Source organism: Acinetobacter bouvetii DSM 14964 = CIP 107468, assembly GCF_000368865.1.
GTDB lineage: Bacteria > Pseudomonadota > Gammaproteobacteria > Pseudomonadales > Moraxellaceae > Acinetobacter > Acinetobacter bouvetii.
Genome location: NZ_KB849727.1, coordinates 427,194 through 484,864 on the forward strand (window position 1 = coordinate 427,194; position 57,671 = coordinate 484,864).

General features: G+C 43.6%; 51 protein-coding genes, 1 tRNA gene and 3 pseudogenes (1 of these 55 only partly in view). 34 read left to right on the top strand and 21 right to left on the bottom strand.

The window, feature by feature from the left end; genetic code table 11:
• Window positions 1-261: pseudogene (locus F941_RS16620) on the top strand (hypothetical protein); the annotation flags it as partial.
• A gap of 43 nt (window positions 262-304) precedes the next feature.
• On the opposite strand, the gene mnmG reads toward F941_RS16620, so the two are convergent.
• The gene (gene mnmG, locus F941_RS09045; protein ID WP_005010386.1) at window positions 305-2,185 is read right to left on the bottom strand and encodes a tRNA uridine-5-carboxymethylaminomethyl(34) synthesis enzyme MnmG; all 1,881 of its coding nucleotides are present in this window, start codon (window positions 2,183-2,185) and stop codon (window positions 305-307) included.
• A gap of 259 nt (window positions 2,186-2,444) precedes the next feature.
• Here mnmG and F941_RS09050 point away from each other — a divergent pair, with 259 nt between their 5' ends.
• The 12 genes and pseudogenes from F941_RS09050 (at window position 2,445) to F941_RS09100 (ending at window position 12,811) form a co-directional block, all read left to right on the top strand.
• A complete protein-coding gene (locus tag F941_RS09050; RefSeq protein WP_005010388.1) occupies window positions 2,445-2,795 on the top strand; it encodes a hypothetical protein in 351 nt (116 codons plus the stop codon).
• Window positions 2,796-2,946: 151 nt separating this feature from the next.
• The gene (locus F941_RS09055) at window positions 2,947-3,834 is read left to right on the top strand and encodes a bile acid:sodium symporter family protein (protein WP_005010391.1); all 888 of its coding nucleotides are present in this window, start codon (window positions 2,947-2,949) and stop codon (window positions 3,832-3,834) included.
• Between the two features lie 61 nt (window positions 3,835-3,895).
• Window positions 3,896-4,780, top strand: coding sequence for a bile acid:sodium symporter family protein (locus tag F941_RS09060; protein ID WP_005010395.1), 885 nt, complete (start codon window positions 3,896-3,898; stop codon window positions 4,778-4,780).
• Window positions 4,781-4,919: 139 nt separating this feature from the next.
• On the top strand, window positions 4,920-5,822 hold the full coding sequence (gene prmA / locus F941_RS09065; protein ID WP_005010397.1) for a 50S ribosomal protein L11 methyltransferase: 903 nt from the start codon (window positions 4,920-4,922) through the stop codon (window positions 5,820-5,822).
• Window positions 5,823-5,841: 19 nt separating this feature from the next.
• Window positions 5,842-6,732 (top strand): DUF3426 domain-containing protein, encoded by an 891-nt coding sequence (locus tag F941_RS09070; RefSeq protein ID WP_018572999.1) that lies wholly within the window; start codon window positions 5,842-5,844, stop codon window positions 6,730-6,732.
• Window positions 6,733-7,133: 401 nt separating this feature from the next.
• Window positions 7,134-7,403: a DNA-binding transcriptional regulator Fis gene (fis, locus tag F941_RS09075; protein WP_001086304.1), complete on the top strand. Its 270-nt coding sequence runs from the start codon at window positions 7,134-7,136 to the stop codon at window positions 7,401-7,403.
• Between the two features lie 95 nt (window positions 7,404-7,498).
• The gene (purH, locus tag F941_RS09080) at window positions 7,499-9,073 is read left to right on the top strand and encodes a bifunctional phosphoribosylaminoimidazolecarboxamide formyltransferase/IMP cyclohydrolase (RefSeq protein ID WP_026253435.1); all 1,575 of its coding nucleotides are present in this window, start codon (window positions 7,499-7,501) and stop codon (window positions 9,071-9,073) included.
• A gap of 132 nt (window positions 9,074-9,205) precedes the next feature.
• Window positions 9,206-10,489 (top strand): phosphoribosylamine--glycine ligase, encoded by a 1,284-nt coding sequence (gene purD, locus F941_RS09085; RefSeq protein ID WP_005010404.1) that lies wholly within the window; start codon window positions 9,206-9,208, stop codon window positions 10,487-10,489.
• Between the two features lie 119 nt (window positions 10,490-10,608).
• Window positions 10,609-11,628 (top strand): DUF4238 domain-containing protein, encoded by a 1,020-nt coding sequence (locus tag F941_RS09090; RefSeq protein WP_018572997.1) that lies wholly within the window; start codon window positions 10,609-10,611, stop codon window positions 11,626-11,628.
• Between the two features lie 31 nt (window positions 11,629-11,659).
• Window positions 11,660-11,749, top strand: a pseudogene (locus F941_RS16745) (GNAT family N-acetyltransferase); the annotation flags it as partial.
• Window positions 11,739-11,915: a hypothetical protein gene (locus F941_RS16385; RefSeq protein WP_018572996.1), complete on the top strand. Its 177-nt coding sequence runs from the start codon at window positions 11,739-11,741 to the stop codon at window positions 11,913-11,915. The pseudogene F941_RS16745 and the gene F941_RS16385, both read left to right, overlap by 11 nt.
• A gap of 62 nt (window positions 11,916-11,977) precedes the next feature.
• Window positions 11,978-12,811 carry an AraC family transcriptional regulator gene (locus F941_RS09100; RefSeq protein WP_005010407.1) on the top strand — a complete coding sequence of 278 codons (834 nt, stop codon included), beginning with the start codon at window positions 11,978-11,980 and terminating at the stop codon, window positions 12,809-12,811.
• Between the two features lie 93 nt (window positions 12,812-12,904).
• On the opposite strand, the gene F941_RS09105 is transcribed toward F941_RS09100, so the two are convergent.
• Window positions 12,905-13,501 (bottom strand): LysE family translocator, encoded by a 597-nt coding sequence (locus tag F941_RS09105; RefSeq protein WP_005010415.1) that lies wholly within the window; start codon window positions 13,499-13,501, stop codon window positions 12,905-12,907.
• Between the two features lie 599 nt (window positions 13,502-14,100).
• On the opposite strand from F941_RS09105, the gene F941_RS09110 reads away from it, so the two are divergent.
• The 9 genes from F941_RS09110 (at window position 14,101) to F941_RS09150 (ending at window position 26,201) form a co-directional block, all read left to right on the top strand.
• Window positions 14,101-14,970: a MetQ/NlpA family ABC transporter substrate-binding protein gene (locus tag F941_RS09110; RefSeq protein WP_005010417.1), complete on the top strand. Its 870-nt coding sequence runs from the start codon at window positions 14,101-14,103 to the stop codon at window positions 14,968-14,970.
• Between the two features lie 72 nt (window positions 14,971-15,042).
• Window positions 15,043-16,068 (top strand): methionine ABC transporter ATP-binding protein, encoded by a 1,026-nt coding sequence (locus F941_RS09115; protein ID WP_018572993.1) that lies wholly within the window; start codon window positions 15,043-15,045, stop codon window positions 16,066-16,068.
• Window positions 16,065-16,760, top strand: a complete 696-nt coding sequence (locus F941_RS09120) for a methionine ABC transporter permease (protein WP_005010421.1) — start codon at window positions 16,065-16,067, stop codon at window positions 16,758-16,760. The genes F941_RS09115 and F941_RS09120 overlap by 4 nt, the downstream gene beginning before the upstream one ends.
• Before the next feature lie 268 nt (window positions 16,761-17,028).
• The gene (locus F941_RS09125) at window positions 17,029-17,655 is read left to right on the top strand and encodes a hypothetical protein (protein ID WP_005010424.1); all 627 of its coding nucleotides are present in this window, start codon (window positions 17,029-17,031) and stop codon (window positions 17,653-17,655) included.
• 129 nt (window positions 17,656-17,784) lie between these two features.
• Window positions 17,785-21,357: a DNA polymerase III subunit alpha gene (gene dnaE / locus F941_RS09130; RefSeq protein ID WP_005010429.1), complete on the top strand. Its 3,573-nt coding sequence runs from the start codon at window positions 17,785-17,787 to the stop codon at window positions 21,355-21,357.
• A 50-nt stretch (window positions 21,358-21,407) separates the two neighbouring features.
• Window positions 21,408-22,250, top strand: coding sequence for an RNA methyltransferase (locus tag F941_RS09135; protein ID WP_005010431.1), 843 nt, complete (start codon window positions 21,408-21,410; stop codon window positions 22,248-22,250).
• Entirely contained in the window at window positions 22,243-23,052 is an 810-nt protein-coding gene (gene cysE, locus F941_RS09140) for a serine O-acetyltransferase (RefSeq protein WP_005010433.1), read from the top strand. The genes F941_RS09135 and cysE overlap by 8 nt, the downstream gene beginning before the upstream one ends.
• 116 nt (window positions 23,053-23,168) lie before the next feature.
• A complete protein-coding gene (locus F941_RS09145; RefSeq protein ID WP_005010435.1) occupies window positions 23,169-24,080 on the top strand; it encodes an ABUW_2363 family tetratricopeptide repeat lipoprotein in 912 nt (303 codons plus the stop codon).
• A gap of 117 nt (window positions 24,081-24,197) precedes the next feature.
• Window positions 24,198-26,201 (top strand): alpha/beta hydrolase, encoded by a 2,004-nt coding sequence (locus F941_RS09150; protein WP_005010438.1) that lies wholly within the window; start codon window positions 24,198-24,200, stop codon window positions 26,199-26,201.
• A gap of 56 nt (window positions 26,202-26,257) precedes the next feature.
• Here F941_RS09150 and F941_RS09155 read toward each other — a convergent pair whose 3' ends face one another.
• Entirely contained in the window at window positions 26,258-27,004 is a 747-nt protein-coding gene (locus F941_RS09155; RefSeq protein ID WP_005010440.1) for an iron-containing redox enzyme family protein, read from the bottom strand.
• A gap of 305 nt (window positions 27,005-27,309) precedes the next feature.
• Between F941_RS09155 and F941_RS09160 the strand changes: the two genes are divergently transcribed.
• The 5 genes from F941_RS09160 to F941_RS09180 all read left to right on the top strand — a co-directional run bounded on the left by F941_RS09160 (window position 27,310) and on the right by F941_RS09180 (window position 33,622).
• On the top strand, window positions 27,310-28,524 hold the full coding sequence (locus F941_RS09160) for a GGDEF domain-containing protein (RefSeq protein ID WP_005010441.1): 1,215 nt from the start codon (window positions 27,310-27,312) through the stop codon (window positions 28,522-28,524).
• A gap of 290 nt (window positions 28,525-28,814) precedes the next feature.
• Window positions 28,815-31,439 carry a DNA mismatch repair protein MutS gene (gene mutS / locus F941_RS09165; protein WP_005010443.1) on the top strand — a complete coding sequence of 875 codons (2,625 nt, stop codon included), beginning with the start codon at window positions 28,815-28,817 and terminating at the stop codon, window positions 31,437-31,439.
• Between the two features lie 196 nt (window positions 31,440-31,635).
• Window positions 31,636-31,959: a ferredoxin FdxA gene (gene fdxA, locus F941_RS09170; RefSeq protein ID WP_004651686.1), complete on the top strand. Its 324-nt coding sequence runs from the start codon at window positions 31,636-31,638 to the stop codon at window positions 31,957-31,959.
• Window positions 31,960-32,102: 143 nt separating this feature from the next.
• Window positions 32,103-32,825 carry a D-Ala-D-Ala carboxypeptidase family metallohydrolase gene (locus F941_RS09175; protein WP_005010446.1) on the top strand — a complete coding sequence of 241 codons (723 nt, stop codon included), beginning with the start codon at window positions 32,103-32,105 and terminating at the stop codon, window positions 32,823-32,825.
• Between the two features lie 131 nt (window positions 32,826-32,956).
• Window positions 32,957-33,622 (top strand): O-methyltransferase, encoded by a 666-nt coding sequence (locus tag F941_RS09180; RefSeq protein ID WP_005010447.1) that lies wholly within the window; start codon window positions 32,957-32,959, stop codon window positions 33,620-33,622.
• Window positions 33,623-33,739: 117 nt separating this feature from the next.
• Here the strand turns inward: F941_RS09180 and F941_RS09185 are convergent, their stop codons facing one another.
• The 13 genes from F941_RS09185 to cysS all read right to left on the bottom strand — a co-directional run bounded on the left by F941_RS09185 (window position 33,740) and on the right by cysS (window position 46,232).
• Window positions 33,740-34,582: a universal stress protein gene (locus F941_RS09185; protein WP_005010451.1), complete on the bottom strand. Its 843-nt coding sequence runs from the start codon at window positions 34,580-34,582 to the stop codon at window positions 33,740-33,742.
• A 148-nt stretch (window positions 34,583-34,730) separates the two neighbouring features.
• Window positions 34,731-35,348: an acyltransferase gene (locus F941_RS09190; protein WP_005010452.1), complete on the bottom strand. Its 618-nt coding sequence runs from the start codon at window positions 35,346-35,348 to the stop codon at window positions 34,731-34,733.
• A complete protein-coding gene (locus tag F941_RS09195; protein ID WP_005010454.1) occupies window positions 35,341-35,940 on the bottom strand; it encodes an IMPACT family protein in 600 nt (199 codons plus the stop codon). The genes F941_RS09190 and F941_RS09195 overlap by 8 nt, the downstream gene beginning before the upstream one ends.
• Before the next feature lie 115 nt (window positions 35,941-36,055).
• Window positions 36,056-37,246 carry an HlyD family type I secretion periplasmic adaptor subunit gene (locus tag F941_RS09200; protein ID WP_005010456.1) on the bottom strand — a complete coding sequence of 397 codons (1,191 nt, stop codon included), beginning with the start codon at window positions 37,244-37,246 and terminating at the stop codon, window positions 36,056-36,058.
• The gene (locus F941_RS09205) at window positions 37,243-39,381 is read right to left on the bottom strand and encodes a type I secretion system permease/ATPase (protein WP_005010458.1); all 2,139 of its coding nucleotides are present in this window, start codon (window positions 39,379-39,381) and stop codon (window positions 37,243-37,245) included. The genes F941_RS09200 and F941_RS09205 overlap by 4 nt, the downstream gene beginning before the upstream one ends.
• Window positions 39,378-40,919 (bottom strand): TolC family protein, encoded by a 1,542-nt coding sequence (locus F941_RS09210; protein ID WP_005010460.1) that lies wholly within the window; start codon window positions 40,917-40,919, stop codon window positions 39,378-39,380. The genes F941_RS09205 and F941_RS09210 overlap by 4 nt, the downstream gene beginning before the upstream one ends.
• Before the next feature lie 143 nt (window positions 40,920-41,062).
• Window positions 41,063-41,809, bottom strand: a complete 747-nt coding sequence (gene lptB / locus F941_RS09215) for an LPS export ABC transporter ATP-binding protein (protein WP_005010462.1) — start codon at window positions 41,807-41,809, stop codon at window positions 41,063-41,065.
• Window positions 41,809-42,375: a lipopolysaccharide transport periplasmic protein LptA gene (gene lptA / locus F941_RS09220; RefSeq protein WP_005010464.1), complete on the bottom strand. Its 567-nt coding sequence runs from the start codon at window positions 42,373-42,375 to the stop codon at window positions 41,809-41,811. Before lptA ends, lptB begins: the two co-directional genes overlap by 1 nt.
• Window positions 42,365-42,907 (bottom strand): LPS export ABC transporter periplasmic protein LptC, encoded by a 543-nt coding sequence (gene lptC, locus F941_RS09225; protein ID WP_005010465.1) that lies wholly within the window; start codon window positions 42,905-42,907, stop codon window positions 42,365-42,367. Before lptC ends, lptA begins: the two co-directional genes overlap by 11 nt.
• A 40-nt stretch (window positions 42,908-42,947) precedes the next feature.
• Window positions 42,948-43,487, bottom strand: coding sequence for a KdsC family phosphatase (locus F941_RS09230; RefSeq protein WP_005010468.1), 540 nt, complete (start codon window positions 43,485-43,487; stop codon window positions 42,948-42,950).
• A gap of 3 nt (window positions 43,488-43,490) precedes the next feature.
• Complete coding sequence (locus tag F941_RS09235) at window positions 43,491-44,468, bottom strand: KpsF/GutQ family sugar-phosphate isomerase (RefSeq protein WP_005010471.1); 978 nt, start codon at window positions 44,466-44,468, stop codon at window positions 43,491-43,493.
• Window positions 44,469-44,669: 201 nt separating this feature from the next.
• A tRNA-Gly gene (locus F941_RS09240) sits at window positions 44,670-44,745 on the bottom strand.
• 65 nt (window positions 44,746-44,810) lie between these two features.
• Window positions 44,811-46,232: a cysteine--tRNA ligase gene (gene cysS, locus F941_RS09245; RefSeq protein ID WP_005010473.1), complete on the bottom strand. Its 1,422-nt coding sequence runs from the start codon at window positions 46,230-46,232 to the stop codon at window positions 44,811-44,813.
• 464 nt (window positions 46,233-46,696) lie between these two features.
• Between cysS and F941_RS09250 the strand changes: the two genes are divergently transcribed.
• Window positions 46,697-48,799 carry a TonB-dependent receptor plug domain-containing protein gene (locus F941_RS09250; RefSeq protein ID WP_005010476.1) on the top strand — a complete coding sequence of 701 codons (2,103 nt, stop codon included), beginning with the start codon at window positions 46,697-46,699 and terminating at the stop codon, window positions 48,797-48,799.
• A gap of 74 nt (window positions 48,800-48,873) precedes the next feature.
• Here F941_RS09250 and F941_RS09255 read toward each other — a convergent pair whose 3' ends face one another.
• On the bottom strand, window positions 48,874-49,152 hold the full coding sequence (locus F941_RS09255) for a hypothetical protein (RefSeq protein ID WP_005010478.1): 279 nt from the start codon (window positions 49,150-49,152) through the stop codon (window positions 48,874-48,876).
• Between the two features lie 422 nt (window positions 49,153-49,574).
• Here F941_RS09255 and F941_RS09260 point away from each other — a divergent pair, with 422 nt between their 5' ends.
• Window positions 49,575-50,285 (top strand): glutamine amidotransferase, encoded by a 711-nt coding sequence (locus F941_RS09260; RefSeq protein ID WP_005010480.1) that lies wholly within the window; start codon window positions 49,575-49,577, stop codon window positions 50,283-50,285.
• A gap of 140 nt (window positions 50,286-50,425) precedes the next feature.
• Complete coding sequence (locus tag F941_RS09265) at window positions 50,426-51,052, top strand: threonine export protein RhtC (RefSeq protein WP_005010482.1); 627 nt, start codon at window positions 50,426-50,428, stop codon at window positions 51,050-51,052.
• A gap of 72 nt (window positions 51,053-51,124) precedes the next feature.
• On the opposite strand, the gene F941_RS09270 is transcribed toward F941_RS09265, so the two are convergent.
• A complete protein-coding gene (locus tag F941_RS09270; RefSeq protein ID WP_005010484.1) occupies window positions 51,125-51,721 on the bottom strand; it encodes a YceI family protein in 597 nt (198 codons plus the stop codon).
• A gap of 134 nt (window positions 51,722-51,855) precedes the next feature.
• Window positions 51,856-52,302 (bottom strand): annotated as a pseudogene (locus F941_RS16230) (GNAT family N-acetyltransferase).
• Between the two features lie 271 nt (window positions 52,303-52,573).
• Between F941_RS16230 and F941_RS09280 the strand changes: the two are divergent.
• From F941_RS09280 to F941_RS09290, 3 genes are all read left to right on the top strand, one after another.
• Complete coding sequence (locus F941_RS09280; protein WP_005010486.1) at window positions 52,574-52,834, top strand: hypothetical protein; 261 nt, start codon at window positions 52,574-52,576, stop codon at window positions 52,832-52,834.
• Between the two features lie 38 nt (window positions 52,835-52,872).
• Complete coding sequence (locus tag F941_RS09285) at window positions 52,873-53,115, top strand: nuclear transport factor 2-like protein (RefSeq protein ID WP_005010487.1); 243 nt, start codon at window positions 52,873-52,875, stop codon at window positions 53,113-53,115.
• Window positions 53,116-53,254: 139 nt separating this feature from the next.
• Entirely contained in the window at window positions 53,255-53,650 is a 396-nt protein-coding gene (locus F941_RS09290; protein ID WP_005010488.1) for an OsmC family protein, read from the top strand.
• Between the two features lie 70 nt (window positions 53,651-53,720).
• On the opposite strand, the gene F941_RS09295 is transcribed toward F941_RS09290, so the two are convergent.
• On the bottom strand, window positions 53,721-53,936 hold the full coding sequence (locus F941_RS09295) for a hypothetical protein (RefSeq protein WP_005010489.1): 216 nt from the start codon (window positions 53,934-53,936) through the stop codon (window positions 53,721-53,723).
• Between the two features lie 162 nt (window positions 53,937-54,098).
• Window positions 54,099-56,087, bottom strand: a complete 1,989-nt coding sequence (gene tkt, locus F941_RS09300) for a transketolase (RefSeq protein ID WP_005010490.1) — start codon at window positions 56,085-56,087, stop codon at window positions 54,099-54,101.
• A 689-nt stretch (window positions 56,088-56,776) separates the two neighbouring features.
• Between tkt and metK the strand changes: the two genes are divergently transcribed.
• Window positions 56,777-57,671, top strand: partial view of a methionine adenosyltransferase gene (metK, locus tag F941_RS09305; RefSeq protein WP_005010491.1) — the 5' portion only. 272 nt of this gene lie beyond the right edge of the window; the window shows 895 of its 1,167 coding nt (coding positions 1-895); the start codon lies at window positions 56,777-56,779; the stop codon falls past the right edge of the window.

Sequence of the window (57,671 nt, forward strand, 5' to 3'; positions counted from 1 at the left end):
TTTAAACAAGCTTTTGAGAAGTACGAGAAAGCCTTAAAAATTCAGCCTAATCATACTTACAATTTAGCATGCTACTACTCGATAAAGAATAATGAAAAACTCTGTAAAGAGAATTTTCTGCATGCGGCGGAGCATAATACCCTCCCGTCAAGTAAACATCTAAATGAAGATTCTGATTTAAACAATGTGCGAGCAGAACAATGGTTTATAGATTTTCTCGAACGCTTAAAAGAGCAAAAGCAAATGGTAGAAACTGCTTAAATAAAAACCCGCTCTAAAGCGGGTTTTCACAACTTAGATCAACTTAAGCAGATTTCTTGGTTTGTGCATTCTTACGAATCGTAATCATCACCAATTGAACCGCCGCTGGTGTCACACCCGGAATACGGCTGGCTTGACCCAAAGTTTCAGGACGAACATCCTTCAATTTCAATGTAATTTCACGTGAAAGACCCGAAACCACATCATAATTAAAATCAGCAGGAATACGCGTATCTTCCAAGCGCTTCATTTGCGCAACGTCTTCTTGCTGACGGTTAATATAGCCTGCATATTTCACTGCAATTTCAATTTGTTCACCGACAAATGCAGACACTTCTGAACCCGTCAATTCCGCAATTTGCGCAAAATTGATATTTGGACGCTTTAACAAATCAATTGCATTGGTTTCCTTAGACAAGTCATCACCTGTCATTTCAACGAACTTTTTACCCAATGGATTGTTTGGCGCTGCCCAAAGGTGCTGCAAACGGCCTTTTTCAGTTTCTACCGCTTCCATTTTTTGGCAGAACGAATCCCAGCGCGCATCATCCACCAGCCCCATTTCACGGCCAATGGCAGTTAAGCGCTGATCTGCATTGTCTTCACGCAGCATCAAACGGTATTCCGCACGTGAGGTAAACATACGGTACGGCTCTTTAGTGCCTAATGTAATTAAGTCGTCTACAAGCACACCCATGTACGCTTCATCACGTTTTGGTGTCCATTGCTCTTGATCCCATGCACGGCGTGCTGCGTTCAAGCCAGCAAGTAAGCCTTGCGCACCCGCTTCCTCATAACCAGTCGTACCGTTAATTTGACCTGCAAAATACAAGTTATTGATTGATTTGGTTTCAAGAGAGAATTTCAACGCTTGCGGATTGAAATAGTCATATTCAATTGCATAACCCGGACGAAGAATATGCGCATTTTCCATGCCGCGGATTGAGCGAACCAATTCAAACTGAACATCGAATGGCAAAGATGTTGAAATACCGTTTGGATAAAGCTCGTGTGTATCCAAACCTTCTGGCTCCAGGAATACTTGATGTGAGTCTTTATCGGCAAATTTATGAATTTTATCTTCAATCGATGGGCAATAGCGTGGGCCTACACCTTCAATTACGCCAGTATACATAGGCGAGCGGTCTAAACCGCCACGAATAATGTCGTGGGTGCGTTCATTGGTATGTGTGATATAGCAATTCACCTGCTCAGGATGCATTGATGCATCGCCCATGAATGACATGGTTGGTGACGGGAAATCGCCCGGCTGCGGCGTCATTACAGAGAAGTCTACAGAACGCGCATCAATACGCGGCGGTGTCCCTGTTTTTAAACGGCCTACAGGCAAGTTCAACTCACGAAGGCGCGCAGCCAATGAAATTGATGGAGGATCACCCGCACGGCCGCCTGAAGCATTATTCAAACCTACGTGAATGACACCGCCAAGGAATGTGCCTGTGGTTAACACAACGGTTTTCGCATCAAAGCGGATGCCCATTTGCGTTACCACACCTTTTACGGTATCGCCTTCAACAATTAAGTCGTCTGCCGCTTGCTGGAAAATATCCAGATTCGCTTGGTTTTCTAAAGTCTCGCGGATTGCTGCTTTATAACGGATACGGTCCGCTTGCGCACGTGTTGCGCGTACAGCTGCGCCTTTGCGCGAGTTTAAAATACGGAATTGAATACCGCCCTTATCGGCCGCCAATGCCATAGCGCCGCCCAAGGCGTCAATTTCACGCACAAGGTGCGACTTGCCAATACCACCAATGGCTGGGTTGCAGCTCATCTGCCCTAAAGTCTCAATGTTATGAGTAAGGAGTAAAGTCTGTCGACCCATACGTGCCGCAGCTAGCGCCGCTTCTGTACCCGCGTGACCGCCGCCGATAACAATGACATCGTAAACTTTAGGATAATGCATAGTGGTATTGAGAGAATTAAAAAATGGATAACCAAAGATTATAGCAAAAGTTCAGCCATAAGTTGACAGAATAAGTCAATTTTCTTGCTATTTGCTATCACAGCACCTCCATAGAGGCAATCATTTGTTATACAAAATTGCATAACTCATCAAAATGAAACAATTTTAAAGTAAAAATTACCTGATCGATATTGCATTATTCTGGTTATTTTTTATGCTTTTATATGATCCCATGAGAAACCACATAAGGACAACAATCATGAAGAAGAACTTTATTCTGTCATCGATTCTCTGCGGTTTGTGTTTGGCGCCATTTGCCGCTTCGGCCAATGATAAAGTCGAAACAGTTTACAATCCTCAAAAATACCAGCAAGTCTGTAAAGGCAAATCCCAAGGTGCACCAGTAAGCTTTGCCTATCGGGGAATTATCTGGAACGGCACTTGCGAGCCTCAATTCTTTGCTTCAGGCAAACATGCCATGATTAAAGGCGATGAGCCCGAATTATACAACACCTGCTCCAGCGCTTCAGGCGCTGCGTCAGTCACAATCGGCGGCACAGAAGTAAAGGGTAAATGCGCTCTGGGCTTTATGGCGCCCCGCCCTAAATAACCACTTATCCATAAACAGCTAACAAATGTTAACTGTTTCAAAAAGCGGGTAAAAATGTTTAATTTTCACCCGCTTTTATTTATTGCTAATTTAAAAAACTTGGTTACACTCAAAAAACATACAGAAGGACAAAAACAAAAAAGGATATTCCATGGATTCGGGGTTATTTGCTTTTTTCCTGCCGACCACGCTGGCCCTCATGATGATGGGCTTAGGCTTAGAGCTTTCAGTTAAAGATTTCATGCGTGTGGGGCGCTATCCCAAGGCTATTTTTTTAGCGCTTTTTACCCAGCAGATTATACTCGTGGGCATTGCTTTTCTTATCTGCAAAATGCTGAATTTACCGCCGCTGCTGTCCGTTGGCTTAATGCTGCTCGCTGCATCGCCCGGCGGCCCGACCGCCAACCTCTTCAGCTACATCTATAAAGGCGATGTCGCGCTCAATATTACATTGACCGCAATCAACTCTGTGATCTGCACATTCACTTTGCCATTTATTGTGAATTTATCCATTATCTATTTTTTAGGTGACAACCAAACCATCGGCATGCCCATCGAAAAAATTGCGCATGTCTTTTTAATCATATTTGTCCCCGTCAGCCTTGGCATGCTTCTCCGCTATGCTGTGCCTGCCCTCAGCTATCAGCTAACCCGGCCAATGCGCCTGATTTCAATTTTCTTTTTATTTTTTATTTTTCTCTATGCGCTTTTCAGGGAAAAATCAAATATCGTTCTGTATTTTGCCGATGTTGGCCTAGCAACTGGAATTTTCTGTTTTACCAGCCTATTTCTTGGATATTCCATTCCAAATTTTGCCAAAATTCCTGAACGTCAAGCGCGTGCCTGCACATTTGAAATCGGCATTCACAACACTGCCATTTCACTTACGATTGCGCTGTCCGTGCTATCCAACACCACCATTGCAATCCCAGCTGGGGTATACACAATTTTCATGTATGTTTTTGTGATGTTTTTTGGATTTATTCTAACGCGCAAAAATAATCAGTTAATGACAGCTTCCAATACGCCAAAAATTTAGTTTCCACTTAAAACAATAGACATAAAGAGAATAACTGCCAATTTAATCAAGGAGTGAACAGATGGATTCTGGAATCATCACCATTATGCTGCCGCTAGCCTTGGCCTTCATCATGATTGGCCTTGGCTTAGAACTCACGCCTAAAGATTTTGCACGGGTCACCAAACACCCCAAAGCCGTACTGATCGCATTATTCTGCCAACTCATTCTGCTGGTGGGCATTGCTTATGCACTCTGCAAGGTTTTTGCATTAGAGCCCTTATTGGCAGTGGGCTTAATGCTGCTGGCGGCCTCACCAGGCGGCAGCACGGCGAATTTATTCAGCTACCTGTTTAAGGGGGATTTAGCATTAAATATTACGTTAACCGCAATTAACTCTGTCATAGCTGCACTGACCTTGCCTTTAATCGTCAATTTTTCAATTATGCATTTCATGCAGGAAGGCCAGCAAATCAGCCTGCAGTTTTCCAAAATCCTGCAAGTATTCGGCATTATCATCATTCCTGTTTGCATTGGCATGCTGATCCGCCATTACGCGCCCGCACTCACTCACAAACTCAACAAACCCCTGCGGATTTTTGCCGTTATCTTTCTCATCTTAATCATTACTGGCGCAGTAGTCAGCGAGCGGCAAAACATCGCGAACTATTTAGGTCAAGTTGGCGCCGCTACTGCAATCTTTTGCATCTGCAGCCTATGCATCGGATATTTCATCCCGCGCATATTCAATATTAACAGCGCGCAAGCCAGAGCCTGCGCATTTGAGATCGGCATCCACAACAGCACACTGGCAATGACGATTGCACTCACCGTGATGTCCAGCGCGACTGTCGCCATGCCTGCCGCTGTATATTCCATCTTTATGTACATTTTTGCTGCAGTCTTTGGCACACTGATCAGCAGATATGCCCCCTTAAGCGCAGAATCACCAGAAGCCGCAAATTAAGCCCTCAAGACTTCGGCACAAGAACACCCATAAGGATGCCAAGGCATCCTTTATTTTTGCACGAATGAAATAAGTTATAGGCGCCGCATAACGAGTTCCGCTACAATAGCTTTTTACATAACAAATTTAGGTTTTTGCCGTGAAGTGGTTACAAATTCATATTACTGTTGATCAAGCGCAAGTCGATTACACTGAAACCCTGCTCAGCTCTTTAGGCGCAGTGAGTGTAACTTTGGACGACGCTGAGAATCAGGAACTGCTGGAACCGCTTCCAGGTGAGACGCCGCTATGGAATAAAGTCATTGTGACGGGCATCTACGCGCAGGAAGATGACGAAGAAATTGATGTAGCAGCCTTAGAAACCTTTATTAAAGCTCAATTGCCTGATGCGCCAATGCGCAGTGAGTTTATTGAAGATCAGGAATGGGAACGCACATGGATGGACGCCTATGAGCCAATCCAAATTGCTGAGAAATACTGGATTGTTCCTGAATGGATGGAAGCGCCTGAAGCGGACGCAGTAAACATTAAGCTTGATCCAGGCTTGGCCTTTGGCACAGGCAACCATGCATCTACATTCCTTTGCCTGCAGTGGCTAGGCCAAACGGATGTTAAAGATAAAGTTGTCATCGACTATGGATGCGGTTCAGGCATTTTAGGCGTTGCCGCATTGCTGCTAGGCGCTAAAAAAGTCTACGCAACAGATATTGACCCGCAAGCGGTGCATGCAACACAGCAAAATGCTGAACTCAATGGCGTGCTGGATAAACTTTATGTCGGCCTTCCTGAAGAATTCAATACGGAATTCAAAGGCCAGCAAGCAGATGTGCTGCTTGCAAACATTCTGGCAGGACCGCTGATGTCGCTTGCGCCTGAATTCTCAACTTTAATTAAATCTGCGGGTGAGTTCGCATTAGCGGGTGTAATTAAAGAGCAAGTTGATGATGTTTCTCGTGTTTATTCTGAATTTTTTGATATATTAGATGTTCAGGAACGTGAAGAACACTGGTGCCGAATCTCAGGTAAGCGCCAATCGCATTAACCGATTTACTTAAACACTTATGAGCAATAAACAGACATTCTGCCCGACTTGCGCTACAACTTATAAAGTAACTGTTGCTCAGCTGACTATGGCGCAGGGCATGGTTTGTTGCCCCAAGTGTTCCACATCGTTTAATGCGCTCAGCTATTTAGTCGCAGCCAAGGCTTTAATGCCTGAGGCTGCGGCAGCATTAGAGCTGCGCGACTCAAACATCCAATTTGAGCCTCAAGCCATCGACATCTCTAAGCTGAATTTGCAGAATGAACTGCAGAGCGCAGCTGAACAGCCCCGCAAGCTTCTGGATCTTTTTGAAGATAAAGTCGAAAACTCAAATATTGACCTGAAAACTTATCTGAACAATCTAAACTATTTCAGCACAGAGCCTATAGGCAACTTCCCTGCGCTGAATTGGTCTGAAAAAGCAGATACCGAATCTAAGCGCGGCGTTTTATATTATGCAATGTGGAGCATCATCAATATTGCATTAATCAGTACCCTGCTATTTCAATTTTTCTGGTTTAATCCCCAATACTTAAAAAACAGCCCGGTCATGGCTTTCGCATTCAATGCCGCCTGCGATGTCTTTAACTGCTCTAAACTGGAAGAGCATTACAATCTTATTGCCACTAAAAAAGTTAAAGTCCGCACCATTTCCAAAAAAGAAGTCGAATTCTCCGGCCAGCTGATTAATTACCATGAACGCAGTTTAGCTTTGCCCGTTATTAAAGTTGAGCTCAAGGATAACGGTACTGTTTTTTCCACCTATACCTTACAGCCGCAGCAATATTTAGCAGAAAGCTTATCTGGAATTCAGCGCATCCCTTCCAACAGCCCATTCAAATTCAATTTTAGACTGCCCGTCGACCGTAAAAGCTTCAATAGCTACGATTTAGAAATAATTCGGCCATAAGATTGAAAAAAACTATTAAAAATTGCAAAAAAACATAAAAAAAATGCAGTTTTCTTGCTCACTTTTTCTTAGACAATGGTATGATACGCGCCACGAAAGCTTTGCACTGCAAACTCCTCACTGATTTTTCACAACAAATATTATTCCGCAAAATGCGCATTATCCAATATTGCGTATAGAGCAGATTTTTTTGTTTGATTTTTGCCTGTAACAAATATTAATCTATTGTTACGCTTAAATTTCGATCAATCCTTTGAGTTGTGGCAAGCTAAAGCTAAATTGCAATGTCCACGTTTTAGAGCTTCTGTTTTAAGATCTAAAGCAGAGTTCATTGAATTTATAGACCACTTTTTTTATATCACTTTACCCAAGTGATAACTGATTTTTTCGGATCAATTCGCATGAATAGCAAATCTCCTATTTTTACTGCACAATCTGATGTCGCTCTTCGTATTCACGTAGACCGCGCAGTTCGTCATTACTTTGCACAGCTGCAAGGCGAACAGCCTTCTCAGGTGTATGACATGGTGCTGGCAGAAATGGAGAAACCTCTTTTATCTGTAGTTCTAGAATATACGCGTGGCAACCAGACACGCGCTGCCGAGATTCTCGGTTTAAACCGCGGGACTTTACGTAAAAAGTTAAAAGCTCACGGTTTAATGAGTGAATAAATGATAAAATGCTTGCGGCTTCCGCAGGCATTTTTTTTAACCTGTATTTGACCGATTTCTGTTTTAATCTGCACTTGAAAACTGTGACGAAGATCATGACTATTAAACGCGCTTTAATCTCTGTTTCCGATAAGACTGGTATTGTTGAATTTGCACAAAACCTTGTAGCTCTAGGGGTAGAAATTTTATCTACTGGCGGCACTTACAAATTGTTGAAAGACAATAATGTGGCTGTAGTTGAAGTTTCAGAGCACACAGGTTTCCCTGAAATGATGGACGGCCGTGTAAAAACACTGCATCCGAAAATTCATGGCGGTATCCTTGCCCGTCGCGGTCTAGATGAAGCTGTAATGGCTGAACACAATATCGATGCAATCGATTTAGTGGTTGTTAACCTTTATCCGTTTGCAGCAACAGTCGCTAAGCCAAACTGTTCACTTGCAGATGCCATTGAAAACATCGACATCGGCGGTCCAACAATGGTTCGTGCTGCTGCGAAAAACCATGCATCTGTAGGTATCGTAGTCAATGCTTCTGACTATGCAGCCGTTGTTGAAGAATTAAAAGCCAATGGCGCTTTATCACATGCAACTCGTTTTGACTTAGCTGTGAAAGCATTTGAACACACTGCTCAATACGACGGTATGATCGCATCTTACTTAGGCGCTCGCGTAGGTAAAGAAGACGGCCAAGCAGATAAATTTGCGCGTACTTTCAATACCCAGTTAAATAAAGTTCAAGATTTACGTTACGGTGAAAACCCGCACCAATCTGCGGCTTTCTATGTAGAGGCAACTGCAACTGAAGCTTCTGTTTCAACTGCGAAACAGCTTCAAGGTAAAGAACTTTCTTATAACAATATCGCAGATACAGATGCAGCGCTTGAATGTGTGAAATCATTTGCAAAACCTGCTTGCGTCATCGTTAAACATGCCAACCCATGTGGCGTTGCGGTTTCTCTAGACGGCATCCAAGCCGCTTATGACTTGGCTTATGCAACTGACCCTGAATCTGCATTCGGCGGCATCATTGCATTCAACCGTGAATTAGACGTTGCAACAGCGCAAGCGATTGTAGACCGTCAATTCGTTGAAGTGATCATTGCACCAAGCATTGCTGAAGGCGTATTAGAAGTGACTGGCGCGAAGAAAAACGTACGTGTACTTGTATGCGGCGAACTTCCTGCAATTGATGCCCGTCAATCTCAGTTAGACTACAAGCGTGTGAATGGCGGCTTATTGGTTCAAGACCAAGACTTAGGCATGATCACTAAAGATGATCTTAAAGTCGTGACTAAACGCGCGCCGACTGAACAAGAAATCGATGACATGATCTTTGCTTGGAAAGTTGCGAAATACGTTAAATCAAACGCAATTGTTTATGCTAAAAACCGTCAAACGATTGGTGTGGGCGCAGGTCAAATGAGCCGCGTTAACTCTGCCCGTATTGCGGCGATTAAAGCTGAGCACGCTGGCTTAGTGGTTGAAGGCGCTGTAATGGCATCTGATGCATTCTTCCCATTCCGTGATGGTATTGATAACGCAGCGAAAGCTGGTATCAAATGCATTATCCAACCGGGTGGTTCTATGCGTGATGAAGAAACAATTGCTGCTGCTGATGAAGCTGGTATTGCAATGGTATTCACTGGCATGCGTCACTTCCGTCACTAAGTTGACGACTTGATCATGACAATTAAGCACAGTCTTTTGCTTAATACACTAGATTTCTAATCTTGCATAAAGTCCTCTCCTGCTTTCAGGTTGAGGACTTTATGTCATTTTCGATTCATGGAGTATGAACCGATGAATATTTTAGTTTTGGGTAATGGCGGTCGTGAACATGCGCTTGCATGGAAAATCGCACAAGATGACAAAGTCGCAAAAGTATTTGTAGCGCCGGGTAATGCGGGTTCTGCAACTGAAAATAAATGCGAAAATGTTGCGCTTAACATTTTAGACAACGCTGCGATTATCGACTTTGCAAAAAACAATGCAGTTGATTTAATCGTGGTTGGCCCTGAAGCACCGCTTGTAAATGGCGTGGTAGATGCTTGCCGTGAAGCTGGCGTAAAAATTTGGGGTCCTACTCAATTTGCTGCACAGCTTGAAGGCTCTAAAGCATTCGCGAAGCACTTCCTTAAACGCCACAACATTCCAACTGCTTTCTATGATGTATTCACAGAAGTAGATGCAGCTAAAGCATTTGTTGAAAAAAATGGCGCACCAATCGTGATCAAGGCTGACGGTCTTGCTGCGGGTAAAGGCGTAATCGTTGCCATGACCAATCAAGAAGCCTTTGATGCGATTGATGACATGCTGGCAGGCAACAAATTTGGCGATGCTGGCTCACGTGTTGTCATCGAAGAGTTTCTTGCTGGTGAAGAAGCCTCTTTCATTTGTATGATTGATGGCGACAACATCTTACCTATGGCAACTTCACAAGATCACAAACGTATCTTTGAAGGCGACCAAGGCCCGAACACTGGCGGTATGGGTGCTTACTCTCCTGCTCCTGTTGTGACTGCTGATGTATTTGAAAAAACCATGAATGAAGTGATGCGTCCTACCGTTGAAGGTATGAAAAAAGACGGGCACGTTTATACAGGTTTCTTATACGCAGGCTTGATGATTGATGAACAAGGTCAACCAAAAGTGATCGAGTTCAACTGTCGTTTTGGTGACCCTGAAACTCAACCAATTATGATGCGTTTAAAATCATCTTTAGTTGATTTGGTTGAAGCTGGTATTGCAGGCAACCTACCTGCGGAAGCTGAATGGGATGAGCGTAAGACTGTAGGTATCGTACTTGCATCGAAGGGCTACCCTGAAACGTCTAGCAACGGTGATGTAATTTCAGGTTTAGACACTGAAATGGCGGATGCGAAAGTATTCCACGCAGGTACAAAAGCACTTGAGAATGGCGATATTGTCACTGCCGGCGGTCGTGTACTTTGTGTGACTGCACTTGGCGATACGATTGGTGAAGCGCAAGCAAAAGCGCTTGAACTGTGCCAAAAAGTGACTTTTGACGGCGTTCAATACCGCAAAGATATTGGTTACCGTGCGATTGCTCGTGAAAATGCTTAATCATTCATTTGATTAAGAAAAAACCCCGCTGATTGCGGGGTTTTTATTTAATTACACGTTATTTCTACAAAATCTTGATAATGTATAAGATACTTTGCATTACCCTCAATAAAATTTATATGCCGAAAACAAACCAATGGGAATTCACACCTAAACAATTACAAATAAAAAGAGAAAATCATTATGTTTGGGCTAATTACCTAAAAAATTGGTCTACAAATAATTCAGATGTCTGGTATACAACAAAAAAACTCAAAATAGCCTGTGATAGTGTCAAAGCGATAGCAAAGGAAAAAGATTTATATAAAGCCAAGCATCTTTCTAATGAGCATCTACAATTCATTTTACAATTATCAGCACAATCCCCAATAGAATTACAAAACCTTCATAGATCATTTTTAAATAGTTTTTTGCTACTTCAAAGAATGGAAAAACTCTATCTCTCACTAAACGGCATTGATGAACCGGATAAAAAGGTTATAGCTCATATTGAAGCATTTAGAAGCAATACCTTAGAAAACATTCATACTGCAATTGAAAAAAACGTCTATACAATTCTAGAAGAGCTACAAAAACAAAACTTGAAAATTTTAGATGAACTTGAAAACATGATTAATTTCATGAGTTTCTTTGGTCATCAAATCGCTAGAACAGCCCCTTTTCGGAATAAAATATTAGCGACTCAAACCAATTCAACTATGCAAACGATTTGTAAAGAATCTTGGTGGTGCATAAGCTATATATTTGGTATGAATATCGGAAAAAGTTTTTTTGAAACCCGAAAAGTCGATAAACATTGTTTGTTAATCAATAACTCAGATGAAGATTTTATTACATCAGACCATCCAATTATTAATGTACACTCAAAAATAAATGAAAATGATCTAAGTGCTCCTTCTAGCGAAGAAGCAGACTATTTTTATCCAATTTCTCCAAGACTAGCTTATATGATTAATAAATCAGATTTATTCCCAAATGGTGTAAATCATGTATCAATCGATTTCGTGAAAGATATGAATAAGAAACTAGCCTTTTATGCAGATCAATACATTATTGCTACCACAGAAAACCAATTAAAAAGTTATAAAGGTTTCGTTGGTCAACGACTAAAAGTTGTTAAAGAAATAAATAGTAAATAGGATATCAACCTAACACTGATTTCTGTATTTTATGAAAATCCACCTCCAAACCCCTCGCCTCATCCTCCGCCAATGGCAAGAATCTGACACTCCCCCATTTATCCAAATGTGTGCAGACGAATGATAATCAGCATCCTGATTGTTTGGTCGAATTGGTAGTGAATCGTGCGCTCGATCAAGCCTTTATTGAAGCTCAGCAAGTGCTGATCCAAAATTTAAAAGCGACGTATCTCGATCAATTGGCGCATGACTTTCAAGTGGAGCTGGATCGATATCAAAAACAATGATCACATTGATTCTAGGCAAAATACGCTAAAATAAAACCAAACCCTTCAATATTTAGTTTGATATGCCTAAACCCTCAAATCAAAACAACTGGATGACACGAGCACCCTCTCAGCATCATCAATTTGAGCGTATTGAAGCTTTTTTCTCTAATCACAGCTATAAACCTCATCGGCATGACACATACGCCATTGGCCAAACCCTGTCAGGCGTACAGAACTTTCATTATCGCGGTGCATTGCAACACAGCTTAGCCGGCATGACCATGGTGCTCCATCCAGATGAACAGCATGATGGTGAAGCCGGAACAACCGCAGGCTATCATTATCGGATGATTTATATTGAGCCGGCTTTAATCCAAAGCATATTACAAGGCAAACCGCTGCCCTTTATCCAGCAAGGCTTAAGTCAAGACCCGCGCCTGTTTCAGGCCACGCAAAATCTGCTTTTACACAAGCATCTCGATACTCTTGAAGAAGAAGATGCTCTGTTTGATTTAGCCACAAGGTTATGTGAAGTTTCTGATGGCAAATTACAGAGCACAAAAACGTTTGATTATTGCGCTGCAGAAACAGCCCGCGAATACATTCTGGCTTATCCGCAGGAAAACTTAAGCTTAAAAGATTTAGAACAACAGACCGATCGAGATCGCTGGAGCCTGTCACGCGATTTCAGGTTATTGTTTGGCACCAGCCCTCACCGCTATATGACTATGCGTCGCTTAGAAAGCGTCAAGGCCTATCTATCGCAAGGCGAATCACTGGTGAATGCTGCCATCCGCGCAGGATTCTTTGACCAAAGCCATATGACACGGCATTTCATTAAGTCCTTTGGCTTAAGCCCTGCGCAATGGAAAAAAATGAATGCAATTCATCAATTTAACCACACAAGAAAATAGATTTCTTCTCTAAATTCTATTCATTTCATCCTATAAGAGAAAAATAAAGAGGATGTCTAAAGCCATAAAAGAAGTCTACTCATAAAAAAGTGATTACGGCCCTCTCATACCTATTAGAAAATCATTGAACATAAATATACCTGACACAATCAGCAGAATACCCATGACTTTATTCAATCGGTTAAACCAGACTGGATTTGCAATTTTTTGCCCCAGTAATTGACCCATTAAGGCATATGCCAAAGGCGCACCTGATGCCCCAAGCGAAATCAGCAGCGATACAACAAAAATCATGCTTCCCCTGATATTTGCCGCAGGATACATAATGGTGGTGACAGGTAAAATCACCAAAATCGCTTTCGGATTAAGCAGCTGAATCCATAAGCCATTGAAAAAATTTAAAGCCGCAGGCTGCGACTGTGTCGATTCAACATTCGCCAACAGCATTTTTGCAGCTAAATAGAAGGTATAGATTGCCCCTACGAGCGCAATATAATGCAACCACGATTGCGGAATGGCAGCCGAACCCAGATAGCCAAATACTACAAATAAAATCAGCATGGCACAGCCCACACCTAGAAAAAAACCAATGGTTTTTTTTAACTGCCCCGTTAAACCGGCATTTAAACCCATAAAATTTACCGGGCCTGGGCTATACATCACACTTAAGGTATAAAGAAATATTTCCACAATTTACTCAATGATATCTCAACAATTCATAAAAGTGAAAATACAGCCTTGCAAATATTAAGTATTGTACGTTTGTGCATAAGCAGGCTGCGTAAAATCCGCCCCCTAATCAGGCTGCACTGCAGCATGATGCGCTTGCTATAAAAGCCATCGCTATTCTTCAATTTACTATATATATCTATTTTTCATATTTAGACTGAATAAAATCTTATAAAGGAAAAAGCAACTGTTTTTATTCAAATTATCAGTTAAAGTAAAAATAATATATTGTTTTAATTGCTATTAAAAAAATCTCATCAAATCGCCTTAAGCTTTTTATTCGCTAAATACAGCGTTTTTCTTCACTATATTGCATATCTATTTATTGCTATGATATTGAAAATTTCAGATCCCGTTAAAAATCTGTCATTCTTTAAATGGAACCATTTAACAGCTGCATTTAAAGAATCTTACTGTTTTGACTAAGATCGCATTGCATTGATAACTGGAGCATTTTAAAGTCATCTGCATTAATCAGTTGATCTGATTCAAGCTTGCTTTAATCTCTCTAATGACAATTCGTAAATTTATTAATCCATTAAATTTACTAGGACATATACATGAAAAAGCTCCTTGGCCTTGTGTTAGGCCTTTCAGTTGGCTTGGCTGGCTGCGGCAAACAAGAAGCGCCGAAAAATGATGCTGCACAGGCAGATGCAGGCAAAGAACAAGTTGTGACAATGGCTTCAACAGGTTCAGATGCTGACATCTGGCGCTACATTGCAACGCTTCCAGAAACAAAAGCTGCAGGCATTAAACTTGAAGTGAAAAACTTCACTGATTATGTGTCGATGAATACAGCTGTTGCCAATAAAGAAATCGATGTCAATGCATTCCAGTCTTATGCTTATATGGTTGCATTTAATGAAAGCAATAAAGAAAAAATTGCACCGCTTTCTACGACGTATTTAGAGCCAATGGGTCTTTACTCAAGCAACGTAAAAAAACTTGAAGACTTCAAAACTGGCGCAACTATTGCCATTCCTAACGACGGTGCAAATGAGTCACGCGCTTTGCTTCTGCTTCAGTCTGCCGGCTTGGTTAAATTAAAAGCAGATTTTGATGCTGTTAAAGGCACGCCTGCTGATATCACTGAAAACGCAAAGAAAATCGTAATCAAGCCAGTTCAAATGGCAACTGCTGTTCGTGTTAAAGATGAAGTGGATGCTATCGTTTTAGGCAACACACTGGCCATGGAAGGCGGCTTAAACGTGTTGAAAGATGCGATTTACTACGAGCCAGTCGATCAAAGCACAAAAATGAACGTCAATATTCTTGCTGTTGCTGCTGACCGTCAAAACGACCCTGTACTGAAAAAAGTAGGTGAACTTTACCACACGGCTGCAGTCGGCAAATATGTACAAGACCACTTCGGCGGCACAAAAGTTGATGTGAATAAGCCTGTAAGCTATCTTACAGACGCAAAATAGTACTATACTCTGCATAACTAAACAGGCAAATTCAATTTGCCTGTTTTTCTTTTATCTATAGCTTCTGACGATATGATTCAATTTAAAAATATTTCAAAGCATTTTGAGCTGAAAGGCCAAACTGTTACGGCGCTGGATCAAATCAATCTAGAGATCCCGGCCGGCTGCATATTTGGCATTATCGGCTACAGCGGTGCGGGAAAAAGCACCCTTATCCGCCTGATCAATCTGCTTGAACGCCCGAGCGAAGGTCAAATCATTATCAATGATAAAGATTTCACGGCGTTGAATGCTGCTGAATTGCGTCAGGAGCGTACAAATATCGGGATGATTTTCCAGCATTTCAATTTACTGCAAACCAAAACAGTTGCAGAGAACATTGAAATGCCGTTAAAGCTGCTGGGTGTTTCCAAAGCCGAACGCTCAAAGCGTTTAGATGAACTTTTAGAATTTATTGATTTAAAGCATAAAAAAGATGCGTTTCCAGATGAACTGTCTGGCGGTCAAAAGCAGCGTGTCGGCATTGCCCGCGCATTGGCAAACCATCCTAAAATTTTGCTGTGCGATGAAGCAACTTCGGCGCTTGATCCGCAAACCACTAAGTCTGTTTTGGCTTTATTAAAGAAAATTAATGAAGAACAAGGCATTACCATTGTCATGGTAACGCATGAAATGGATGTCATTGAATCCGTTTGCGATTATGTGACTGTGATGGAACAAGGCAAAGTGATTGAAACCGGCTCTACGCTGGACATTTTCAGTCAGCCGCAGCACTCAACCACCAAAACCTTTATTCAGACGGTACTTCAACAGCAGCTGCCTGTAAACATTTTGAATAACTTGGAAAATCAAAATCATAACAGCATTTACTGCTTAAAATTCCTAGGCAGTTCCGCTCAGGAAACCGTCATTCAAGCGGTGATTAAAACCTTTGATATCAGCCTGAATATTTTATTTGCCAACATGACTGAAATTAACGGTTCGGTGATTGGGCAAATGTTCATTCAGCTGCTGGGTGATGCAGAAGCAATTCAGCAGGCCGTCGCATTTCTGGAGAATAGCGGTGTAGAAGTGAGTCAGTCAGGAGTTCAAGCATGAGAGAATGGATTGTCCAATGGCTGACTGAAGTCACTGCGCCATTTTGGAAAAGCTCACTGTCTATAGATCAGTTTGTGACCGCGCTGCAGGAAACCTTTCACATGGTGTTTTTTGCCATGCTGTTTGGCTGCATCTGGGGCTTTATTCAGGCCATCATCCTGTTTGTCAGCCGCCCTGCCGGCATTCTGCCCAACCGCGTGATTTATCATGGCCTCAACCCGATTGTAAATGCTTTGCGCTCGTTGCCGTTTATCATTCTGCTGATTGCTGTAATTCCTTTAACCAAAGTTTTGGTAGGCACATCAATTGGCACATGGGCTGCGATTGTACCTTTAACCATTTATGTTGGTCCGTATATTGGCCGGCTCATTGAAACTTCCCTGCTGGAAGTCAACGAAGGCATTATTGAATCTGCCCAAGCCATGGGTGCTTCGCCTTGGCAGATTATTTTCAATTTTGTTTTGCCTGAATCGCGCAGCTCACTGATTTTAAACCTCACTACAGCCACCATCAGCCTGATTGGCGCAACTGCAATGGCTGGGGCCGTCGGTGCTGGCGGTATCGGTGACTTAGCCATTTCTTATGGCTATCAGCGTTTTGACACCAGCGTGGTTATTTTAACCGTTATTGTCCTGCTGATCTTAGTGCAGCTGGTGCAAAGCTTAGGTGATTGGCTGTCAAAATTGCGTTAAGTCCTTTAACACCGCATTTATTTTAAAGCCCTCTTCAGAGGGTTTTTTCTTGTTCGAAATTCAAGGCCCTTCAAATCTGTCAGCCCATACAAATAAGGTAATAACTCATATGTATTCAGCTGGTATAAGCTTAAAGTAAATAGATTAAGTGTTTTTGCCCAATCAGCCCTTTCTTAATCATAGCCTTAGACAATACAATCTATAGCCATAGCTCCATTGATGGGCATTTATAATTCCAGCAACTCATAGATAACAACAGGTTCATATAATGAAATATTCTTTAGCTTTAATCCCTTTTATTTTGATCAGCCATAGCGCGCAAGCATCCATCGCCCCATATGACCACATCAGCAGCATAAAAGTCAATGGCATTGAACTGGCATCGCCTGTCCCCGCTTCTCAGGCAAATGCCCTGCTGAATAAAACCCCAACTCAGTTAAAATATGAATATTCAGAATGTACTGGCAATACTGAATTCTCAGCCCAAACAAAAGAAAAATATTTAAAATTTGAAATTTTTTCTGAGGATAATCCTCAGGTCAAAAATGACCAATTCTATAAAAATAAAAACTCATTTTCCCAGCTCGGACAAACCAAAGGAAATATTTGGCTGGAATGGGATCAGGCAAATAAAATCACCGACAAAATTCAAATCGGTCAAAAAACCATAACGGCACAATACAGCTTTCAGCAATTTAAAAAGGATTTTCCGAAGAGTGCAAAATTGGCCGAAAACAATCTCCCAGCTTATGTAATTCTGCTCCCGCCTTCAGTTCTTAAATCCGCTTTAAAAACACCAGAAGACTATGATTTACCCTACATTGGAAACTTAGCATTCACATTCAAAAATGGCAAACTGGTGAAATTCTTGATTAACCAAGGCATTGCTTGCTAACACTGGCCAGTCCAGCGCGTTTATTGAACCTGCAGTGAACAGACAAAACTTCACCAATCCCGTTCAATAAACGCAAGATTAATCGCAGAGCATGCTAAAATGTTCAGCTGTTTTCGCAGGGACTCATCTATGCACTTTGTACATCTTGGTATTTATACAGAATTTTCCATCACAGAATCTATTGTACGCATACCTGATCTTGTAAAAGCTGCAGCTGCAGATGAAATGCCTGCTTTGGCCATTACTGACCTGTCGAACCTGCATGCCGCCGTTAAATTTTATAAAAAAAGCTTAGATAAAGGCATTAAGCCGATCTTTGGTTCGACCATCCGCCTGAATGACGCAGAACACCGCGCGACCTTGCTGGCAATGACCAAAAAAGGCTGGCGCAGCCTGACAGAAATTGTCTCTGAAGGCTATATCAGCGGTCAGCAGCTGGATATCCCCTGCATTCAAAAAGAATGGATTTTAAATCAGCACGAAGACCTGATTGTTTTGCTGGGTCAGCACAGTGATGTTGGCAAGATGCTGTTGACTTCAAATCCGCAAAAAGCCGAACCGCTGCTGCAGGAATGGATCGAAAAATTCGGCAACCGTGTTTACTTGGCGCTGACCCGAACCAACCGCCCGGGTGAAGAAGACTTTATTCAAGAAGCAGTGAAGCTGGCCAAAAAATACGGCATTGGCGTTGTTGCGCATAATGATGTGCACTTTGTCACGGCTGAAGACTATGAAGCGCATGAAGCCCGCGTCTGTATTGCAGACGGCTATGTGCTGGGTGATGACCGCCGTCCGAAAAACTACAGTCCAGAGCAGTATTTCAAAACTGGCGAGCAAATGACTGAACTGTTTGCAGACATTCCAAGCGCGATTGAAAACACCTATTACATTGCACAGCGCTGCAACGTTTCACTGCGCCTCGGCTTTAACGATTTGCCGGATTATCCAATTCCTGATGGCCACACCATCGACACCTACTTTGAACATTTATGCCAAGTTGGTCTGGAAGAGCGCCTCGACTTTCTATATCCCGTCAGTAACCGCGGTGACGATTGGCCAGAAATCCGCAAGCCTTATGATGAACGCCTTGATTTCGAAATCAAAATTATTTTGCAAATGGGCTTCCCCGGCTACTTCCTGATCGTTATGGACTTCATTCAGTGGTCTAAAGGCAATGGCGTACCCGTTGGCCCCGGCCGCGGTTCAGGTGCAGGCTCACTGGTTGCATACAGTTTAAAAATTACCGATTTGGATCCGCTGCGTTACGATCTGCTCTTCGAACGCTTCTTGAACCCCGAACGTGTATCCATGCCCGACTTTGACGTCGATTTCTGTATTGCAGGGCGTGACCGCGTGATTGACTATGTCGCCCGCACCTATGGCCGTGAAGCTGTGTCGCAGATTGCGACATTTGGTACGATGGCGGCCAAAGGCGCCATCCGTGATGTGGCCCGCGTGCTGGGTAAATCTTACGGCTTGGCAGACCGTGTTTCTAAAATGATTCCAACCAAACCATTAGGTTTGACGCTGGAAGAATCAATTGAAGCCGAACCTCAGCTTAAAGATGTCGTCACTAACCCCTCTAACCCAGACTACGATGACGCATCTGAAATCTGGGAAATGGCGCTGAAACTTGAAGGCATTACCCGAAATACCGGTAAGCATGCCGGCGGTGTCGTGATTGCGCCTACAAAACTCACTGACTATTCAGCGGTCATGTGTGATGCCGATGGCACAGCCCGCGTTGCCCAGTTCGATAAAGATGACGTAGAAGCGGCAGGACTGGTGAAGTTCGACTTCTTGGGCCTGCGTAACTTAACCGTAATTGAAGATGCGATTAAGCATATTAATGCGCGGCCAGATGTTACAGAGCCTGTCGATATTTCCTATATTCCACTGGATGATCCAATTGCTTATGACGTATTTGCCAAAGCGAATACGACTGCCGTATTCCAGTTTGAATCCGTCGGCATGAAAAAAATGCTGAAAGAGGCGCGTCCAAGCAAATTCGAAGAAATTATCGCCTTCGTATCCTTGTACCGTCCGGGTCCAATGGATCTGATTCCAGACTTTATCTTCCGTATGCACGGCGGAGAATTTGAATACCTGCATCCATTGCTGGAAAAAGTACTCGAGCCAACTTACGGCATTATGGTGTATCAGGAACAGGTGATGCAGGCTGCGCAGTTCTGTGCGGGCTATACACTGGGCGGTGCGGATTTGCTGCGCCGCGCCATGGGTAAAAAGAAAGTTGAGGAAATGGTCAAGCAGCGCCAAACCTTCATTGAAGGCGCTGCAAAAAAAGATATTGATGCCGATACGGCCAACCATATCTTCGACTATATGGAAAAATTTGCGGGCTACGGCTTCAACAAATCGCATGCTGCTGCCTATGCCCTTGTTGCGTATCAGACCGCTTGGCTGAAAGCGCATTACCCTGCAGAGTTCATGTCTGCAGTGATGACATCGGAAATGCAGAACACCGACAACGTGGTCTTCATTATTGACGACTGCCGCAGCAATGGTCTGGAAGTCCTGCCGCCTTCAGTGAATATGTCACTGTATAATTTCCATGCCAGCGACCCTAAAACCATTGTCTATGGTTTAGGCGCGATTAAAGGTGTGGGCGAAGCGGCCATGCAGTCCGTGATTGACTCACGGATTCATGAAGGCCCTTTCCGTGATTTATTTGACTTCTGCCACCGTATTGATTTAAAGAAAATCAATAAACGAACTTTAGAAGCCTTAATCCGTGCCGGCGCATTAGACTGCTTAGGCATTGAACGTTCAAGCCTCATGGCGCAGCTGCCTGAAGCCGTGCAAGCAGCGGAACAAGCGCGCAGCAACCGTGAAACAGGCATCATGGACTTGTTTGGCGAAGTGGAAGAAGTGCAGCGCAAACCAGCCAAACCGGTGAAGCCTTGGTCTGATGAAGTCCGCCTGAAAGGTGAGAAAGATACTCTTGGACTCTATCTTACGGGTCACCCGATTGATGTATACCGCCCAGAACTGAAATCATTCATTTCACAGCGCATCAATGAATTAACGCCGACCCGCCGCGGTGTAACCACAGTTTTTGCTGGACTCGTGGTCGATGTCGCTAACTTCCCGAACCGCATGATGGTCACACTGGATGACGGTACGGCGCGTATTGAAGTTTCCGCCAATCATGAACGCTTCCAGCGTTTTAAAGACATCATTCAGACAGAAAAAGTGGTGGTGATCGAAGGTGAAATTTATGAGCGTGAAGGCTTTGACCGCCCAATGGGCCGCTTAAGCAAAGCATTCAGCCTGAATGAAATCCGTCAAAAACGCGCCAACAGCATTCAAATCACGCTTGATTCAGAACACATCACGAAAACCTTAGCGCAAGATCTTCAAAAAATGATTGCGCCTTACTGCAATGTCGATATGTGCAGCCATATTCCTATTCAGCTTAAACTGGATTTTGACTATGCTTCCGCAGAACTGCATTGCGGCGCCAATTGGAATATCGCCCCGCTGGATGAAGCCTTAAGCAAGCTGCGTGACTACTTTGGCAAAGAAGCGCTGCATATTGAATATCAGGTGAAATCCAAAGCGGCCAAAGCAGTCAGCTACGAACAGGCGCAGCCAGCAAATGTGCCGCCGCCGCCAGCCGATATGAGCATGGACGACGCGATGGATATGTATCAGGCTGAAACCGCAAATCAATACTCGTGATAAAGCACGCTTGATTAGACAACTTTTAAATATTTAAATTTGGAACAATGATGAGTCAAATTGACAATGCTGCTGTTACAGCGCATCTCTCCCACGTGCGTATTGTGATGGTCAATACCACTCTGCCGGCAAATATTGGCAGCGCGCTGCGAGCCTTGAAAACCATGGGGCTATGCAAATTGGTGCTGGTTGCGCCTAAAACCTATCCGCATCCGGATATTGACGCGCTTGCAGCCGGCGCAGCCGATCTAATCGAACAGATTGAAATTGTCGAAAGCTTAGAAGATGCGATTAAAGACTGCCATATTGTCTTTGGCACCAGCGCACGCACCCGCACTATCCCATGGCCTTTACTGGATGCGCGCCCCGCTGCAGAAATGTCGCTGAAAGCAGTTTCTGAAAAGCAGCAGGAAGTTGCCGTTATTTTTGGCCGTGAAGACCGGGGCCTCACCAATGAAGAATTGGCGATGGCCAACTATCACGTCACGATTCCTGTAAACAGCGACTATGGCGTTCTGAATGTTGCGCAAGCCATTCAAGTCATTTGCTATGAAATGCGCATGGCAGCCATGCAGTTTGTTGAATATGCAGCAGATCCTGAAGCCCAAATGCATGTGACAGATCATGTGGATATGCAGTGGGATGAACCTTTAGTGACTCACGAACAGATGGAACAATTTTACCCGCATTTGGAAAAAATGCTGGCAGAGATTGAATTTATGGATCCTAAAAATCCAAGATTATTGCCTTTGCGCTTGCGTCGCCTATTTGGACGTATACAATTAGATCGTATGGAATATCATTTGCTTCGCGGTATATTTACCCGAGTACAAGCCCTGAATAACGGCACATGGAAAAAATCGAAGGATAAAGAGGATCAATCTAATGCTTAAACAGCTCAAAGAAGATATCCAAGCTGTCTTCGCGCGCGATCCTGCAGCACGAAACACACTGGAAGTTTTAACCACCTATCCGGGCATTCATGCCCTGATCATGCACCGCGTTGCGCATGAATTGTGGACTAAAGACTGTAAAGGCTCAGCTCGCCTCTTATCTTCTTTCAGCCGTTTTGCAACTGGCATTGAAATTCACCCAGGCGCGAAAATCGGCCGCCGTTTTTTCATCGATCATGGCATGGGTGTCGTGATTGGCGAAACTGCAGAAATTGGCGATGATGTCACCCTGTATCATGGCGTCACCCTTGGCGGCACCACATGGAATAAAGGCAAGCGCCATCCGACATTGGAAGATGGCGTGGTTGTCGGTGCAGGCGCTAAAATCTTAGGCCCCTTTACCGTAGGTAAAAATGCCAAAGTCGGTTCTAATGCCGTGGTGACCAAAGAAGTGCCGCCAGAAACAACCGCCGTCGGCAATCCTGCGCGCTTCATTACCAAAAACAAACCAAAAGATGATGAAGAAAACCGCCGCCGTGATTATGCAGAAAGCATAGGCTTCCAGCCTTATGCCGCAACACAGGATCAGTCTGATCCAATTCTGGACGGCATGCGTGTTTTGCTTGACCGCATTCAGCTGAATGAAAAGCGCATGAACACCTTGTGTCAGCGTTTGTCTCTGCTCGATCCAACCTTTAAAAAACAGCAGTTGAATGAACAGCCATTCAGTGATGAAGAATTGAAAATCATTGAAGAGGCGAAACGTGAATGTGAAGCGCAGAGCAGCCAATCAAAAGCTTAATGCTGCTGTTGAATAACACTCAAGTGCTTAGTAACTGACTTGCATGTTGATCAGAGTTTTTTTAGACTGACCAACATGCTTGAAAGTTTTTAAAATAAATTAAATGGAAGATCATTATGACGCTTAAGCCCTTGGCCGTTGCCTTAGTCGCTTTAACTCTTGCTGCATGCGGAAGCGCGCCAACCAAAAATAAAAATCCTGAAGGCGCAATGATCTTTGCAGAGCCTGAATTAACACCGCCATTCTACGCACTGAACCCATTTAACTACGATGCGCCGCCTCCATTTGAAATGGATCTGCAAAAAGCCGCGGCACAGCCTGTAACTAAAATGGAAGTGAATTTAGCCAGCGATCCATCTAAAAAAATGACTTTGGATGTTAACCGCCTCATCATTCCGACTGTGAACAGCAAAGTCCGCTCTATGAAATATGCGGTGCTTGCCGGTGACAACGAAATTGATATCACTGAAATAGATGACTTTCTGCAATTGGTCGAAGGCAAAGCGCGCCACTACCCGCCACGCTTTGTACAGCGCAATGAGCGTAAAGGGTTTGAGGCCAAACTGAAAGAAACAACTCAGCAGCTGGATACTTTGGCGTCTAAAGACAATGCATCTTTTGATATTTTAATCCGCGCATTCAAAGCCAGCGTTATGGCGCGCAATTTAGACTTGGGTTCTGTATACACCACCAAATCTTTAACTTATGCGCAGCGTATTCTCAAAATTAACCAAGATGATGCTGAGGCTAACTTCTGGTTTGGTTTTGGCTTATCTGAAGGCGGCGGTCAGCGTGAAGCGATTCCTTATTTAGACAAAGCAATGAAAGCTGGCGTACAGGAAGCTTACCTTTCCGCAGCCAATAACTACATCGCGATGGAACAAAAGAAAAGCGCCGTCAATGTGCTCAAAAACTATAAAGTAAAATATCCGCAAGAAGGTGAAGTTGCTGACCGCTTAATTCAAGAAATTGAAAAGCAAGGCCGCTGGAATGTATGGCAGGTTTTAAACCCGCCTAAAACATCTTAATCCTGCAAATAAAAAATAGGCCATTTACTGGCCTATTTTTTATTTTAAGCGAATTGAAAATCCTCAGGATTGCCGTATGATTTAAGCATTGAAAATTTGAAACTTCGTGAACACAGCATGCAGCATAAAATCAATAAATTACTGCTTATGGGATTAATGAGCACACTGCTGCTTAGCGGTTGCCAAGTCGTCAGCGTAAAAAATCAGGCTTTAAATGTTACGATTGCCAATGAGCGCGACAGCATTCTCTCACGCAATAAACTCAGTGAAGCCAGTTTGAATGTCCTGTCGATGACTGGGCGCGAAGCAAAAATCTGCACAGAATCTCCAGAAAGCTGCGTTGATGAAATCAAGCAAATCCCCCAGATTATCGATGAACAGCTGCTGTCGACCGCAAGTGAACTTTATCTGGCAAAGGCTATAGAACTTGAAAACTCAGCTGAATGCAAAATCAGCCTGTTAACCAAGCATATATCTCAGGAACGCCAACAAGCGCAGCAAGTTTCATATGAAAAATGTTTAAGCCAGCAGCTGTACATGCTGGATAAGAGCATCCGCTACAGCTACGCCTATATGTTTAAAACAAAACGCGGGCCGCAAGACCGCATTTTTGACAACAGACAGGTACAAATTCGAGATTTCTACAATCAAAGTATTGCGAAACTCGTCAATACGTATTATTTACGCTATAAGCCGACTGAAGTCACCAGTCAAATTAAGATTGGCCAAAGCATCTATAATATTGATTTTGACAACTATCCAGAGCTCAAAAAACGTAAGATTGAACAGCTCATGTCAACCTACAATCTGAACTTTTCCGGCTTGCGCTCGATCACCCGCCGTGATGGTTTCGGTTCAGAATTCTTGGTCGTTTTGCCTGATGACATCCCAAAGGCTTCAGGCAAAGCCAAATATATTATTTCCCCGATGTCATACAAATATCCAAGCGGCATCAATCCCAATATTCACCAAGCGCGTTATTTGGCAGCAACTTTAACAGCAGAACCGGCTTCTGCTGCTTCCGTTGAAGATATTCTGAATCAGGCAAATTTCCAGATTAAGGCCTATGACCCCTATAAATTTGAAAAATTAACCATCGGCAATAAGCAATATCCGCTGGCGGCCAACTTTTCCGCGCCCTACGGCCTTTGGCTTGCACAAAATAATTTAGGGAAATCAGCATACTTGTCACTCATTGACCGTGATGAACAGCTGACCATGCCTCATCTGTATATGCTGGAACCCTATAATCCAAATAAAAAAATCATTGTATTGGTGCATGGATTAGCCAGCAGCCCAGAAGCTTGGATCCGCCTGACCAATGATATAATGGGTGATCCTGTACTGCGCGAGCATTTTCAGGTTTGGCAGGTGTTTTATTCAACCAATATGCCGATTGTTGAAAGCCGGTTCCAAATTCATGCTGTCTTAACCCAAGCATTTGCCCAAGTCAGCAATCAAGCGCCGGCTAAGCATGATGCGGTACTCATCGGACACAGCATGGGCGGCATTATTGCCCGTCTGCTGGTAAGCGATGCAGATGTCACGCAAAATGCGCTTAAAATGATGAATGCCCGCCAAATCAATCAGTATAAAAACGTTAATGTCGTTAAAGACCGTTTGGTCATGAAAGACATCCCAAATTTCAGCCGCGCCATTTTCTTATCTGCACCTCACCGCGGAACCGAATTTGCAGACCGCTGGTTTACCAGAGCTGCCCGTAAAATAATCAAGCTGCCTGGCGCATTTCTATCCGCTATGGCCGATGTCCTCACGCAAGAAGAAGACCTTAAAGACCTGTTCAAAGAAATTGATCATGGCCTAATCCAAAATGGGCCAAGTGATTTAAGCTATAAATCCAAATTCATTGCTTTAACTGAAGACATCATGCCCAAAAAAGGCATGAAATATCATTCAATTATTGGCAATGCGACAAAAAGTGATGATCTGAATATCATCACTGACGATGTTGTTCCGTATAAAAGCGCGCATTTAGAAGGTGCAGTTTCTGAAAAGATTTTAAAAGGCGGGCATTCCATTCAGGAAACACCTGAAGCAGTGCTGGAACTGCGCCGGATTTTAAGACAGCATCTTGTAGAATTAGGATTATATAAACCTTAAGCTTGTACTGTAAAAAAACCGGCGCATTGTCCGGTTTTTTTAATTTTGTGATTCATTTATTCGAGATGAATCTTATAGCAGGCATCCAGCGCCATTTCATAATAGGCCAAACCTTCCTTAGCGGCGTTAAAAGCGCGCTGCTGAAGCGCCGGGCTTCCATCGGCCAAGCGCTTGATCAGCTCCATCGCTTCATAAGGATGCAAATCATCATAATGCGCATGCGCTCTAAGCCAGGCAATTGTACGCTTATTGATGGAAACCTCAGGATGAACTGTATAAGCTTGAATTCCCTTATACACCCTACTGCTCCAGTCACCCGTCGCCCATTCAATAGCAAGATTCGTCGCCGCTAAACTCTCACATAAACTGGCGCGTGTATTAATGTTCCAAAGAAAATGATTGACTGCGTTCATCGCTGCTGACGGCTTGACACTGTCCAATTCAGCAACCGCAATGCCAAAACCGCCAGCCCAGTCCCGGTACCAATTCAGATGCCTTTCTTCAACCTTAATATTTTGAATCAGCCAATCCCGTGTTTCCGCTACCCCGGATTCAGAAAAATGAGTTGCTTTTGCAAGCGCCAGCGCCATAAAGGATGGAAAATGGGCAACTAAAGGATAGAAGTGCAGCAGCGCATAGCGAAAGCTTTTAACCGTCAGCTGGCCGCTTGCCATATTCACAAAAAAGGGATGTTCACTTATTCTATTTTTATATGGGGTTAGGTCATCCCAGAACTTTTGAGACCAAGCATTATGCGGATTAATTTTGAGGCTTGAATCAACTTGCTTCTGTAAAGCCGTCATTTACTGCTCCATGTAATAATTTTTATGCATCTGCCATTCGATCATAATTTAATTCATAAACGAAACAAGTGATTTTTTTTAATCGCCATTCAACTATTAATCACTATTACTTATTAGACTTTAAACCCCATTGTCTCATTAATCACATAATTTATCTGTGTAACAGAAAAAAAGTCATATTTTCTACTTGTAGAGCATAAATTCTTTTGTTAAAACTAGTAACTGTAGGCTAAAAATGAAACCGTTAAAATTCCAAAAATGGGATTAAAACCATTAAAATATAAAAGATAATTTGGCAAAAGCATATGAAGTTAGAAGGTTCAAAACTTTTAAACCGAAATGAAATTCAAGCCTTAATTTCAAGAGGGCTCAATTATGTGCATTTTTCAAAAAAGCTTGAACCTATATATAAAAAACAATATCAGCATGAAGCTGCTTTAGAATTCCGTTTCCGCGCCCCTATTATATTCTTATTATATATTTATTTAAGTTATGGCATTTATCAAAACATTTCTGAAAGTGCGCAAGTCCATCAATGGTTAACTCTATACGCTTGGGTTGGGTTGATTATCTTTACCGCATGGATCGTTTCCTTTATCCGACGATTTGACCAGTACTTTGATCTCTACGCCGGAGTAGGCAGCGCCGCAGCTGTTGCAATATCCTTTGTCATTATTACCAGTGTTAATAATGACAATGATGCCCTTTTGCATGCCTCAATGATGTACGCTGTTATTATCATTTACAGCTTTGTAGGACTCCGCTTTTATACGGCATTAATTGCAGGCTGGCTGGGCGGATTGATCGCCATTGCTGTGACTAAATTTCTGAATTACCCCATTGATTGGACTTTTTTGAACAGGACTTATACGTTCAGCAGTTTCCTCGGCATGTCCGTCGCTTATGCAATTGACCGCCAGCATCGCGAAAATTATTTGCAAAATTGCATTATTGAGCTGAATAAGCTGGAAATGGATAAACAGTCTGAACAGCTTGAATTGCTGTCACAATTAGATTCACTCACAGGCCTTGCCAATCGCCGCCATCTGACATCAGTGCTGGATAAGCAATGGCATACGGCTATGCGGTATCAGATGCCGATCAGTATTCTGATGGTGGATATCGACTGTTTCAAAGAATATAACGATCATTTAGGTCATATCGCCGGCGATTTTTGCCTGCAGAAAATTGCTCAAGAGCTTCAATGTGTAACCTCCCGCAGTACTGATTTAGCGGCCCGTTACGGCGGGGAAGAATTCCTGCTCTTATTTCATATGCAAGATGAACGGCAAATTGAAAAAATAGCGGCAAAACTGTTAGAACGCATCTGCAATCTTGAACTCCCCCATCCAGCCAGTCCAATTTCGCCCTATGTGACGGTCAGCATTGGCGCCGCCACGATTATTCCGCAAGAGCATGATGAACTATCCGCCTTTATTCAGAGTGCCGATAAAGCATTGTATTTGGCAAAATCTAATGGCCGCAATCAGTACTTTATGGCAAAAAATGCGGTCGCTTAAATACGCTGCAGAACTTGAAATCTATTCGCCGATTCAAAACTAAACCATCAGAATTGTACTTTTTACATTCATCTAATCTTCAAGGCCTTTTTGCCTGCCGTATTTTTGCTAAAATCACTTGGCCTTATTTTATGAAGCGGCTTGATCTCAAAGCTTCGCAATTATGGCGATTGCTTATAAAGTACTGTATTTTCAGTTTTGCCTGCATCTTTGGCGCCGTTGAAACATCAAGACTGTAAAAATTGATCAACATGTATGAATCTATTTAATTTAAAAGGTATTTTTATCAAATGACTGCAGAAAAAACCAACATTGATCTAAGCTCACTTACACCAATGATGCAGCAATACATGTCGGTAAAAATGCAGCACCCGCATTCGCTGATGTTCTACCGCATGGGCGACTTTTACGAATTATTTTTTGAAGATGCGCATAAAGCCGCGAAACTGCTGGGCATTACATTAACTCACCGCGGCAAGGCATATGGTGAGCCTATCCCCATGGCAGGCGTTCCTTACCATGCTGCGGAAGGTTATCTGGCCCGTCTGGTTAAAAAAGGCGAAACTGTTGTCATCTGTGAGCAAATTGGCGAAGTTACAGGTAAAGCGCCTGTAGAGCGCGGTGTAGTGCGCATCATTACGCCAGGCACATTGACCGATGACGCCCTGCTGACTGCGCATCAAACTTCAAATCTTGTAGCATTGTGCATACAGCAAAATCAAATCGGTATTGCCCTGCTGGATTTAAGCGCAGGCTTATTTAAAGTTCAGCAGCAAGAATTCAAAACTGAACAGCTGGCAATTGAACTGTCACGTTTAATGCCCAGTGAAATCATTATTGATGAAGATATTATTGACCCCAATGTTATTGAGCATATTAAGCAGCAATTAGACTGCCCTATTACCAAGCGCCCCAATGTAGACTTCAACTTAAACAATGCGCAGAAAACGCTCTGCGATCAATTTTCAGTCTCCACTTTATCCGGCTTCGGCATAGATCATTTACCCTTAGCCAAAGCGGCCGCGGCGGCTTTAATTCATTATGGCAAAGAAACGCAAAAAACTGCATTGCCGCATATCCGCACCATTCAGCTGGAACAAAGTTCTGACTTTATCGCCCTTGACCCTGTAACCCGCCGAAATTTAGAACTGATAGAACCGCTATTTGATCATGGCACCTCATTATTCCAGCTGGTGAATGACTGCAAAACCGCCATGGGCGGGCGCCTGCTGCGCAGAACCTTAATGCAGCCATTGCGTGACACAGCAGTTTTAGATGGCCGATTGGATGCGGCTCAGGCTTTACTCAACGGTTATCATGAGTCGCCAGTCCGTTTGGTCTTAAAAGAAATCAGCGACATTGAACGTGTATTGAGCCGTGTCGCGCTCGGCAGCGCCCGCCCGCGCGATCTGGTTCAGCTGCGCCAAGCCTGCGCGCAAGTCCCTTATTTGCGCCATGCATTGCAGCCGATTATTGAAATGCAGCAGTCAAAACTGCTGACTGAATTAAATCATGAGCTTGGCGATTTTCATGGGCTGCATGAACGCCTGATGGCTGCCATTGTGGAACATCCGCCAGTTTTACTGCGTGACGGAAATGTCATTGCAGAAGGTTTTGACGCTGAGCTGGATGAATTGCGTAAAATCCGCGACCATGCAGGCCAATTCCTGATTGATTTGGAAATTAAAGAACGCGAAGCTTCAGGCATCAATACACTTAAAATCGGCTACAACCGCGTCAGCGGCTATTATATTGAACTGACCCGTGGCCAGGCTGAACAAGCACCTGAGCGGTACATCCGCCGTCAAACATTAAAAAATGCAGAACGCTATATTACGCCTGAACTCAAAGCATTTGAAGACAAAGTCTTATCCAGCGAATCCCGTGCATTAGCGCGTGAAAAAATGCTGTTCGAAATGCTGCTGAATGAATTGCGGCAGGATATCGGCAATCTGCAGATGATGAGCAGCGCAATTGCTCAGGTGGATATGATTGCTAACTTTGCCCATCAAGCCCGACTGCATCACTGGATACGCCCTGAGTTCAGCCCCGAAATCGGGGTAAAAATTAAAGCAGGCCGCCACCCAGTAGTTGAATCTCTCAGTAAAACGGCTTTTACTCCAAACGATACGTTCCTGGACTTTAACCGCCGCATGGCAATTATTACAGGCCCTAACATGGGCGGTAAATCAACCTTTATGCGCCAAACTGCCTTAATTGCCCTGCTGGCCTATTGCGGCAGTTATGTACCCGCAGAAGCTGCGGTATTAGGCCCAATTGACCGCATTTTTACCCGTATCGGTTCAGCAGATGATCTATCTACAGGCAAATCAACCTTTATGGTGGAAATGACCGAAACATCGCAAATTCTGCATCATGCCACCAGCCAATCTTTAGTTCTGATGGATGAAGTCGGGCGAGGAACCAGCACTTATGACGGCTTATCGCTGGCTTGGGCCTGCGTCCTTGATCTGACCAAGCGCATTAAATGCTTATGCCTTTTTGCGACGCATTACTTTGAACTGACGGAACTGGGGAAAGAGTCCGGCATTGACAATTACCATGTCACTGCAAAAGAATTAAATGGTAATCTGATTTTACTGCACAAAGTACAGCACGGGCCTGCAAGCCAAAGTCACGGTTTGCAAGTTGCCAAGCTGGCAGGAATTCCAGCCAATGTCATTAAAGAAGCCCAAAACCGTTTGCGCATTTTGGAAAAGCAGCAGCAATTACATTTAAACCATGCCGTGCAGAATGACTTATTTGCTGAAAACAGCGTGCCTGAAGTTGTGGAACGCATCATTGAAGTTGAAAAAACCTCTCCTGCGATAGATCTGCTGCAGGCCTTGGATATTGACAGCCTCAGCCCGCGTGAAGCGCTGCAGCAGCTGTATATGCTGAAAGACAATCTTTAAAAAAAATCCATTGAAGAAGGCTCTCAATTGAGAGTCTTTTTCATTTATAAGTATTTTTGATGAATATGGATGTTTTTTATCAAATTTAACAGCAGTATCTATATCAAATATCAATAAAAGGAATTGTTAGTTGCCTATGTTTTTGCCTAAAATACAGTATTAGTTATTAGAACCATATTTTTAGGTAGCTGTCGCCATGACCTTTGTTGTCACCGAAAACTGTATTAAATGTAAATATCAAGATTGCGTTGAAGTTTGCCCTGTAGACTGTTTCTATGAAGGCCCAAACTTTCTTGTAATTAATCCTGACGAATGCATCGATTGCGCGCTTTGCGAGCCAGAATGCCCTGCAAATGCAATCTTCTCTGAAGATGAATTGCCTGAAGGTCAAGAAGTTTTCATTGAACTGAATACTGAACTTTCACAAAAATGGCCGAACATCACGCAAATTGGCGACCAGCCTGCAGACCGTGAAGAATGGAACGGCAAAGCAGATAAACTGCAGTATTTAGAAAAGTAATTCCAGAAATTACAAAATAAAAAAGATCAGCCTTTGCTGATCTTTTTTTATACTGAAAGCACACATTTCATTGCAATTTATTCAAATTTTCTCAATCATTTTAGATTAAAATATAGCGATTGTGTAAATAATTGATTTTTATAATGAAGCATTTTATGAAGGCGTTGCTGGCAGTTGCAGCAATACCTCTAGTCTTTTTGGCAGGCTGCAGTACGTCGCCCAAAAAAGGTCAAACAATTACAACACCAGACGGTAAACGCATTTTTATTCCGCAAGAACGCATCAGTCTTGAGCGTCAAGTTCCGCCTAAAGTCATCCCTTATGCATATAACGCATGGGTTGCCGCAGCAGACAACTTACGCCGTGTCCGCGAATATGAAGTATTTTTAGAAAAAAATGGCGTCGGCAATATTATCCCCAGTTTTGAACTTATGCGTACTGCCCGTGATTGGCAAAAATGCGGCCGTTCACAATATATGGTGCCTAACCGAGAACTTTGGGCCAACCAAATTCCAACGCTCCGTGTATTTAAATACTTAGTTGCAGCTAAAGTACTGACCGACTTTGAAGTGACCTCAGTCTACCGCGACTTGCCAATGAACCAATGCGCTGGCGGCGCAAGCTCTTCACGCCATCTATACAATTCCGCAATCGATTTCCGTATCGGGCCTGAATATCCTCAACCTGAAGATTACGCTTATATTGAAAATACTAAATTCAAACTTTGCCAGTTCTGGACACAGCACGGCCCTAGTTTGAACATGGGCTTGGGGCTGTATGCCAGCGGTCAAATTCATATTGATACGCAAGGTTTCCGCACTTGGGGGCCAAATTTATCCAGACAATCATCGATGTGTAATTACTAGATCATTACATTGAAATTTCATGGCCTCACTCGAGGCTTTTTTGCTGATAAATTCTGCAAATATGATGCAAAAAATTGCGCTTCCAGATGAAAGGTTTAAAATGCATGCATCTAAAATGAGGCGCGAACACTATGCAGCAAATGTGGACTGAAATTGATGCTTATATTGATTCACATTTAATTCCAGAAGATCCTATCTTAGTTCAAACACTGAAACATACGGCAGAGCGCGGTTTCCCAGATCATTTGGCCGTCGCGCCAAACCAAGGCATGCTTTTGCAAATGCTGATTCAAATGAATCAATGTAAACGCGTGCTTGAACTGGGAACTTTTGCGGCTTACAGCACAATGTGGCTTGCGCGCGCACTGCCAGAAGATGGCTATATTTTAACAATTGAAGGCCGAGATACGCATGCTGCCTTAGGTCAGGAAAATATAGACAACGCCAAACTGCCTCAAACGATTGAACTGAAATGCGGCCGCGCAGCAGATGTGCTGCATGCATTGCCTGCAGATACAGAGGCTTTTGACTTTATTTTTGTTGATGCGGATAAGCAAAGCTATCCTGAATATTTGGAACTGAGTTTAAATTTATCACATTCAGGCACAATTATTGTGCTGGATAATGTCATCCGCGCAGGCGAAATTCTAAATCCAGAAAATCACAAGCCAAGCATTGAAGGCATTCGGGATATGTTCAAAGCCATGCAGAATCATCCGCGTATTTTGTCTTGCACGGCATTGCAAACCGTCGGCAGCAAGGGGCACGATGGTTTTGCAATTGCAATCGTAAAATAAGCGCAATCGCGCAAAAATCACCCATACCGATATTTTACAAATAAAACATAAGCTTACAAATACTTACCACAGAGTTATCCACAATATATGAGGATAACTCTGTTTTTAAAATTGCACTTATTTCACCACCAGCAATGGCACAGTTGAGTTCCTGAAAATCGTTGTCGCAATGCTGCCTAAGAAAAATTGATGAATTTTACTGTGGCTGAATGCACCCAGTACAATCAGCTGAATACCCTGCTCTTGCTGATATAACAGTATATTTTCTGCGACGTCGCCATAGCGGTATTCAGTCACGACATCTAAGCCTTCACTTTTCAGATACTGCATTGGCTCATTTAAAATTTCCGGATGATCGCCTACATACAGCAAATGGCATTGCAGCAGCTTTAACAGGTCACTTTGCCCAACCCGCTTCATCAGGCTGACACAGGTAGGTGAATATTCATAAGCAAAGATGAAACGTGTCGGCGGCTTGAAGGTTGAACCGACGGTCATCACGGTGCATTTGGCGCCGCGGATAAAGTTTTCAACATTGCTGCCGATAGGTTTATTGCGTTCAGCAGAGCGCTCGCCTACCCGCCCAATGACGGCAATATCATCAGGCTGAAGCACATTAAAGCTTTGTTCTAAAAAATCGCCTTTTTCTTGAATATGCGACGCGGTTACGCCATATTTTTCCTGAATCATTTCAGAAATATGCTTCAGCAGATTATTGCTGTAATCCAGCGCTAACTCACTCTGTTTCTGCTCTAATTCGGCTAACTCTTTCAGTAGCATGGCATTGCTTTCAAAACCGATTACGCCGCTGATTTCACCTAAATGATAACTGGCCGGGTAATAATCTAATACTTGAAGCAGCACGAGTTCACGCTGGGTTTCTTTAGCAATCCATACAGCGGCTTCTGCCAGTGCATTAATGCATGGTGAAGAGTCAATACACGCGATTACACGTTTCATAATTAGCCTCTCTTTCTAAGATAGCTGGGCTATAAGTTGCTTCATGTTTTTAACTTAGCACAACTTTTATTATCTTGGCAGGATTTTATGTAAGTACTTTTACAAGTTCAGCTTTTATGCACCATAACTTTCCCGCAATGAAACATTGCTATTCACGGTAGCGGATAAATGCCGCTGGATTGCCGCCAATGATGGCCTTTTTTTCGACATTTTTAGTCACCATGCTGTTCATGCCAATCACCGCATGATCATCAATATGTATGCCATCTTTTACCCCGACATGCGCGCCAAGCCAAACATCCCGCCCTATTTCAATACCGCGTGAACGCACAGGCTGCTGGTACACAGGCTGATCTAAATCCACGCCATGATCAAAAGCATATAAATGGCAGTAAGCGGCAATGCGCACTTGATCATGCAGCTTTATTCCAGCACGGCCGCCGTCCAAAATGCAGTGATGATTGATTGCAACTTCATTTCCGATCTCCAGCGGCCCATGCAGCGTACAGTCTGCGGCAATAAAAGTATTATCGCCGATTGTGATCTTGCGGCCTGGCTCGGCAAATATATGCGCCAAGGGAGAAATGAAACAGTTTTTGCCAATGTCTACAGTTTCCATCGCCATCAAATATGCTTGATACTCCTGCTGCCATGCTTCTGCCCACCCTTTATTTTTCGGCTTTAAACTCCAATACAGCCAAGGCATATAATTCAAGCGGTGCTTATGCTGTTCGCGGTATTTCAATAAAGGATCTTGTTCAGTCATCTTCTGGCTCTTCAATAATTTTCAGCTGTTCTCTGCCGCGTGTAACATCCTGCAGTTTCAGAGCAAGCGGCTGAATTTGATGCACCTGCAATAGCGCATGAACCGCCACACCCGCTGCAGTATATTCTTCGGAAAATTCAATCTGATGGAGGCTCAGCTCATATTGAAAAATGGCCCATTCATTAAACTGGCACTGAAAGCTGACCCTCTTTTTTTCAATTAATTCGATTTTTTCCGCCAGCATCAGGCATTGCCCTGCTGTACCTCCATACGCGCGCACCAAACCGCCTGTGCCCAGCTTTACGCCGCCATACCAGCGGTTCACCAGCACCAAAACATTCGTCAGCGCATTGCCTTCTATGGTTGCTAAAATTGGACGCCCCGCTGTACCTGAAGGTTCGCCGTCATCATTGAAGCGGACATTGTGGCCAATTTTCCATGCCCAGCACTGATGCGTGGTGCTGAAATCTTTATGTTCTGCTAAAAAATCTTTGACTGCCTGCTCATTTTCGACAGGCGCAGCAATGGCCAAAAAACGGCTCTTTTTAATGTCTTCCTCAAAACTGACAGGGCGGGCAATCGTAAACGGCATCTGGCTTCAAAATAGCAAAAATCGATTCAATTATAACGTTTTATTTCCTAAAAAGTTTTCAAAAGCGCAAAGAAAAGCCCCGCTGCTTGGGGGCTTTTTCTGAAATGCACTTGGACTAGCGCTCTCTCAGCGCTTCTTTCGCTTTATTAAACGGCTTGATCAGATAATCCAATACCGTCTTTTCACCCGTGCGGATATCTACAGTGGCAACCATGCCTGGGGTAATTGCAAAGTTTTTACCTGTTTTATTCACCAGTTTATCGCTATCGGTACGGATATAAGCGCGGTAATAAAATTGATCCTGCTTGACTTCATCCCTCAAAGTATCTGGAGAGATGATGGTGACTTTGCCTTTTAAACCGCCGTAAATGGAATAATCATAAGCGGTAATTTTCACCAAAGCTTCCTGTTCAGGATGAATAAATGCAATATCGCGCGGAGAAATCCGCGCTTCAACCAGAAGCTGCTCATCCAATGGCACAATCGTCATCAGCTTGCCATTTTGCGGCACAACACCGCCTAATGTCATGACATCAATTTCCTTAACAACACCGCGCACCGGCGATTTAAATACGGTACGGCTTAAAGTATCCGTCTTGCCGCGCACAACCTGCTGCTGCGTTTCAATATCCGTATTGGCTTTGGCCAGCTCTTCACGCGCTTTCACATAATACTGGTTCTGCACATCATTCATTTGATTGCGCAGTTCATTGGCCTGACGCTTCAAGCGCAGCACTTCAACTTCACTGGCTGCGCCTTTTGCAACCAAAGGCTGCGTCATCGACAGCTCCTGCTCAACCAGGAACAGCGCCTGTTTCAGTCCAGATAGCGACTCTTCTAAATTAGCCCGGCGCGATTGATACAAAGCGGTTTCTTCATTAACCAGCTTTGACTCTTTTGCCACTTCTGCAGGAAAACTGATCGGCGTGCCGCTTACTTCCGCACGCAGCCGCGCCGCCGTCGCTTTGCTTGCCATCAATAGTGACTCTGTTTCACCGACATTTGATTCAAAACGGGTGGGATCGAGCTGCGCCAATACTTGCCCCTGCTCAACAATTTGCCCTTCTTTGACATTCAGCGTGGTGAGTATGCCGCCATCTAAAGACTGAATAATCTGCTCTTTGGATGATGGAACAACCTTGCCCGTGCCCGTGGAAACCTCTTCCAGTTCAAACAGCCAAGCCCAAACTAAAATAGTCACCAAGCCTAGACAAATAATCCAGATCACCAGACTTGCTTTCGGCAGCGGCGGCTCCTGAAAAGCCGCTTTTGCTGAGCGCGTCATTACTTGATTATTTTCACTCATGCGCTCGCTCCAGTCACACGCTTTTGCACACCGCCCGATTGATTTAAAATCTGATCTCTTGGGCCATCCATGACAATTTTTCCGTCATTCACCACAATGATGCGGTCCACCAATTCCAGTACGGCCCGGCGGTGCGTTGCAACAACCAGTGTCCGATGCTTTAAGTAAAATCGAAGATGGTCAATCAGCTGCTTTTCTGAAACATCATCAATAGATGCAGTAGGCTCATCCAGGAGCAGAATATTCGGCTCACGAATCAGCAGCCGCGCCAGCAGCAAAGCTTGCCGCTGCCCGCCAGAAAAACCAAAACCACCTTCCAGCACAATATGGTCCAGCCCTTCTTTCTTTTCTTGCACAAAACCTAAAGCGCCTGTGATATTCAGCACATGCAATATTTGATCATCTGTCGCTAAAGGCGCACCCAGTGTTAAATTTTCCCGGATAGATCCATAAAACAGCTGTGACGTTTGATTCAGCTGCCCCAGATCCCGGCGGACATCTGAAGGATCAATCAAGCCAATATCAATGCCATCCAATTTGACTTTGCCCTGTGAAGGCGTCTGCATGCCAGACAGCAGCTGCAATAGCGTTGATTTTCCAGCGCCATTTCGGCCTAAAATAGCAATTTTCTCTCCGGGCTTGATATCCAGTTTAGGAATAATCAGGCTGGGTTTCGGGTCATCATCGCCATACTTAAACACCACGCCATTCAGCTCGTAACTGCCGTGTATCACAGGGCGATGAATCAGATGCGAATAATCAGGCTGATCCACCGGCTTTTTCATCAGTTCATCCAGCCCGGCTTTGGCTACTTTTGCCTGCTGCCAGCGGCCCAATACGCCGGTCAGCTGCGCAATAGGCGCCAGCATGCGCGAAGACAAAATTGAGCAGGCCACCAAAGCCCCCGTAGTCATGTCTCCTTTCATAACGGCAAAGCAGCCTACAAGCACGACAATGGCAAAAGCCAGCCCTTGAATTTTCTGCGTCCAAGCATTCATAAAGCCGACAATTTTGCGCTGCTGCATGCTGACATTGGCAGATACTTCATTCATGTGATTCCATTGATTCTGGAAGCGGGATTCTGCGCGCAGCAGTTTAATGTCTTCAATCCCTTGCACTGCCTCCACCAGCAATGCATTGCGGATCGCCGATTCACGCATGCCCATTTGCGCCAGCTGCGCCAATTTCTTCTGCGCAAGTATGCCTGGCAGCACCATCACCGGAACAATCAGCAGCATCACCCAAAACAGATTGCCGCCAATAATCCAAAAGATGGCCAAGAAAAGCAAAAAGAAAGGCAAGTCAGCAATGGCTGTCACCGTTGTAGAGGTCACTAATTCACGAACACCTTCCAATTCACGGATTTGCGAAATAAATGTCCCGGTTGATTTAGAACGTTCGCTGTTTTTTATGCGCAGCGCATGGCCAAAGACCCGGTCTGAAATTTTTAAATCTGAGCGCTTTCCAATAATGTCTGACAGATGAATACGGGTAATACGCAGCACAAACTCAAAAATCGCCGCCAGCAGCACACCGCTGGCCAGCACCCAGAGTGTTGAAACCGACTGGGACGGAATCACCCGGTCATAAACATTCATGGAAAAAAGCACGGTAGCCAGCGCTAAGATATTCGCCATCATTGAAGCAAGCATAATATCGATATAACGCTTCCAGTCTTGTAAGGCGATGCTCCAAAACCAGTTTTTCTCGAATGGTTTAATATATTCATCCACACGGATGTCTGGCACAGAGGATTCCGGACGCAAAATATAAATATTGCGTGCACCGTGATTCAGCCGTTCAATCGGAAATACCTGAGATAAGCCTTCATCGCCGCTGAGCTGCACACTAGCATTTCCATCCGTATCTATGCGTTCAACTACGCCGACTTCCCCGCTATTGAATTCAATCATGACAGGCAGGCGCCATGGATTCAGCAAATTGACATCGTATTTATTTTTGCGCACGCTCAAGCCAATCTGCTTGGCCATCACATTGATCAATTCTTCTAAATTGCCGTGCTGATTCCAATCCAGCTGTAGGCGAATCCGTTCTTCCGATGCTTCTATGCGGTAATGCTTAGCAATATTCTGTACGGCCTGAAGCCAAGGCTGATAATTTATTGTCTGTGTCATGGCTGAACTTCAACCCCCTGAATCATCTTATTATTTAATTCGTAGATCTCCCTGCTGCGTCCTGTCACCTGTATATACTGCGCAAGTCCTGAATAAATATCGTATTGTGAGTTTACGATTTCCATCGCTGCGCTATGAATAGACTGTTCCGCATTCAATAGGTCGACTACTGTTCTTGTGCCTAATTTATATTGTTCCTGATACAGCTCTTTGGTTCGCGCTGTCGTTTCCCTGCGCTGCACAAGTACCGACATCTGCCTTTTCTTATTCTCAATTTGTTCCCGAATTAAACGCACGCGATCCACGACATCTAAATAAGCGGCATTCACTTGCGCCCGCGCAGCGTCTTCCGCATAGCTGGCAGCGCGTGTTTGAGCAGCAATGGCGCCGCCCTGATAAAAATTGCTATTGGCTTCGAGCATAATAGAATTATAAAAGCCGTCATCTTCATTATTGTTTGGATTGCGGCCGTTTACCGCCTGACTGAGGCTGCCTTTAATATTGATGGTCGGATAAGCGCTCAGTTTCGCCTGCTGCTTTTGAAACTTTGCCACTTCTACACCCGCTTGCGCCTGCATAATACTCGGGATGAAGTTATATTCAGGGTCTTTATATAAATCCGACTTTTGCAAAATGGCCGCTGGAATTTCCCATTGGTTTGCAGACACATCAAAACCCAGCAGCGTTCTTAAGCGTTGCTGGTTTAGGCGAAGCTGCATTTGCTGTACAATCAGGTTGGATTCAGCCGCCTCTAAATTCGATTGAGCCTGAATAGGGTCGGCCTGACTGCTGATTCCTGCTTTTGCCCGCAAATTCGCAATCTCGGCAATCCGCCCAATGCCTTTAATCTGCTCTTGTGCAATTTTGCTGATTTCCTGATAGCGCTTGATATTGATAATGGCATCCGCCACATCATAAGAGACTTGATCTAAACTGACTAAAAAACCCGCCTGCTCTTGCAGCATTTTAGCTTCAGTAACATTGACACTGCTTTTCACCTTGCCAAAGTCATACAGCATTTGCGCAGCATTCAGTGAAACCACTTGCCCGCCGCGCTCACCCTTGGTTAAATCCGCCGTACTGAAACCGCCAGACAGCTGCGGAAAGTACTGCGATTTGGCTAAGTCAATATTGGTGCTTTGCTCAGAGACATTCGCAATATTTCTGCTGATTTCAGGCCTGCGCTGTACAGCGGCATGAATTGCATCAAGAAAGCTCAATTTCCCTGAAACAGGCCAGCCGGGATGAACATTAAGAGGATTGGAGGCTTGCGCCGAAGGCGTCAGCTCGCTCACTTTTGACGTATCAAAAGGAAATTTGCTCAATTCCGTAATATCAATTTTTTCAGCAGAACGCTTGGGTTTCGGCGCAAATAACTGCCCTATTCCACCGTTTAAAAGATGAAATTGATTTTTTTCCGCATTCTCTGCATGCGCATAGGAAAGGTGAAAAGGAATAATCAGAACAAACAGCGCTGTTCGTTTATTTTTTTCAAATTTTCCCCATAGTTTTAAATACTTACTATTTATTATTAGCATTGTTTCTACGCAATAATTTTTATTTGGGTTTTTATATGTAATTCGTAAATAAAATTACGTTTATCGAATATTTTTATTATTTTATTGAATAAGCCCCCTCACAACAATGACCCATTTCTCATTTTGTGAGGGTTTTTTGCCATTTAGACTGTAAAGTCATCGCCTAAATAGACTTTGCGGACAGTTTCATTTTCTAGAATTTCTTGCGGGGAACCTTCCGCAATAACGGAACCTTCACTGACAATATAGGCGTGCTCGCAAATCGCCAATGTTTCGCGCACGTTGTGATCAGTAATTAAAACACCGATGCCGCGGTCTTTTAATGTCCGGATAATGTCTTTGATGTCACCGACTGAAATCGGGTCAACCCCTGCAAATGGTTCATCCAGCAGCATAAATTTCGGATCTGCCGCCAATGCGCGGGCAATTTCTGCACGGCGCCGCTCACCGCCTGAGACGCTCATGCCCAAGGAGTCTTTAATATGGGTGATTTTAAAATCAGCTAGCAATTCTGCCAGACGCTGCTGGCGCTGCTGCTTATTTAAGTCTTTGCGGGTTTCCAAAATAGACATGATATTTTCAGAAATTGTCAATTTTCTAAAAATAGAGGCTTCCTGCGGCAAATAGCCAATGCCTTTACGTGCACGCTCATGCATAGCCAAGTCCGACATGTCCAAATCATCTAAATGGATTTCGCCTTTGTCCATGCGCACGAGGCCAACGACCATATAGAAGCTGGTGGTTTTACCGGCGCCATTCGGGCCAAGCAATCCTACAATCTGCCCGCTTTGCATGCTGAATGAAACATCTTTCACCACCCAGCGCTTGCTGTAATTCTTTGCTAAATGCTTAATGCATAAGGTTTGAGGCTGATTCAGCGGTTTCTCCATTAATCACGCGCTCCCGGGAATGACTTAGAACTGGACGGCGGAATAATGATTTGTACACGGCCAGAAGACGAGCCCGAACTATTTGGTGTGCCTTCAGCCACAATATCACCTTTGTTCATGCTGTACTTTAATGTATTGCCTTTGATGCTGGCGCCGTTCTGTTCCAATAAAGCGCTGCCAGACATGGTAAGAATGCCTGTTTCAGCATTATAGACAATCTTTTGCGCTTGGCCTTTAGCTAAGCCTTTAGCAGGATCTACTTTTTGCTGAAAACGGGCAGGCCCGCCAGTTGCAGTAATGGTGCTGATTTCTTTACGGCTATTCAGGTTGGCCACAATGGAATTTGCCTGCAGCTTCATCGTGCCCTGTTCAATAATGACATTGCCCGTATAAGTCGTAATACCCGTTTTTTCATTAAAAGTCGCGCGGTCAGCCACTAACGAAATTGGCTGATTGCGGTCAGAAGGCAATGCAAAAGCGCCTGCTGAACACAGTGCAAGTGAACCCATCAGCACTGCCTGTTTTAGGAAAGCGTTAGACAATAGTGGTTTATGATTAAGGTTCATACTTTCCTCGAATATTAAAAAATTCGTACTGACCGTCATTTAAATTGGCTTTCAGACCGTTACTGACAAATTCGGCTTGCGGAGTCTGCACTGTAACCTGTTTGTCAGTTTCTAATTCACGTGTTTTTGGAAAAGCAGTCAATTCATCTGTTAGAAAGACCATTTTTCCATTTTCCAGCAGTTTTGTTGCTTCAACTTTATGCCTTAGAACAACTTTTTCATTGTCATTATAACCATTGGCAACTTTGGCAAAAAATGTCGCATCTACACGCCCATCTTTATACGTGGATGCTCTCAGATTATCCAGCTGTGATGTTTTTTGCTGCAAATCCTGCTCTAAACGGTCGACTTGCGCGCGAATGTACAGCTTACCCTGCTCATCAGTTTGAGTCAGATTAATATTCTCTGCAGAATACTTCATGCTGCGCGCAGAATCGGCTTGGAGTTTATTGCCTTTTCCACTGTAATAGTAATAACCGCCGCTTACAGCCGCAATAGCGATTGCAGTAACGTATAAAACTTTTGTATCCATAAGCGGTTGTTTAATCCAAATTTAATGAATTATTAAGTTATTAATGCGGTGCGCTGGCAAATTTTTCAAGCATCTCTTGGTAAACGCCTTTCGACATCAGCAGCATATCGCAAATTTCACGCACAGCACCGCGGCCACCGTAAGCCTGTGTTACCAAATCTGCACGGCGGCGCACTTCTACATGGCCATTGGGCACGGTAATTTTCATGCCGGCAATCGCAAATGCAGATAAATCAGGCCAGTCGTCGCCCATATACAGGCAATCTCCTGGATCTAAATTCAGCTGCGCACATGCTTCACGAAGCGCTGTACCTTTATCCTCACGGCCTTGAAACACCAAGTCCACGCCTAAGTCAGACATTCGCTTTTCAACAATATTACTTTTTCGGCCAGTAATAATAATGACTTTAATACCCGCTTTTTGTACGAGTTTCATACCTAAACCGTCACGAATATCAAAAGACTTAATTTCGTCTCCCGAATTGGTCAAGGTTACAAAGCCGTCACTCAGAATTCCATCTACATCCAGCACCAAAGCTTGAATATGACGAGCCTGTTCCAATAATACATAAGAAGCCATTGCTTAATTTACCCCAGCCTGAATTAAATCATGCATGCTGATTACACCAATCACGGTATTGTCTTCATCAACAACAATGAACTGATTGATTTTTTTAGCATTCATTTTCTCTAGCGCTTCTACTGCGCGGGCTTCTTTTGAAATCGTTGACGGATGCTGAATCATCACTTCAGATACAGGCAGATTCACATCAAAGCCTTGCTGCTTGTCAATCAAACGGCGTAAATCGCCATCGGTAAAAATTCCGAGAAGCTTGTCATCAGCATCGACAACAGTTGTCAGCCCTAGCCGCTTATTGGAAATTTCATACAGCACTTTATTCATTGGCGTTTCAGGCGCAACTTTTGGCAGCTCTTCGCCTGTATGCATCAAGTGTTTGACATGCAGAAGCAAGCGCTTGCCTAAAGCGCCTGCAGGATGAGAGCGTGCAAAATCATCCGAAGTGAAACCGCGCGCTTCCAAAAGCGCAACAGCCAAAGCATCGCCTAAGGCCAATGTCGCCGTGGTGCTGGAAGTTGGCGCTAAACCTAGCGGACAAGCCTCTTGAATATCACCTAATGTTAATGCCACATCTGCATTTTGCGGCATTGGGCCTTTATCGTGCCCAGAAATCGTGATCAATGGTACGCCGACATGCTTAATCAGCGGCATCAGCATCATAATTTCATCGCTTTTGCCTGAATAGGAAATCGCGATCAGCACATCACCTTTCACCAGCATGCCCAAGTCACCATGGCCCGCTTCTCCGGGATGCATGAAAAATGACGGCGTCCCTGTGGATGCAAAAGTCGCCGCCATTTTACGGCCGATATGGCCGGACTTACCCATACCGGTAATCACTAAACGCCCTTTGCATTGCAAAATAATTTCGCAGGCTTGGGTAAAACGTTCATCTATCTCGGCAGCCAGTACGCTCAAAGCATTGCATTCAATGCTGAGGGTTTCCAATGCGACCTTTTGAAAATCAATTTGATTTGGCATATTTGGTGGATTCAAAGCCATTTTACCTTTATTAGTGCTGAACTCGCAGCGCTTCAATCACTATGAATAATTTAGCTGATTTTAGCATATCTGCATAAATTCAACGTTTATAAATGTTCAATTTATAATGTCTTATCGTCAGTTTTAACAATTTTACGCAAAAAAAAACCTTAGTCCGAAAACTAAGGTTTTTTCATATTCTGGAGCGGGAAAGGAGACTCGAACTCCCGACCCCAACCTTGGCAAGGTTATGCTCTACCAACTGAGCTATTCCCGCAATATGGGAATGCATTATAGAGAGTTTTTAAAGGTTGTCAACTCCCCACGCATTCAATTGGCGAATTAATCAGCACGGCGCCAAATAGTGCCTTGGCGTGTATCTTCCAATACGACACCTTGATCCAGCAGCGACTGGCGGATTTCGTCGGCTTTGGCAAATTCTTTGGCTTTTTTTGCATCTTGACGCTGCTGAATCAGATCTTCAATCTGTTCTTCCGTTAATCCCAACGCTTCTTGCCCAATATCCGACTTTAAGAAATCCTCTACGTTTTGCTGCACCAGACCTAAAATATTGGTCAAATGGCGCAATGTAGAATAATACACAGCGGCTTGATCCGCCTGCTCTTCTTTCACCGAGCGGTTGAGTTCTTTGTTCACCTCAAACAGCACGGCAATCGCTTCCGCTGTATTGAAGTCATCCCGCATTGCTGCATTAAAACGCTCTACCAATGCCTCATCTAAAGTATCAATAGTCTTGTCGCCATACGCCTGCTGATACGCTTTAAATGAATGATAAAAACGGGTTAAAGCATTTTTTGCTTCTTTCAAGGCAAAATCAGAGAAGTTCACTGGGCTGCGATAGTGTGAAGACACAATAAAGTAGCGGATGACTTCAGGATGGAATTTTTCCATCACATCACGAATGGTGAAGAAGTTGCCGAGTGATTTCGACATTTTTTCGCCATCTACATTAATAAAGCCAACGTGCATCCAGTAATTGACATACTGTTCGCCTGTTGAGGCTTCAGACTGCGCAATTTCATTTTCATGGTGCGGGAAGGTTAAGTCTGAACCGCCGCCGTGAATATCAAAATGGTTGCCCAAGCAGCAAGTAGACATTGCGGAACATTCAATATGCCAGCCCGGACGGCCATTGCCCCAAGGAGACGCCCAAGACGGCTCATTTTTTTTGGCATGCTTCCACAGTACAAAGTCAAATGGATGTTTCTTTTCAACTTCTACATCGACACGCTCAGATGCGCCAGCCTGCATATCTTCCAGTTTGCGGCCTGATAAGCGGCCATATTTTGCAAACTTTTCAACTTCAAAATACACATCACCATTATTAGACGGGTAAGCTGTGCCGTTGTTGACCAGCGTACCAATCATATTTTGCATTTGATCAATATAATCGGTTGCACGCGGCGCTTCATCCGGATGCAGGCAGCCTAGGTTTTCTGCATCTTCATTCATGGCTTGAATGAATCGGTCGGTTAAAGCCGTAATGCTTTCGCCATTTTCATTTGCGCGTTTAATAATTTTGTCGTCAATATCGGTAATATTGCGCACATATTTGACATTCCAGCCCTGACTGCGCAGGAAACGGATAATATAGTCAAATGCAACCATCACTCGAGCATGGCCAATATGACAGTAGTCATAGACCGTCATACCGCACACATACATGTCGATATGCCCTTCTTTACGCGGTACAAATTCTACTTTTTTACGCTGCTCTGAGTTATATAGAACAAAAGGTTGCATAGGTCTTTAAATTGTTTCTACCAAAAGATAGGTCATCTTAACCTAAGCATTATTTTTCATAAAGTTTTCAAAGAGAATTTTGTGATAAATCTTTCTTATATTTGATCAGATCTTTTTATACCTTGATCTATAGCGCCAAGAGCCTTGCATCATCGGTCTATAGCAACAGCCTGCCTGCACTCATTCACCCTCAGCGTACTTATGAGAACCTATCAAAAAACCTATTACATAAAATTACTTTCACAGCTACGCATTATTTCAAAATAGTTTTTATAGATTTTAGAAAGTGCAGCTTAATTCCAGCAGACAAATTACCTTAATAAATGTATGGAATTCAATTTTTTACTCTATTTAATTTTTTTTATAAAAAAAATTCTCATTCATCTTATTTCAGCCGTTTTCCTCAAATTTTCTCCATACTTTTAGACTAATCTTACGCAAAATTACATTTGGTACGTCCAATAATGAAACGCATGCCATCCACATTCAAACTCAGCGCTTTAACACTTTCTTTATGCGCGCTTTCTATGCCTGCATGGGCAGAGGACACGCCTCCTGCTGCAGCTATTCAGACGCTGCCGACCATGACTTTTCAGGTTGAACAAGCGCCAGCGGTAGAAAAAGATCCAGACATCAGTGCTGTTGCTAAAACAATTATTACCCGCGATGAAATGGAAAAATTTGGCGATCAAAGTGTAAATGATGCCCTGCGCCGTGCGGCAGGCTTTCAAATGCCCGCACCTGGACAAAGCCCGCGCGGCGGCAATGGCAGCATGCGTTTCCGCGGCGGCGGCGCGCCCGTCTTCCTCATCAATGGCGAACCGGTGCAAGGCGGCCCGCGCGGTGGCATGTCAGTCGTTGACAGCATCACCCCCGACATGATTGAACGCATTGAAATTGTCAAACAGCCTAGCGTTGCACAAGCTTCTGTCGCGTCCTCAGCCGTGATCAATATCATTTTAAAAGAACCGCTGGACGGCACCCGCATCAGCGGCACCGTCCGCGCAGGCTACGGCATAGCCAAATCCAGCCAAAAAGAAGAAGAACGCAAAAACATCTCGCTGCAAATGGACGGCAAAACTGATCCATGGACCTACAGCCTGTCTGCAAACCAGATGTGGAGCGACTCAGATTCAGTGACGACAACTGAAAATGCATCTGGAATCACATCTTCACAAAAGCGCATTACCAACAGAACATCACAGATGCTGAGCCCACGCGCTGAATATTCAATTGATGATCAGCAGAAGCTTGTGGCAGAACTGTTCTACCGCAACAATGAAAGCGAAGGCAGCATGCGTGATCAAATTCAGGAGGATAAAAACGACAGCATCCGCCTGAATACCCGCTATGAACGCAAAGACAAAGGCAATTCAGATAAAATCCGTTTGTCCGTGGAGCAGCAGAACGAAACCGAATTGACCCGCTCCAGTCAGCGCCAAAGCTATACCGATGAACAAATCAATGAGTACAGCCTCGCTTATGATGGCGTGCGCAAGTTTGATGAAACCAAACAAATTAAATTTGGTACAGATTTGCGTTCCAGCGAGTTAGAAAGCAATACCGCGGATACTTTAGATGAGCAGCGCTATGCTCTATATGCAGAAGGAAGCTGGCGCTTTACCCCGCGTCAAAGCTTAACACTGGGGGCGCGTCAGGAATGGATTCACCGTTCAGGACTGGTCGATTACAGCGACAGCCATTTGAGTCCTGTTTTAGCGCACCGCTTTGATTTCACAGACAGCTGGTCACTGCAAACCAATATCAGCCAAGCGTTCCGCAGTCCAAAATCAGATCAGCTGCTGCCCGCAGTTTCCATATCTACCGACATTGATGCAGGCTCATTGAACAATCCCGATCAAGGCGGCAACCCATTCTTGCGCCCTGAAAAAATCAATGCCTATGAAAGCACTTTGGGCTATAACACATCCGCAGGCGGTGTAAATATCACGGCGTATTACCGTGAAATCAATGACTACATTGAAAAAGCCATCCGCAGTGAAGATGCGCAAGGTCAAAGCTGCGCCACTGCCAATGACCCAAGCTGCCGATTTGTAGAGCGCCCATTCAATCAGGACAATGCAACAACTTACGGTGTAGAAGTTGCCGGCCGCTATGCATTGAAGCAAACAGAGGCGGGACATTCCTTCATGCTGAATGCGCAGCTGTCTACCGTGAGGGCAAAAATTGAAGAAGATAACGGCACAGAGCGCCTTGCAAGCGATGTAGCGCCTTATACGGCCAGCGCCGGCCTATCCTATAACTACCAGCCTTGGCGCGTATCCAGCAGTTTAAATGCCAGCTATACGCCGGCGTATACCCGTGAATTAAACAGTCAGGATTACAACGGTGAATTATATGAGCGCACCAGCAATCAACGCGTCAATGTTGATTTAAGCATTACAAAACGCTTTGACAATAACTGGGCCGCGTCGATCAATGCGCGCAATATTTTCAGTACAGATTATAAAGAGCGCCTGACTAAAGTCAGTGACGGCAGCCTCTATCAGGCCCGCAGCAATGAATCGATTCCAAGCCTGTTATTGAGTGTCGAAAAGAAATTCTAAGCCGCCATTTACAGAAAAAGCCGATATTTGCATATCGGCTTTTTTTATCAAAGCAATAGCTCCAGCTTAGAGCCTTACAGTTTTTGTAAATCTTTCAATAAGCTGGCGACACGCAACGTATTCTCTTTTTTTCCTTTTTTTTCCAAGATGTTCTGTTCGATCCACCATAGATATTCAAAAATCTCTGTTTCATTTGAATTTTCTCGAATCAATTTAAATATATTCGGAAGATAATCATCATATTCATCACGCATTGCAGGAATATGCCGAATCCGAAGCGGATCCCATTCTTTAAGCAAAATTTTATGTATCGCATGCAGCAGTGTTGCATCACGCGTATGTTCCACATCCATAAAACTGCCACTCCTGTATTTTTTTTAATAAAAAATCATATTCTTAGAATCAAGAAAGTTCCTTTTGGCATAAACTGAAAAATTCTATTTTTTTGTATAATACCTAGGCCGTATAAGATTAATATCTGTTTTTTCATTAGTTTTTTATAGACTGAATTAATATATATCAATTTTCAAATTATATATTCACCAATTTTCAACACTTTAAATAAATTTTAAGCCAAAAATGTAAGGTGTTTTTTATTTTATTGCAGAAATGTGAATTTACTCAATATCTTTACACTTAATTTCTACCCTGCAGTCACTTTTTTTTGCATTTATTATAACTCTCAGCGATTTCTATTCAATTGACCGAATGCAGCCTTTCTATTTGAGCTTTTTCAGGATAAATTCCATAATATCTTCACATTAAATAATTTGCTATGAGCACTGCATTTCCAGACACTATTTATGCCGTTCAACATCTTGCATTTGAGGATTTAGGCGCATTAGAAGATGTATTTTATCAGCAGGGTTTTCGTGTCCGCTATTTTGAGGCTGGCGTAGATGATTTGACCAAAGCCTTTGAGCATCCCGGTCTGACCATTATTTTAGGCGGCCCTATCGGTGTGTATGAAACAGCAGACTATCCTTTTCTTCAGCAGGAAATAGACTTGCTCAAAGCCCGCTTAGAGCAGAATTTACCGACTGTCGGCATTTGCCTAGGCGCGCAGCTGATTGCCCATGCCTTAGGCGCAAAAGTCTATGCAGGCCACGCTAAAGAAATTGGCTGGAGTAAACTGCAGCTGTCCAGCCAAGCCAACAATATTTTATCTCCGCTGGAAGGCACTCCTGTGCTGCATTGGCATGGCGACACCTTTGATTTACCTGAACAGGCAGAACTTCTTGCCAGCTCAGAATTGTATCCCAACCAGGCCTTCCGCAAAGGCAATCAAATTTTAGCATTGCAGTTCCATATAGAAGCTGCCGCAGACAGCATGGAAAAATGGCTGATTGGCCATACTTGCGAGCTGCGCAAAGCAAATCTTGATATCCCGGCCTTGCGTCAAAACAACAGCCTTTTCGCATCCGCATTGGAAGATAAAGCCGCGGCAATATTTTCACAGTGGCTGAAAACATTAATCGAGCGCTAGCGCTGTCCATGGAAAACCTGCCTAGACTTTCATAGCGTCAGGTTTTCCAGTCTCCCTAATCATGATTGCAATCCGTCATTTGACTTTCTTTTTTTGTTAAAAAATCATATAAAGTTTTATCTTCAAATGGCTTTGCTCAAATGACACCTTTAATCAGTATCGCCCTTATTCATTTTTTTGCATTGATCAGCCCAGGTCCGGACTTTTTCTTTGTGACTCAAAGCGCCATCCGCCAATCGCGCACTCATGCACTATTTGCGGCCTTAGGCATTTCACTCAGTATTTTGGCATGGTCAATATGCGCGATGAGCGGCCTGCATTACCTATTTCAAAAAATGGCATGGCTGCAGCAGGTCTTAATGATCTGCGGCGGTTTATATCTCTGCTATTTGGGCGTGCAGCTGTTTAAATCAGCATACAGCAAAACTGGCCCTGCTGTTGATGCTGCGGAAGCACAGAAAGAGCAAAAGTCCTGCAAAACCCTCCTCATGCAGGGCTTCTTTACCAATATGGCCAATCCTAAAGCGCTGGTGTATTTCAGCAGTGTATTTGCTTTAGCGATTAATACAGATGCAACGCTTGCCCAGCAAAGCTCTTTGCTGATTTTAATCTTCACCGAAAGCCTCTTATGGTTTGCATTGGTTGCGATTCTTTTCTCTGCGCCTAAAATCAATCATTACTATCAAAAATTCAGTAAAAAAATTGACGGCATTACGGGCGGTATTTTTATCAGTTTTGGATGCATGCTGATCTTAAATCGTGATTAGTTTTTTAAAATTTTCAAAATAAAAAAGCACCTGTTCAGGTGCTTTTTCGTTTTAATTGAGGGAAATTAAAACTTATTTTGCGGCAGTTTTCGCAGCAGGAACAGAAGCTTCGGTTGTAATGCTGACTGTGATTTTGTCGCCTACGTTTGGAACATATGCGCCTACGCCAAATGCAGAACGGTTAAATGAAGTCGTTGCATTAAAGCCGACAGTTTCCGCTTTAGTCATCGGATGTACACCCTGCTTATTCAATACAGCATCTAAAACTACAGGCTTAGTTACATCTTTTACAGTTAGATTGCCTGTGATTTTGTATTTATTTTTACTGATGGCCTGAACTTTAGTACTTTGGAATGTAATGTTCGGGTATTTCGCAGCGTCAAAAAAGTCCGCAGTTTTCAAATGCTCATCCAGCGCTTTTACATTGGTATTCAAGCTAGACAAAGGAATAGTCACATTTACTGATGAATTTGCAGGCTTCGCATTATCCACATTAATTGTGCCTTGAATATCGCTGAAATTCGCTGATGGTGTTGAAAAACCAAAATGATTCCAAGTAAATACCGTTGCGGTATGTGTTGGATCAATTTGGTATGCAACAGGTTTAGCCACTGTTAATGTTGTTGCTGACGCGACTGCTAAACCGATTGCTAATACTTTAAAGTTCATGTTTTTATCTCACTTTTGAATACGATTAAGTCTATAGATTTTTTTACGCATTGCACCGTTAAAGATAAAACGTTTTGTTGCATATGTAGAACGATAAATTTGTAAACGCCAGCAGCTTTATGCTGCCTGGCCCATTACATGCGGTATTGTATAAATCCTGTCTTTTTCGCTACTCGGTCGTAGAGTTTTTGCGCAGTTTGATTTGTTTCATGCGTCAGCCAATATACCCGGTCACATTGACGCACCATGGCTTCATCATAAACATGCTGAATCAGTCTCCGCGCGACGCCTTGCCCGCGGAAATCTTCATGGGTATATAAATCCTGCAAATAGGCATACGGCCTAAGCGTCCAGCAGCTGTCATGCTAAATCACATGCACAATAGCTATGGCCTGATTTTCACTGATCGCGGCAAAGCCTTACATATGCGGTGTGTCAGCACTGCATAGCTTCTTCCAGGTATTGCAGCTGACCTCTTCTGAAAGTTTTGCGCCATAAAATGTTTGATAGCTCTGCCATAGCGGCATCCATTGTTCTTTGCTGATGCACTGCAGCGGCTGGATTTCAATTGCTTGCTTCATATCTTCTTTCCATACCTTTTTTAATCTATGTCCTGTTTCATTTGCTTTAAAAACTTAATTTCAACCGCTGCATTGTGAGCTGCAATCTTTTTCATGATTTTGAATGTTTTAAGTTTCAATTCTTGAATTGAATCATCTTATTGTTTCTCATCATATTCCCGATTTTAGGAAACTGTTTACTGCGCAGGCAAGTTTTTTCATGTCAATTTTTCTTTATGATTTTGACATCAGCACAATTTAACAAACAGCATTCATAACCTTGGAGAATTTCATGTCAGAACAAGAAACAGCTCAATCCGCAGCCTTAAACGCCATTGAAAAGGCACTGGCGACCAAAGCGCCGAAAGACGTCGTGCAGGCTTTTTTATTAAATACCGCAAAAGAGTCCGTGGCTTATGCCGCAGAAAAATTAATTGCTGAAAATGCGGATTATGTATCCTTGAATTTCAGCAATCCTGAACTGAAAAAATTGAACCCTGGGCAGGTTCCAGCCAAGGCCGTGACGTCTATATTTACACTTTTTCCAATGTAGGCACTTACTGGAATATTGACGATTTTCAAGTAACGGATATGATTTCTGAAAATGAAACTGTAGCCGTATTTGGTCAATTTACCTATACCTCTGTGCATGCCCAAAATACCTTCACGTTCCCCTTTGCCATTAAAGCTGTCGTCAAAGATGGCCTCATTACTTATTTCCAATTTATGGAAGATACTTACGCTTCGGCTACGTCGTTCCGTGTTGGCGGAGAATGGATCATTCAGCAAGATTCAGACAGCACAAAGAATTTTAGTGTGTCTAAAAATTCTTAACACATTTTTTGAAATTTTAAAGCTCCTTAAGGGGAGCTTTTTTTAACAAAAAACATCACTTTAAATCCAATGGCTGCATCGCTAATCTTGGCCAGCCTTTGTATATTAAAATGAATAACATGAGAACAGCACAAATATTATGATTCATAGCGCACTCGCCCAAAGCACCACAACACCTTACCGCGTTACCCTGACAGACCCGCAAGGCCATACGTGGCATGTTGATGAACCGGCAGCAAAAGGCGGACAAGATTCTGCGCCTAATCCAGTGCAGCTGCTGCTTTCTGCACTCGGCGCCTGCACTACCGTAACTTTACAGATGTATGCAGATAACAAAGGCATCCAGATTGATCATGTTGAAGTGCATCTGCAGCTCAATCCTGAAGCCGGCCAGAACATCATTGTGCGTAAAATTGTCTTAAAAGGCGACTTTAATGAGGAGCAGCATAAACGCTTGCTGAAAGTTGCAGAAAATTGCCCGATTCATAAGCTGCTGACGTCAAATATTCAGATTCAAACTGAACTTTTAATTTAATTTTTGCTTGGCATTCCGGAATGCCAAGCAAAAATTAAAGCCCCAAATGGGGCTTTTCTACCTTCAGCGCTTAAAGCTTTTCTACCAAAATACGGTCAACTTGCTTTAACCCTGTATGCTTTTCATGATTCTTGCGGCGAATTTTAATGACTTTGTCTTCCTGCAAATCCTGCAGCATCAGCTCAACCGCCATCATCGCGTCAAGTTCTAAATCAGCGCCAATCCATTTTTGCTCACCCGCATCCATTAGAACGATTTCATCATTAATTTGATCGTAAAGGCTCATTTCTTCCTCACTCTGGCAAATACTGCCAATTCTGCTGGATACTTCAATGAATAAATTAATTCTAAACCTTTGTTTTAAATCATTCGTTGAAATATCGTTATCTAAACATAAAAAAGACGCCCCAATGTTCGGGGCGCCTTTTTGCCAGTTAATCTTAAGCGATTAAGCTGTAATTTCTTTTACCGCTGCAACAACTGCATCAGCCGTAATACCAAAGTATTGGTACAAGTCTTTTGCAGGCGCAGACTCACCGTAAGTGGTCATACCGATCACTTTGCCGTCTAAACCAACAAATTTCCACCAGTAATCCACATGTGCAGCTTCAACCGCAACACGCGCACGGATTGCAGATGGAAGTACCGCTTCACGGTATGCCGCATCTTGCTTCACAAATTCTTCAGCACATGGCATAGAAACCACACGCACGCCGTCTAATTGAGCGTAAGCATCCATGGCCAATGAAACTTCTGAACCTGTTGCAATGATGATAGCTTTTAATTCGCCTTTTTCTTTCGCTAGCACATAACCGCCTTTGGCAACGTCAGCAATTTGATCTGCTGTGCGTGTTTGGAATGGCAAGTTTTGACGAGAGAAGATCAATGCAGTCGGACCTTCGCTGCGGGTTAAAGCAGATTTCCAAGAAATAGAGGCTTCAACTGTGTCACATGGACGCCAAGTATTTAAGTTTGGTGTACCGCGTAAAGATGCGATCTGCTCCACAGGCTGGTGTGTAGGGCCATCTTCACCTAGACCGATTGAGTCATGAGTATATACATGAATCACACGCTGTTTCATCAATGCAGACATACGCACTGCATTACGCGCATATTCCATAAACATCAGGAATGTTGCAACGTAAGGAATGAAACCGCCGTGCAGCGCAACACCATTGGCGATTGCAGTCATACCAAACTCACGTACACCGTAGTGAACATAGTTGCCTGCCGGATTAGTTTCAACGCCTTCTGCGCCTTTCCAAAGGGTCAAGTTAGAACCCGCAAGGTCAGCAGAACCGCCTAGAATTTCAGGAAGCAATGGTGCAAATGCCTGAATCGCATTTTGACTTGCTTTACGCGTCGCAATGGTTTCCGCCTTTGCATTCACTTCAGCAATATACGCATCCGCCTGTGCCAAGAATTCTGCAGGCAAATCACCATTTAAACGGCGCTTCAGTTCAGCAGCCTCAGCCGGATATTTTGCTGCATAAGCCGCAAAAGTTTCATTCCAAGCCGCTTCAGACGCAGTACCTTTGGCTTTAGCATCCCAAGCTGCATATACATCAGCAGGAATTTCAAACGGGCCTTCCGTCCAGCCTAATGCTTCACGAGTCAAAGCAATTTCGTCATTGCCCAGCGGCGCACCGTGGCAATCTTCTTTACCTTGTTTGTTTGGAGAACCTAAACCGATAATGGTTTTACAAATAACCAATGTCGGTTTTGCAGTTTCAGCTTGCGCTTCAACAGTTGCCGCACGCAAAGCATCGCTGTCGTGGCCATCAACTTTAATCACTTGCCAGCCGTATGCCAAGAAGCGCTGTTCTGTATCGTCAGAGAACCAGCCTTCTACTTCACCGTCAATCGAGATGCCGTTGTCGTCATAGTAAGCAATCAATTTGCCTAGGCCCAAAGTACCCGCCAATGAACACGCTTCGTGTGAAACACCTTCCATCAAGCAGCCATCGCCCAAGAAGCAGTAAGTAAAGTGATCTACAACTTTGATATCTTCTTTATTGAATTGCGCTGCTAACGTTTTTTCAGCAAGTGCAAAACCCACGGCATTAGCAATACCCTGACCCAATGGACCTGTTGTTGTTTCGATACCCGGCGCATAGCCAAGTTCTGGATGACCTGGAGTTTTTGAGTGCAACTGACGGAAAGATTTTAAATCTTCGATAGAAAGATCATAACCGGTTAAATGCAATAGCGCATATTGCAGCATAGAGCCATGGCCGTTAGACAATACAAAACGGTCGCGGTTTGCCCATTGCGGATTTGTTGGGTTGTGGTTCAAAAATTCACGCCAAACGACATCAGCGATATCTGCCATCCCCATTGGCGCGCCTGGATGGCCTGAATTAGCCTTTTGCACAGCATCCATTGCCAATACACGAATTGCGTTTGCAATCCGGCGTTCATTAAGTGGGGTTGTCATAGGTCAGCGTCCAAATAAATCGTTTAAAAGAATAAAATGAATAACAATTCAAAACTGCCGTACATTGTCTTAAAAAAAGCGTACAGGGTAAAGACTAAGGTCGAATTTTTCACGAATAAATCGTAATCAAAACCCTCTTCGTTCAGTTGTTGAACAGCTTTCCACTGCAATCAGCAGCAGAACTCATTTTTTTCTATTTTATACAGAATATTTAAAAATATTCGCTGAAACAGCAGCTTAAAACAACTTAAACACCAATATCACCTCTTTAAAGTTACGCCATACCGCTAAAAATTTTAATGAAATAACAATAATTTAAGGTATAAATGAATAAAATTCATTTTTTACCGTAAAAGGTGAGCAATATCTGATGCGCGCTCAATCTTCCCAATTCACAGATAAAAGAAATTCACAGAAAAGTTAAATTTAAATATTATATTTCAATTAATTATGAAACATAATTCAGAATTATCCTGTCAAAAACAGCCAAAACGCGATAATTTTAAAGCAGCTCTAGCTCTACAGTGAATTGCTCCTTTCAACGTGTTTATCAATTTTTTAGATGCTCATATCAAATAAAAAGTCAATAAATTGAAATAAATTCACCCATTTTGATCGTCTTGCGCTAGTCCTTTAAAGCAACTCGATGTAACATATCGCGTCTTTTAAATTTAACTGTGATAGGACTTATGCGCGAGTACGCTGTATTTACCTCGGAATCTGTAAGCGAAGGCCATCCAGATAAAATGGCTGACCAAATCAGTGATGCTATTCTGGATGCAATCTTAAAAGAAGACCCTTATGCACGGGTTGCTTGTGAAACGCTTGTAAAAACAGGTGCTGTAGTACTTGCTGGTGAAATCACAACAACTGCCAACGTTGACTTTGAAGCAATCGTTCGCCATACCGTAAATGGCATTGGCTATCATCACACTGACTTGGGTTTTGATGGTTCAACTTGCGCCGTGATCAACATGATCGGCAAGCAGTCTCCTGAAATTGCACAGGGTGTAGACCGTCAAAAACCTGAAGATCAAGGCGCGGGCGACCAAGGCTTAATGTTCGGTTATGCAAGCCGCGAAACTGATGTTTTAATGCCTGCCCCGATTTCATATGCTCACCGCTTAATGGAAAAGCAAGCAGAATTGCGCCGCAACGGCACACTGCCTTGGTTGCGTCCAGATGCAAAAAGCCAAGTGACTTTTGCTTATGAAAATGGCAAGCCTGTACGCTTAGATGCTGTTGTGCTTTCAACTCAGCACGATCCTGAAATTTCTCAATCCAACCTTAAAGAAGCGGTGATTGAAGAAATCGTCAAGAAAATTATTCCAGCTGAAATGTTTCATGCGGGCACTAAATTCCACATCAACCCAACGGGGCTGTTTGTGATTGGCGGTCCTGTAGGCGACTGCGGTTTAACGGGCCGTAAAATCATTGTCGATACTTACGGCGGCATGGCGCGCCATGGCGGCGGCGCTTTCTCGGGTAAAGATCCATCGAAAGTTGACCGCTCTGCTGCATACGCTGGCCGTTATGTAGCCAAAAACATTGTGGCTGCCGGTCTTGCTGACAAATGTGAAATTC

What these genes read in the sequence shown, in the direction of transcription:
- F941_RS09135 (WP_005010431.1), top strand. Translation starts at nt 21,408, where the DNA reads ATGAGTCAAATTGACAATGCTGCTGTTACAGCGCATCTCTCCCACGTG.
- F941_RS09255 (WP_005010478.1), bottom strand. Translation starts at nt 49,152, where the DNA reads ATGGATGTGGAACATACGCGTGATGCAACACTGCTGCATGCGATACAT.
- F941_RS09150 (WP_005010438.1), top strand. Translation starts at nt 24,198, where the DNA reads ATGCAGCATAAAATCAATAAATTACTGCTTATGGGATTAATGAGCACA.
- fis (WP_001086304.1), top strand. Translation starts at nt 7,134, where the DNA reads ATGAATAGCAAATCTCCTATTTTTACTGCACAATCTGATGTCGCTCTT.
- F941_RS09230 (WP_005010468.1), bottom strand. Translation starts at nt 43,487, where the DNA reads ATGGCTTCTTATGTATTATTGGAACAGGCTCGTCATATTCAAGCTTTG.
- F941_RS09185 (WP_005010451.1), bottom strand. Translation starts at nt 34,582, where the DNA reads ATGAAACGTGTAATCGCGTGTATTGACTCTTCACCATGCATTAATGCA.
- mutS (WP_005010443.1), top strand. Translation starts at nt 28,815, where the DNA reads ATGACTGCAGAAAAAACCAACATTGATCTAAGCTCACTTACACCAATG.
- F941_RS09260 (WP_005010480.1), top strand. Translation starts at nt 49,575, where the DNA reads ATGAGCACTGCATTTCCAGACACTATTTATGCCGTTCAACATCTTGCA.
- F941_RS09195 (WP_005010454.1), bottom strand. Translation starts at nt 35,940, where the DNA reads ATGCCGTTTACGATTGCCCGCCCTGTCAGTTTTGAGGAAGACATTAAA.
- F941_RS09270 (WP_005010484.1), bottom strand. Translation starts at nt 51,721, where the DNA reads ATGAACTTTAAAGTATTAGCAATCGGTTTAGCAGTCGCGTCAGCAACA.
- F941_RS09295 (WP_005010489.1), bottom strand. Translation starts at nt 53,936, where the DNA reads ATGAGCCTTTACGATCAAATTAATGATGAAATCGTTCTAATGGATGCG.
- F941_RS09200 (WP_005010456.1), bottom strand. Translation starts at nt 37,246, where the DNA reads ATGAGTGAAAATAATCAAGTAATGACGCGCTCAGCAAAAGCGGCTTTT.
- F941_RS09115 (WP_018572993.1), top strand. Translation starts at nt 15,043, where the DNA reads ATGATTCAATTTAAAAATATTTCAAAGCATTTTGAGCTGAAAGGCCAA.
- F941_RS09145 (WP_005010435.1), top strand. Translation starts at nt 23,169, where the DNA reads ATGACGCTTAAGCCCTTGGCCGTTGCCTTAGTCGCTTTAACTCTTGCT.
- F941_RS09050 (WP_005010388.1), top strand. Translation starts at nt 2,445, where the DNA reads ATGAAGAAGAACTTTATTCTGTCATCGATTCTCTGCGGTTTGTGTTTG.
- F941_RS09110 (WP_005010417.1), top strand. Translation starts at nt 14,101, where the DNA reads ATGAAAAAGCTCCTTGGCCTTGTGTTAGGCCTTTCAGTTGGCTTGGCT.
- F941_RS09265 (WP_005010482.1), top strand. Translation starts at nt 50,426, where the DNA reads ATGACACCTTTAATCAGTATCGCCCTTATTCATTTTTTTGCATTGATC.
- lptC (WP_005010465.1), bottom strand. Translation starts at nt 42,907, where the DNA reads ATGGATACAAAAGTTTTATACGTTACTGCAATCGCTATTGCGGCTGTA.
- F941_RS09180 (WP_005010447.1), top strand. Translation starts at nt 32,957, where the DNA reads ATGCAGCAAATGTGGACTGAAATTGATGCTTATATTGATTCACATTTA.
- cysE (WP_005010433.1), top strand. Translation starts at nt 22,243, where the DNA reads ATGCTTAAACAGCTCAAAGAAGATATCCAAGCTGTCTTCGCGCGCGAT.
- F941_RS09175 (WP_005010446.1), top strand. Translation starts at nt 32,103, where the DNA reads ATGAAGCATTTTATGAAGGCGTTGCTGGCAGTTGCAGCAATACCTCTA.
- F941_RS09290 (WP_005010488.1), top strand. Translation starts at nt 53,255, where the DNA reads ATGATTCATAGCGCACTCGCCCAAAGCACCACAACACCTTACCGCGTT.
- purH (WP_026253435.1), top strand. Translation starts at nt 7,499, where the DNA reads ATGACTATTAAACGCGCTTTAATCTCTGTTTCCGATAAGACTGGTATT.
- tkt (WP_005010490.1), bottom strand. Translation starts at nt 56,087, where the DNA reads ATGACAACCCCACTTAATGAACGCCGGATTGCAAACGCAATTCGTGTA.
- F941_RS09190 (WP_005010452.1), bottom strand. Translation starts at nt 35,348, where the DNA reads ATGACTGAACAAGATCCTTTATTGAAATACCGCGAACAGCATAAGCAC.
- F941_RS09060 (WP_005010395.1), top strand. Translation starts at nt 3,896, where the DNA reads ATGGATTCTGGAATCATCACCATTATGCTGCCGCTAGCCTTGGCCTTC.
- dnaE (WP_005010429.1), top strand. Translation starts at nt 17,785, where the DNA reads ATGCACTTTGTACATCTTGGTATTTATACAGAATTTTCCATCACAGAA.
- F941_RS09100 (WP_005010407.1), top strand. Translation starts at nt 11,978, where the DNA reads ATGCCTAAACCCTCAAATCAAAACAACTGGATGACACGAGCACCCTCT.
- F941_RS09280 (WP_005010486.1), top strand. Translation starts at nt 52,574, where the DNA reads ATGTCAGAACAAGAAACAGCTCAATCCGCAGCCTTAAACGCCATTGAA.
- F941_RS09285 (WP_005010487.1), top strand. Translation starts at nt 52,873, where the DNA reads ATGATTTCTGAAAATGAAACTGTAGCCGTATTTGGTCAATTTACCTAT.
- F941_RS09090 (WP_018572997.1), top strand. Translation starts at nt 10,609, where the DNA reads ATGCCGAAAACAAACCAATGGGAATTCACACCTAAACAATTACAAATA.
- purD (WP_005010404.1), top strand. Translation starts at nt 9,206, where the DNA reads ATGAATATTTTAGTTTTGGGTAATGGCGGTCGTGAACATGCGCTTGCA.
- F941_RS09120 (WP_005010421.1), top strand. Translation starts at nt 16,065, where the DNA reads ATGAGAGAATGGATTGTCCAATGGCTGACTGAAGTCACTGCGCCATTT.
- F941_RS09250 (WP_005010476.1), top strand. Translation starts at nt 46,697, where the DNA reads ATGAAACGCATGCCATCCACATTCAAACTCAGCGCTTTAACACTTTCT.
- F941_RS09160 (WP_005010441.1), top strand. Translation starts at nt 27,310, where the DNA reads ATGAAGTTAGAAGGTTCAAAACTTTTAAACCGAAATGAAATTCAAGCC.
- F941_RS09235 (WP_005010471.1), bottom strand. Translation starts at nt 44,468, where the DNA reads ATGCCAAATCAAATTGATTTTCAAAAGGTCGCATTGGAAACCCTCAGC.
- F941_RS09070 (WP_018572999.1), top strand. Translation starts at nt 5,842, where the DNA reads ATGAGCAATAAACAGACATTCTGCCCGACTTGCGCTACAACTTATAAA.
- cysS (WP_005010473.1), bottom strand. Translation starts at nt 46,232, where the DNA reads ATGCAACCTTTTGTTCTATATAACTCAGAGCAGCGTAAAAAAGTAGAA.
- fdxA (WP_004651686.1), top strand. Translation starts at nt 31,636, where the DNA reads ATGACCTTTGTTGTCACCGAAAACTGTATTAAATGTAAATATCAAGAT.
- F941_RS09055 (WP_005010391.1), top strand. Translation starts at nt 2,947, where the DNA reads ATGGATTCGGGGTTATTTGCTTTTTTCCTGCCGACCACGCTGGCCCTC.
- F941_RS09210 (WP_005010460.1), bottom strand. Translation starts at nt 40,919, where the DNA reads ATGCTAATAATAAATAGTAAGTATTTAAAACTATGGGGAAAATTTGAA.
- mnmG (WP_005010386.1), bottom strand. Translation starts at nt 2,185, where the DNA reads ATGCATTATCCTAAAGTTTACGATGTCATTGTTATCGGCGGCGGTCAC.
- F941_RS09205 (WP_005010458.1), bottom strand. Translation starts at nt 39,381, where the DNA reads ATGACACAGACAATAAATTATCAGCCTTGGCTTCAGGCCGTACAGAAT.
- F941_RS09125 (WP_005010424.1), top strand. Translation starts at nt 17,029, where the DNA reads ATGAAATATTCTTTAGCTTTAATCCCTTTTATTTTGATCAGCCATAGC.
- F941_RS09155 (WP_005010440.1), bottom strand. Translation starts at nt 27,004, where the DNA reads ATGACGGCTTTACAGAAGCAAGTTGATTCAAGCCTCAAAATTAATCCG.
- lptA (WP_005010464.1), bottom strand. Translation starts at nt 42,375, where the DNA reads ATGAACCTTAATCATAAACCACTATTGTCTAACGCTTTCCTAAAACAG.
- lptB (WP_005010462.1), bottom strand. Translation starts at nt 41,809, where the DNA reads ATGGAGAAACCGCTGAATCAGCCTCAAACCTTATGCATTAAGCATTTA.